At 33.5% G+C, this 57,671-nt stretch carries 54 protein-coding genes, 1 other RNA gene and 2 pseudogenes (1 of these 57 running past the window's edge); 20 read left to right on the top strand and 37 right to left on the bottom strand.

What is annotated here, in order from left to right; all coding sequences use genetic code 11:
* The 3 genes from KKQ79_RS00285 to KKQ79_RS00275 all read right to left on the bottom strand — a co-directional run.
* On the bottom strand, positions 1–730 hold the start of the coding sequence (locus KKQ79_RS00285; protein WP_213188466.1) for an MBOAT family O-acyltransferase. Its footprint begins 731 nt before the window's first position; the window shows 730 of its 1,461 coding nt (coding positions 1–730); its start codon is at positions 728–730; its stop codon lies beyond the left edge, outside the window.
* A gap of 135 nt (positions 731–865) precedes the next feature.
* Positions 866–1,834: an SDR family oxidoreductase gene (locus KKQ79_RS00280; protein ID WP_213188465.1), complete on the bottom strand. Its 969-nt coding sequence runs from the start codon at positions 1,832–1,834 to the stop codon at positions 866–868.
* A 61-nt stretch (positions 1,835–1,895) separates the two neighbouring features.
* Positions 1,896–2,354, bottom strand: coding sequence for a UpxY family transcription antiterminator (locus tag KKQ79_RS00275; protein WP_213188464.1), 459 nt, complete (start codon positions 2,352–2,354; stop codon positions 1,896–1,898).
* 726 nt (positions 2,355–3,080) lie between these two features.
* On the opposite strand from KKQ79_RS00275, the gene KKQ79_RS00270 reads away from it, so the two are divergent.
* The 3 genes from KKQ79_RS00270 to KKQ79_RS00260 all read left to right on the top strand — a co-directional run bounded on the left by KKQ79_RS00270 (position 3,081) and on the right by KKQ79_RS00260 (position 7,809).
* Entirely contained in the window at positions 3,081–3,482 is a 402-nt protein-coding gene (locus tag KKQ79_RS00270) for an endonuclease domain-containing protein (protein ID WP_250131151.1), read from the top strand.
* A 1,298-nt stretch (positions 3,483–4,780) separates the two neighbouring features.
* Positions 4,781–7,582 carry a T9SS type A sorting domain-containing protein gene (locus tag KKQ79_RS00265; RefSeq protein ID WP_213188463.1) on the top strand — a complete coding sequence of 934 codons (2,802 nt, stop codon included), beginning with the start codon at positions 4,781–4,783 and terminating at the stop codon, positions 7,580–7,582.
* An 8-nt stretch (positions 7,583–7,590) separates the two neighbouring features.
* Positions 7,591–7,809, top strand: coding sequence for a hypothetical protein (locus KKQ79_RS00260; RefSeq protein ID WP_213188462.1), 219 nt, complete (start codon positions 7,591–7,593; stop codon positions 7,807–7,809).
* A gap of 575 nt (positions 7,810–8,384) precedes the next feature.
* Here KKQ79_RS00260 and KKQ79_RS00255 read toward each other — a convergent pair.
* The 5 genes from KKQ79_RS00255 to glyA all read right to left on the bottom strand — a co-directional run bounded on the left by KKQ79_RS00255 (position 8,385) and on the right by glyA (position 15,314).
* Positions 8,385–9,656 carry an OmpA family protein gene (locus KKQ79_RS00255; RefSeq protein WP_213188461.1) on the bottom strand — a complete coding sequence of 424 codons (1,272 nt, stop codon included), beginning with the start codon at positions 9,654–9,656 and terminating at the stop codon, positions 8,385–8,387.
* A gap of 424 nt (positions 9,657–10,080) precedes the next feature.
* Complete coding sequence (locus KKQ79_RS00250; protein WP_213188460.1) at positions 10,081–12,456, bottom strand: GumC family protein; 2,376 nt, start codon at positions 12,454–12,456, stop codon at positions 10,081–10,083.
* A gap of 4 nt (positions 12,457–12,460) precedes the next feature.
* Positions 12,461–13,174 (bottom strand): polysaccharide biosynthesis/export family protein, encoded by a 714-nt coding sequence (locus KKQ79_RS00245; RefSeq protein ID WP_250131150.1) that lies wholly within the window; start codon positions 13,172–13,174, stop codon positions 12,461–12,463.
* A gap of 291 nt (positions 13,175–13,465) precedes the next feature.
* The gene (locus tag KKQ79_RS00240; RefSeq protein WP_213188458.1) at positions 13,466–13,924 is read right to left on the bottom strand and encodes a regulatory protein RecX; all 459 of its coding nucleotides are present in this window, start codon (positions 13,922–13,924) and stop codon (positions 13,466–13,468) included.
* Between the two features lie 118 nt (positions 13,925–14,042).
* Positions 14,043–15,314: a serine hydroxymethyltransferase gene (gene glyA, locus KKQ79_RS00235; protein ID WP_213188457.1), complete on the bottom strand. Its 1,272-nt coding sequence runs from the start codon at positions 15,312–15,314 to the stop codon at positions 14,043–14,045.
* A gap of 71 nt (positions 15,315–15,385) precedes the next feature.
* On the opposite strand from glyA, the gene KKQ79_RS00230 reads away from it, so the two are divergent.
* Positions 15,386–15,679: a hypothetical protein gene (locus tag KKQ79_RS00230; protein ID WP_104794330.1), complete on the top strand. Its 294-nt coding sequence runs from the start codon at positions 15,386–15,388 to the stop codon at positions 15,677–15,679.
* Between the two features lie 217 nt (positions 15,680–15,896).
* On the opposite strand, the gene KKQ79_RS00225 is transcribed toward KKQ79_RS00230, so the two are convergent.
* The 5 genes from KKQ79_RS00225 to KKQ79_RS00205 all read right to left on the bottom strand — a co-directional run bounded on the left by KKQ79_RS00225 (position 15,897) and on the right by KKQ79_RS00205 (position 20,999).
* Complete coding sequence (locus tag KKQ79_RS00225; RefSeq protein ID WP_213188456.1) at positions 15,897–16,778, bottom strand: DUF72 domain-containing protein; 882 nt, start codon at positions 16,776–16,778, stop codon at positions 15,897–15,899.
* Positions 16,779–17,194: 416 nt separating this feature from the next.
* Complete coding sequence (locus tag KKQ79_RS00220; RefSeq protein ID WP_069798907.1) at positions 17,195–17,395, bottom strand: helix-turn-helix transcriptional regulator; 201 nt, start codon at positions 17,393–17,395, stop codon at positions 17,195–17,197.
* Positions 17,392–17,844, bottom strand: a complete 453-nt coding sequence (locus tag KKQ79_RS00215; protein ID WP_213188455.1) for a hypothetical protein — start codon at positions 17,842–17,844, stop codon at positions 17,392–17,394. Before KKQ79_RS00215 ends, KKQ79_RS00220 begins: the two co-directional genes overlap by 4 nt.
* A gap of 168 nt (positions 17,845–18,012) precedes the next feature.
* Complete coding sequence (locus tag KKQ79_RS00210; RefSeq protein ID WP_213188454.1) at positions 18,013–19,668, bottom strand: ribonucleoside-diphosphate reductase subunit alpha; 1,656 nt, start codon at positions 19,666–19,668, stop codon at positions 18,013–18,015.
* Positions 19,669–20,024: 356 nt separating this feature from the next.
* Complete coding sequence (locus KKQ79_RS00205) at positions 20,025–20,999, bottom strand: ribonucleotide-diphosphate reductase subunit beta (protein WP_104794326.1); 975 nt, start codon at positions 20,997–20,999, stop codon at positions 20,025–20,027.
* 332 nt (positions 21,000–21,331) lie between these two features.
* On the opposite strand from KKQ79_RS00205, the gene KKQ79_RS00200 reads away from it, so the two are divergent.
* The 5 genes from KKQ79_RS00200 (at position 21,332) to KKQ79_RS00180 (ending at position 26,514) form a co-directional block, all read left to right on the top strand.
* A complete protein-coding gene (locus KKQ79_RS00200; RefSeq protein WP_069798897.1) occupies positions 21,332–22,021 on the top strand; it encodes an ABC transporter ATP-binding protein in 690 nt (229 codons plus the stop codon).
* 176 nt (positions 22,022–22,197) lie between these two features.
* The gene (locus tag KKQ79_RS00195; protein WP_213188453.1) at positions 22,198–23,427 is read left to right on the top strand and encodes an ABC transporter permease; all 1,230 of its coding nucleotides are present in this window, start codon (positions 22,198–22,200) and stop codon (positions 23,425–23,427) included.
* A gap of 90 nt (positions 23,428–23,517) precedes the next feature.
* Positions 23,518–23,871 (top strand): four helix bundle protein, encoded by a 354-nt coding sequence (locus tag KKQ79_RS00190; RefSeq protein ID WP_213188452.1) that lies wholly within the window; start codon positions 23,518–23,520, stop codon positions 23,869–23,871.
* Positions 23,872–23,955: 84 nt separating this feature from the next.
* On the top strand, positions 23,956–25,227 hold the full coding sequence (locus KKQ79_RS00185) for an ABC transporter permease (protein WP_104794322.1): 1,272 nt from the start codon (positions 23,956–23,958) through the stop codon (positions 25,225–25,227).
* Between the two features lie 96 nt (positions 25,228–25,323).
* Positions 25,324–26,514, top strand: coding sequence for an efflux RND transporter periplasmic adaptor subunit (locus KKQ79_RS00180; RefSeq protein WP_213188451.1), 1,191 nt, complete (start codon positions 25,324–25,326; stop codon positions 26,512–26,514).
* Between the two features lie 219 nt (positions 26,515–26,733).
* On the opposite strand, the gene KKQ79_RS00175 is transcribed toward KKQ79_RS00180, so the two are convergent.
* The 9 genes and pseudogenes from KKQ79_RS00175 to KKQ79_RS00135 form a co-directional block, all read right to left on the bottom strand.
* Positions 26,734–27,069 carry a tetratricopeptide repeat protein gene (locus tag KKQ79_RS00175; RefSeq protein WP_250131149.1) on the bottom strand — a complete coding sequence of 112 codons (336 nt, stop codon included), beginning with the start codon at positions 27,067–27,069 and terminating at the stop codon, positions 26,734–26,736.
* A gap of 4 nt (positions 27,070–27,073) precedes the next feature.
* Positions 27,074–27,700 (bottom strand): annotated as a pseudogene (gene prfH, locus KKQ79_RS00170) (peptide chain release factor H); the annotation flags it as partial.
* A gap of 52 nt (positions 27,701–27,752) precedes the next feature.
* Positions 27,753–29,144 carry an RtcB family protein gene (locus KKQ79_RS00165; RefSeq protein WP_213188449.1) on the bottom strand — a complete coding sequence of 464 codons (1,392 nt, stop codon included), beginning with the start codon at positions 29,142–29,144 and terminating at the stop codon, positions 27,753–27,755.
* Positions 29,145–29,552: 408 nt separating this feature from the next.
* Positions 29,553–30,146, bottom strand: a complete 594-nt coding sequence (locus KKQ79_RS00160; RefSeq protein WP_213188448.1) for a hypothetical protein — start codon at positions 30,144–30,146, stop codon at positions 29,553–29,555.
* Between the two features lie 48 nt (positions 30,147–30,194).
* Positions 30,195–30,842, bottom strand: a complete 648-nt coding sequence (locus KKQ79_RS00155; RefSeq protein WP_213188447.1) for an HD domain-containing protein — start codon at positions 30,840–30,842, stop codon at positions 30,195–30,197.
* A gap of 9 nt (positions 30,843–30,851) precedes the next feature.
* Complete coding sequence (locus KKQ79_RS00150) at positions 30,852–31,775, bottom strand: alpha/beta hydrolase family protein (protein ID WP_347813927.1); 924 nt, start codon at positions 31,773–31,775, stop codon at positions 30,852–30,854.
* Between the two features lie 18 nt (positions 31,776–31,793).
* The gene (locus tag KKQ79_RS00145) at positions 31,794–32,684 is read right to left on the bottom strand and encodes a ribokinase (RefSeq protein WP_213188446.1); all 891 of its coding nucleotides are present in this window, start codon (positions 32,682–32,684) and stop codon (positions 31,794–31,796) included.
* A 93-nt stretch (positions 32,685–32,777) separates the two neighbouring features.
* Positions 32,778–33,419: a DUF4241 domain-containing protein gene (locus tag KKQ79_RS00140; RefSeq protein WP_213188445.1), complete on the bottom strand. Its 642-nt coding sequence runs from the start codon at positions 33,417–33,419 to the stop codon at positions 32,778–32,780.
* Positions 33,420–33,504: 85 nt separating this feature from the next.
* Positions 33,505–36,120 (bottom strand): valine--tRNA ligase, encoded by a 2,616-nt coding sequence (locus tag KKQ79_RS00135; RefSeq protein WP_213188444.1) that lies wholly within the window; start codon positions 36,118–36,120, stop codon positions 33,505–33,507.
* A gap of 201 nt (positions 36,121–36,321) precedes the next feature.
* On the opposite strand from KKQ79_RS00135, the gene KKQ79_RS00130 reads away from it, so the two are divergent.
* The 3 genes from KKQ79_RS00130 to KKQ79_RS00120 all read left to right on the top strand — a co-directional run bounded on the left by KKQ79_RS00130 (position 36,322) and on the right by KKQ79_RS00120 (position 38,534).
* Positions 36,322–36,738, top strand: coding sequence for a DUF1573 domain-containing protein (locus KKQ79_RS00130; protein ID WP_213188443.1), 417 nt, complete (start codon positions 36,322–36,324; stop codon positions 36,736–36,738).
* An 85-nt stretch (positions 36,739–36,823) separates the two neighbouring features.
* Complete coding sequence (locus tag KKQ79_RS00125) at positions 36,824–37,699, top strand: polyphosphate kinase 2 family protein (protein ID WP_213188442.1); 876 nt, start codon at positions 36,824–36,826, stop codon at positions 37,697–37,699.
* A 211-nt stretch (positions 37,700–37,910) separates the two neighbouring features.
* Positions 37,911–38,534 carry a CPBP family intramembrane glutamic endopeptidase gene (locus KKQ79_RS00120; RefSeq protein ID WP_213188441.1) on the top strand — a complete coding sequence of 208 codons (624 nt, stop codon included), beginning with the start codon at positions 37,911–37,913 and terminating at the stop codon, positions 38,532–38,534.
* Between the two features lie 13 nt (positions 38,535–38,547).
* On the opposite strand, the gene rnpB is transcribed toward KKQ79_RS00120, so the two are convergent.
* Positions 38,548–38,877, bottom strand: an RNA gene (gene rnpB / locus KKQ79_RS00115) — RNase P RNA component class A.
* A gap of 389 nt (positions 38,878–39,266) precedes the next feature.
* Here rnpB and KKQ79_RS00110 point away from each other — a divergent pair.
* Together KKQ79_RS00110 and KKQ79_RS00105 are read left to right on the top strand one after the other, a co-directional pair.
* On the top strand, positions 39,267–39,761 hold the full coding sequence (locus KKQ79_RS00110) for an RNA polymerase sigma factor (protein WP_104794334.1): 495 nt from the start codon (positions 39,267–39,269) through the stop codon (positions 39,759–39,761).
* Complete coding sequence (locus KKQ79_RS00105; protein ID WP_213188440.1) at positions 39,754–40,431, top strand: beta-carotene 15,15'-monooxygenase; 678 nt, start codon at positions 39,754–39,756, stop codon at positions 40,429–40,431. Before KKQ79_RS00110 ends, KKQ79_RS00105 begins: the two co-directional genes overlap by 8 nt.
* Before the next feature lie 39 nt (positions 40,432–40,470).
* Here the strand turns inward: KKQ79_RS00105 and rpoN are convergent, their stop codons facing one another.
* From rpoN to KKQ79_RS00070, 7 genes are all read right to left on the bottom strand, one after another.
* Complete coding sequence (rpoN, locus tag KKQ79_RS00100) at positions 40,471–41,937, bottom strand: RNA polymerase factor sigma-54 (protein WP_213188439.1); 1,467 nt, start codon at positions 41,935–41,937, stop codon at positions 40,471–40,473.
* Between the two features lie 78 nt (positions 41,938–42,015).
* The gene (locus tag KKQ79_RS00095; protein ID WP_213188438.1) at positions 42,016–42,561 is read right to left on the bottom strand and encodes an ORF6N domain-containing protein; all 546 of its coding nucleotides are present in this window, start codon (positions 42,559–42,561) and stop codon (positions 42,016–42,018) included.
* A 68-nt stretch (positions 42,562–42,629) separates the two neighbouring features.
* Positions 42,630–44,078, bottom strand: a complete 1,449-nt coding sequence (asnS, locus tag KKQ79_RS00090; RefSeq protein ID WP_213190640.1) for an asparagine--tRNA ligase — start codon at positions 44,076–44,078, stop codon at positions 42,630–42,632.
* A 102-nt stretch (positions 44,079–44,180) separates the two neighbouring features.
* A complete protein-coding gene (gene rimM, locus KKQ79_RS00085) occupies positions 44,181–44,726 on the bottom strand; it encodes a ribosome maturation factor RimM (RefSeq protein ID WP_213188437.1) in 546 nt (181 codons plus the stop codon).
* A gap of 128 nt (positions 44,727–44,854) precedes the next feature.
* Positions 44,855–45,415: a 30S ribosomal protein S16 gene (locus KKQ79_RS00080; RefSeq protein WP_069798862.1), complete on the bottom strand. Its 561-nt coding sequence runs from the start codon at positions 45,413–45,415 to the stop codon at positions 44,855–44,857.
* Positions 45,416–45,529: 114 nt separating this feature from the next.
* Positions 45,530–46,039, bottom strand: a complete 510-nt coding sequence (locus KKQ79_RS00075) for a nitroreductase family protein (RefSeq protein WP_213188436.1) — start codon at positions 46,037–46,039, stop codon at positions 45,530–45,532.
* 100 nt (positions 46,040–46,139) lie between these two features.
* A complete protein-coding gene (locus KKQ79_RS00070) occupies positions 46,140–46,667 on the bottom strand; it encodes a GreA/GreB family elongation factor (protein ID WP_250131148.1) in 528 nt (175 codons plus the stop codon).
* Between the two features lie 137 nt (positions 46,668–46,804).
* Between KKQ79_RS00070 and KKQ79_RS00065 the strand changes: the two genes are divergently transcribed.
* Positions 46,805–48,022, top strand: coding sequence for an IS4 family transposase (locus KKQ79_RS00065; RefSeq protein ID WP_213188435.1), 1,218 nt, complete (start codon positions 46,805–46,807; stop codon positions 48,020–48,022).
* A gap of 76 nt (positions 48,023–48,098) precedes the next feature.
* Here the strand turns inward: KKQ79_RS00065 and KKQ79_RS00060 are convergent, their stop codons facing one another.
* On the bottom strand, positions 48,099–48,617 hold the full coding sequence (locus tag KKQ79_RS00060; protein WP_213188434.1) for an SRPBCC family protein: 519 nt from the start codon (positions 48,615–48,617) through the stop codon (positions 48,099–48,101).
* 84 nt (positions 48,618–48,701) lie between these two features.
* Here KKQ79_RS00060 and KKQ79_RS00055 point away from each other — a divergent pair, with 84 nt between their 5' ends.
* Entirely contained in the window at positions 48,702–50,762 is a 2,061-nt protein-coding gene (locus KKQ79_RS00055; RefSeq protein WP_213188433.1) for a M3 family metallopeptidase, read from the top strand.
* Between the two features lie 53 nt (positions 50,763–50,815).
* Entirely contained in the window at positions 50,816–51,196 is a 381-nt protein-coding gene (locus KKQ79_RS00050; RefSeq protein WP_213188432.1) for a YchJ family protein, read from the top strand.
* A gap of 263 nt (positions 51,197–51,459) precedes the next feature.
* Here KKQ79_RS00050 and KKQ79_RS00045 read toward each other — a convergent pair whose 3' ends face one another.
* Entirely contained in the window at positions 51,460–51,696 is a 237-nt protein-coding gene (locus KKQ79_RS00045; protein WP_104794300.1) for a VF530 family protein, read from the bottom strand.
* Positions 51,697–51,763: 67 nt separating this feature from the next.
* Here KKQ79_RS00045 and KKQ79_RS00040 point away from each other — a divergent pair.
* Positions 51,764–53,118, top strand: a protein-coding gene (locus KKQ79_RS00040) for an IS3 family transposase (protein ID WP_213190638.1) whose coding sequence is annotated in 2 segments (ribosomal slippage) — positions 51,764–52,238 and positions 52,238–53,118 — 1,356 coding nt in all. Because the reading frame shifts where the segments join, the coding sequence is not laid out codon by codon here.
* A 92-nt stretch (positions 53,119–53,210) separates the two neighbouring features.
* Here KKQ79_RS00040 and KKQ79_RS00035 read toward each other — a convergent pair.
* From KKQ79_RS00035 to panD, 3 genes are all read right to left on the bottom strand, one after another.
* Positions 53,211–53,711 (bottom strand): FKBP-type peptidyl-prolyl cis-trans isomerase, encoded by a 501-nt coding sequence (locus KKQ79_RS00035; protein ID WP_213188431.1) that lies wholly within the window; start codon positions 53,709–53,711, stop codon positions 53,211–53,213.
* A 190-nt stretch (positions 53,712–53,901) separates the two neighbouring features.
* On the bottom strand, positions 53,902–54,933 hold the full coding sequence (locus tag KKQ79_RS00030; RefSeq protein ID WP_213188430.1) for a lysylphosphatidylglycerol synthase transmembrane domain-containing protein: 1,032 nt from the start codon (positions 54,931–54,933) through the stop codon (positions 53,902–53,904).
* Between the two features lie 11 nt (positions 54,934–54,944).
* Positions 54,945–55,295, bottom strand: coding sequence for an aspartate 1-decarboxylase (gene panD, locus KKQ79_RS00025; RefSeq protein ID WP_069798631.1), 351 nt, complete (start codon positions 55,293–55,295; stop codon positions 54,945–54,947).
* Between the two features lie 402 nt (positions 55,296–55,697).
* On the opposite strand from panD, the gene KKQ79_RS00020 reads away from it, so the two are divergent.
* The gene (locus KKQ79_RS00020; RefSeq protein WP_069798629.1) at positions 55,698–55,988 is read left to right on the top strand and encodes an HU family DNA-binding protein; all 291 of its coding nucleotides are present in this window, start codon (positions 55,698–55,700) and stop codon (positions 55,986–55,988) included.
* A gap of 48 nt (positions 55,989–56,036) precedes the next feature.
* Here the strand turns inward: KKQ79_RS00020 and pdxH are convergent, their stop codons facing one another.
* Positions 56,037–56,681, bottom strand: a complete 645-nt coding sequence (pdxH, locus tag KKQ79_RS00015; protein ID WP_213188429.1) for a pyridoxamine 5'-phosphate oxidase — start codon at positions 56,679–56,681, stop codon at positions 56,037–56,039.
* Between the two features lie 25 nt (positions 56,682–56,706).
* Here pdxH and KKQ79_RS00010 point away from each other — a divergent pair, with 25 nt between their 5' ends.
* Entirely contained in the window at positions 56,707–57,255 is a 549-nt protein-coding gene (locus KKQ79_RS00010; RefSeq protein WP_213188428.1) for a YqgE/AlgH family protein, read from the top strand.
* A gap of 174 nt (positions 57,256–57,429) precedes the next feature.
* Here KKQ79_RS00010 and KKQ79_RS00005 read toward each other — a convergent pair.
* A pseudogene (locus KKQ79_RS00005) lies at positions 57,430–57,671 on the bottom strand (aminotransferase class IV); the annotation flags it as partial.

The raw sequence follows: 57,671 nt of genomic DNA, 5'->3' as shown, positions 1-57,671 counted from the left end.
AAATCTGAAACGTAAACAACAAAGCACCTAATACTAATACACTCCCTGGTAAATCTGCAGAATTATTGAAAATTTGATTAGCCAGTTCTGCACAATTGTCCGCAATTACTACCTTTTTAAATAAGCCCCAAAGAATTTGTCTTAAACCATCCACCGCTTTTGTATAATCAAAAGTTCTCTGTTTTTTTATCTGAGGTAATAAATGCGTAGCTCTTTCAATTGGTCCCGCAACTAATAATGGAAAAAAACTTACAAAAACAGCATAATCAACAAAATTTCGCTCTGCCTTAATTTTATTTTTATATATATCTATAACATATGATAACCCATGAAAAGTATAAAAAGAAATACCAACTGGCAATATTATATTGAGCATTACCGGATTAATTTTAAACCCTAAGTATGATAATGACTCTGCGAAAGATTCAGCAAAAAAATTATAATACTTAAAAATTCCTAGAAACCCAAGATTTACGATTATACTCAGCCAAAACCAGAACTTTTTCAAACCTGTGTTTTTTGCATCTTGCATCTTTAGTCCAGTAAAATAATCTAAAAACGTAGAAAACATTAAAAGAAATAAGAAACGCCAATCCCAACAAGCATAAAAAAAATAACTGGCTAATAAAAGTAATAAATTCTGAAGAGTTAAACTTTTTTGTGTTACAAACCAATACAATGTAAAAACTATTGGTAGAAATATAGCAAAATCTAGAGAGTTAAAGAGCATAGATTATTATAGTTTTTTTTTTAGAAATTGATTTAAAAGATCACATATTTTAATCAATTTTATTATTTTTTAAACTTATATTTTGTCAAATATAATAAATTTTGCAAACCATGCAAAAGTACTACTTATTCTTTTTTATTTTAAATTTTCCCAGTACCAATCTACTGCCTCTTTTAAACCTTCCCCAATAGTATGTGTTGGTTGATACCCTAATAACTCTTTTGCTTTTTCTACCGAAGCCAAAGAATGCGGAATATCTCCCTGCCTGTTCGGACCATGAACAACCTCTACCTCAGCGATTTCAGCATCATATTTACTTAAGTATTCTTTTAAATATTTCACTAAATCATTCAAAGTAGTTCTATCTCCTACTGCTGTATTATACACTGTATTTACCGCTTTAGGATTGGTGGTTAACATTGCTCGTTCGTTCATCTGTACCACATTATCTACATACGTGAAGTCTCTAGAATAATCTCCCGCTCCATTGATTACTGGAGATTCTTTTTTCATTAATTGTTTTACAAATAATGGAATAACCGCTGCATAGGCACCATTAGGATCTTGTCTTCTTCCAAAAACATTAAAGTACCTCAAACCGATGGTTTCAATACCGTATGTTTTGCTAAAAATTTCCGCGTATAGTTCATTTACATATTTAGTAATGGCATACGGCGAAAGGGGTTTCCCTATTTTATCTTCTACTTTTGGTAAACTTTCAGAATCTCCATAGGTAGAAGAACTTGCTGCATAAATAAATCTTTTCACCCCAGCATCTCTAGCCGCCACTAACATATTTAGAAAGCCTGAAACATTTACTTCATTGGAAGTGATAGGATCTTTTATAGAACGTGGCACAGAGCCTAATGCAGCTTGATGCAAAACATAATCTACTCCTGTAACCGCAGTATGACAAACGCCTATATCACGTATATCTCCTTCTATTAATCTAAAATTAGAATTCTCAAGAAATGGGGTAATATTATGTCTATGACCTGTTGCGAAATTATCTAGACATACGATTTGATGCCCTTTCCCTAAAAAGTATTCACATAAATTGGACCCTATAAAACCTGCCCCTCCTGTGATTAATATTTTGCTCATATTATAAATTTTCTTGTTCACTTGTTTTATTTGCTTGTATTGAAGACACCCCCATTCTTTTTTACTTTTCCAAAATCAAAGTGGTTCCTAAGCTGTCTAAAACTAAAATGGTTTTATTATTTTTTTCTTCAATTAAAGTTGCCGTTTGCCCTTTGAAAAGTCCTTCGTTTATGGTCATTTTTTCTCCTCGAGCCATCCCCGTTACACAGACTTTTTTGTATTTTTCTTCTTGTAATTCTTTCATCGCCTGTATCTCCTGCTCTCTTACAATTGCAGGTTTTCCTAACCAAAAAAGATACCGCACCACTCCCGGAACCTGAAAAACCAGAGACCTATCCTTTTCATCTAATTTTACAAAAACATAAGAAGATAATAGCGGTTGGATAATCGTTTTTTTTCGGTCACTCCATTGTTTTACCACAGAAATAGTAGGGCAATACGCCTCTATTCCTAGCGATTGAATATTCGCTACAACTTTCTTTTCATTTCTTGGTTTGGTATAAATAGCGTACCAATTCATGGTTAATTATTTGGGCTATGTTTTACAATTCTATAAAACTTGCTCGTTTTTAAACTGCAAATTAATAACAAATTTACTTTCCTTTCAAAAAATGAATCCATTTTATACTCATTCTAAAGAAGAGATGTGATGATGTGATGATTTGATGATGTGATGAAAGATCCGAGATAGCTATTTGGAGTAATCAAAATAAAATAGGTAGTCCCCAACCCTAAAGGGAGCCTATTTTATTTCTTTGTTAGAAATTTCTCCACCCTTGTCATCCTGAGCGGAGTCGAAGGAAGAGAGGGGAAAGAAAAATTTCGGCATTCTTTAGTTGTAAAGTTGTTGATACGAGTTGCGAGATAGCTATTGGAGTAGATAAAATAAAATAGGTAGTCCCCAACCCTGAAGGGAGCCTATTTTATTTCTTTGTTAGATTTTTTTTCACCCTTGTCATCCTGAGCGGAGTCGAAGGAAGCGAGGGGAAAGAAAAATTTCGGCATCTTTATTTGTAAAGTTGTTGATGCGAGATGCGAGATAGCTATTGGAGTAATCAAAATAAAATAGGTGTCCCCCAACCCTGAAGGGAGCCTATTTTATTTCTTTGTTAGAAATTTTTCCACCCTTGTCATCCTGAGCGGAGTCGAAGGAAGGGAGGGGAAAGAAAAATTTCTAAACACAGAAAGATTTAATTATTAAAATTTTTTCATTAAAAATATTTTCTTATTTTTAAAAAAACTGATCATGAGAAATCTAACTTCAAATAATGATGAAAGAATGTGGAAAGGAGCGCCTTCAAGTTCTTTTGAAAAAGCAAAAGCATTAAGGATGAGAGAGACAAAGTCAGAAAAAATACTTTGGGATAAATTAAAGAATAACCAGCTAGATGGTTTGAAATTCAGAAGACAACATCCGATAAGTTTGTATATAGCCGATTTTTATTGTCATAAATTCAAGTTAATTATTGAACTAGATGGTAAGTATCATGAGGAAAAAGAACAAAAAATAAAGGACCAGGAAAGGGATGAAGTTTTAAAACTTAATGGTTTAAACATTTTAAGATTTAAAAATGAAGAAGTAGAGAAAAATATAGATAATGTCTTAATTAAAATTAAAAACCATATAAAAGAGTTAAAAATAAAATAGGTATTCCCCAACCCTAAAGGGAGCCTATTTTATTTCTTTGTTAGAAATTTTTCCACCCTTGTCATCCTGAGTAGTCGAAGGAAGGGAGGAGAAAGAAAAATTTCGGCATCTTTATTTGTAAAGTTGTTGATGCGAGTTGCGAGATAGCTATTTGGAGTAATCAAAATAAAATAGGTGTCCCCCAACCCTAAAAGGAGCCTATTTTATTTCTTTGTTAGAAATTTTTCCACCCTTGTCATCCTGAGCGGTCGAAGGAAGGGAGGGGAAAGAAAAATTTCGGCATTCTTTAGACGTAAAGTTGTTGATGCGAGATGCGAGATGTGATGATGTGATGATGTGATGAAAGATGCGAGATAGCTATTTGGAGTAATCAAAATAAAATAGGTAGTCCCCAACCCTGAAGGGAGCCTATTTTATTTCTTTGTTAGAAATTTTTTCACCCTTGTCATCCTGAGCGGAGTCGATGGAAGGGAGGGGAAAAAAAAATTCGGTATTCTTTAGGCGTAAAGTTGTGAAGTTGTGAAGGGGTGAAGTTGTAAAGTTGTGGAGCTGTGGAGTCGTAAAGGCGTAAAGGCGTGAAGTTGATGATGAGTTACGAGATGCGAGTTGCGAGATAGCTATTTGGAGTAATCAAAATAAAATAGGTAGTCCCAAACCCTGAAGGGAGCCTATTTTATTTCTTTTTTAGAAATTTCTCCACCCTTGTCATCCTGAGCGGAGTCGAAGGAAGGGAGGGGAAAGAAAAATTTCGGCATTCTTTAGTTGTAAAGTTGTTGATGCGAGATGTGATGATGTGATGATGTGATGATGTAAAGATGTGATGATGTGATGATGTGATGATGTGATGAAAGATACGAAATAGCTATTTGGAGTAATTAAAAATAAAATAGGTGTTCCCCAGACCCTGAAGGGAGCCTATTTTATCTCTTATTTAAAAATTTTTCCACCCTTGTCATCCTGAGCGAAGTCGAAGGAAGGGAGGGGAAAGAAAAATTTCGGCATTCTTTAGACGTAAAGTCGTGGAGTAGTAAAGTCGTGAAGTTGTGCGAAAATGATAATATAAAACGTTCTTTTTTATGTGCTGAATAGAATTCATTTGATCATTTCCATTTCTCTAATGGATGAACATTATTATTGATATTCTTCTTTTTGTGATGCATAAAAGTTCTTTTTAATTGTAGTTTTTACAGATTATTTTATTTTTTTTAATAATAATTTAACCTCAAGTGAACAATAGAATTACTATTATTAATATTTATTTATTACCTTTGTAGTCAATTTACTAAACACAAACATAGATGAAATCTTGGTACAACTTATTTCTTGTGCTCACATTATTCGTTTCGCAAGCTTTTTTCTCACAGGCCGTTTTCACCAGTAAAGCCAATGGAAAATGGAATGAAACTAACACTTGGCAATTGACTTCTGGCACAGACGCAGATGGAATCCCCGATGCGGATGATGCTGTAATTATTAAAGCACATTCTATCACTATTACCGCCAGCGTTACTTGTAGTAGTTTAACCACAGAACCGTTAGCTAACAATACTTCTGGATTAAGCACTACAATAAGTACATCAAATGCTGCAGTAATAACTGTTAGTACAAATCAACTATTAACAATAACTGGGAATTTTTTCATCAAGGCAAGTGACGCATACAATCATACAACCATTCTAAATGGACCAGGTTCAGTACAAGCTGGATCCCTTACAATAGGAAATGATATCACTGTATCAAGCGCCAAAACCACGACACTTGCTTGTAGAACAACAACAAATTTTGACATTTTAGGAAATGTAAATTTGTACACTAACGTATTTGATTCTTACAACAATAAAGCTACCTTTAGACATGATTCTGGTACCATTACCATTAATGGACAAATGATTATGACTCAGGAAACCAATGGTAGTGCTACGCAGTATAATAGTAATTTAGGAGTAAGACAAGGTACCTTAATATTAAGAAATCCACAACCTTTGGTATTAAACCCATTAGGGGGGACACAATTATCTCAGTTACAGCCAAATTTCAGTGGATGTACAGTTGAATACAGACCAATTAGTGCCGACTTAACTATTTTTAATACCAATTATAGAGATATCAAAATCAATTCAGAATACGACGTTTACAGCAATGGTTTTACCATTAATATAGGTGGTAGTCTACATTTAATAAAAGGACTTTTAATAGGAGGGTTTACTTTAAACACAAACACTAGTATAATTAGAAGCGGAGGCGCAACCAAAGACAAACCAACATTAAACTCAGGTGTTATATACAATTTAACTTACGCCCAAAATTCTAGTTTAATCGTTGCTGGAAATGAATTATTAAATACCACAACACAATTAGAGACATTAACATTAAGTTCAACAAATGGGGTTCAGATTAACACCGTATGTTATCCAAATCAGCTTATTGTAAACACTACTACAAACCTAACAGGAAGTGGTGATGTTCGAGTTAGAACTCTTTTTGATGTACCTGCTGCAGTCACTTTTAACACAGGGGGTATAATTACTCTTGTTTCAAACATATCAAACACCGCTAGAGTAGCTTCATTAACCTCTAATCCAACGATTAATGGCAACGTCAATGTTGAACGCTATTTAATAAATCAAGCTAGAAGATGGAGACTAATAACCGCACCTGTAAAAGGATCAACAAATAATACCGTTTTTTATAATTGGCAAAATAATGGTACTTTAATCAGTAGATATGGCACGGATATCTGGGGACCTAATGGCAACCCAACTAGCAATGGACTACAACTTATTAATAATTCTAGCCATAATTTAAGACGATTCAATAACTCTACAGGTACATGGACTAATATTACTAATACTTTTACGGAAACCCTATTTACAAGTTCATTAAACAAAGCTTTTTTACTTTTTGCAACACACCCTTATGGAGAAGCCACTGATGGTCAAGGAAATGTAAACCCTAACACTCCACAAGCAAGAACAACCTTAAAAGCTACAGGGAATTTAATCACTGGAAATGTTGTCTATTCTAACGTTCCATCAACCACTTATTTTATTGTAGGTAATCCATATGCAAGCCCAATAGACTTTAAAACAATTCTAAATGATGTCTCAAACAGTGGAATTGGAAAAAAAATATGGTTTATCGACCCAACATTTGGATCATATGGTGCTTATGTAACTTGGGATGATGTTAATGGATACAGTGACTATGAAACTAAAAGAAATCCTGGAAGTGACCCTAATCCGGCGAACCAAAGTACCATAATGCAATCAGGTGAAGCTTTCTTTGTAAAAGCTACGTCTGGAACATCTACGTTAACAATAAAGGAAACCCATAAAGCAACTTCAAACTCAAATATAGTTTTCAATAGAGTTGCAAACACAGTCTCTTCAGAGCGACTAAGAGTAACTTTACACAAGGAAGAAAACAATATTTGGAACAAAAAAGATGCTGTTGTAGCAGGGTTTTATTCTGGAGGAAATAATGCATATGATACAAACGATGTCCCTAAAATCAGTAATCCAAGTGAAACTTTAGCATTCTACACTGATACACGTTCTTTATCTTCAGAGCATAGAGCTCCAATTCAAGATAATGATTTTTTAATGCTTAGATTAGCACAAACTACTGTAAATTCAAACTATAAATTGAAAATTTTTACTGAAGATTTCACCTTCTCAGGGCAGGCTTTTTTAGAAGACACCTTCTTAAAAACCTCTACTCCTATTGCTTTAGACGGTAGTATTTTTGAATATGAATTTCAAATTACCTCTGACGCATTAAGCTCTGGAAATCGTTTCAAAATAAACTTTGTAGCTTCTACTTTAGGAACTACAACACCTAAAGCTTCATCATTATTGATATATCCTAATCCCACTACTTCAGAACAAGGAATAAATATTTCTTTTGAAAATGCATTGTCAGGCTACTCCTATAAAATATTTAATACTGCAGGACAATTAATAGATTCACAAAATATCAAAGCCAATAATAAATCTGCACATATTAAGTTTCAACAAAAACTAAGTCCTGGGATTTATTATTTAAATATCTTTGACAAAAACAATGAAATAAAAAACATACAAACAATAATCATTAAATAATTTTCGCCATGCTTAAACATTTTTTATTTATATTTTTTGTTACGTTCTCTACCATAATTTTCGCCCAAGATGGGGATGATCCAGGTTTTGGAGATGAAGGAGACGGTGATGCGGCAGATGCTCCAAATGCTCCTATTAGTGATTTAACATACCCTTTACTTATAACAGGAATTGCGGCAAGTATCTATTTTGCTAAAAAGGTACAAGAAAATAAGCATACTCAGTAAAAAAACTTAGTTTGCTGCACTATTAAAGGTTTTTTACCATTAATTTTTTCGATGGTAAACCTCAATATATGACTCTCTGGTATCCGCTAGAGAGTTTTTTATTTGTAGCAGAGCTAAGTGTCAAGAGTGAATTGGTGAAGCATGAATTTATGGAATTGTGAAGTTGTGAAGTCGTGAAGTCGTAAAGTTGATGATATAAGAGCCCCAGCATGTGAGATGTGAGATATGAGAACCAAGAGTTGAGTACTGAGAGTGAAAGAAATTTTTCCACCTTTGTCATCCTGAGCGAAGTCGAAGGAAGGGAGGAAAAGAAAAATTTCGGAATTCTGTAGACGTGAAATCGCGGAGGTCTGGAGTCGTGGTGTCGTAAAGTCGGCTGCGTATCTCGCTTTAGTAGAGGCTACCAAAAATGGACCAATTGAGGTTTGGTTATAAACCTATTTATATTTATTTTTAGAAAAAGGCTCAGATGATAAGATCCAAACCTTAACTTTTTAACTTACACCCATTCTGAGATAGTGTAATAAAAAAAGACTTATGTTTCCATAAGTCTTTTTATAATATTTTTATGTCTTCTATTCAGATACCTTAAAGGCAACTCTTCTTACCAACTGTCTTGCCAATTTAGATTCTTTAGGAACTGAATTATCTTCTCCTTTCACTACTAATTTCAAGCGTTTAGCATCTATGCCAGATCTTACTATCATTTCCATTACCCTTTCGGCTCTTCTTTTTGACAAATTAATGTTATAATTAAAATCACCTAACTCATCTGCATAACCTATTACATCTACATTTGCATTAGGATTAGCATTAAGGTATTTAATTAAGAAATTAATGGCAGAGATGCTTCCAGGAGTGATTCTCGTTTCATCAAAGTCAAAGAAAACATTTACATACTGCCCATTAATCATGTTCTTCATTTGAACATTTGTATAATTATCATTAAAGTTATTTACAGTATTCTGTAAGTCTCCAAAATTATTATTGATGTAATTTCTAACTTCCTCTGTTAAATCTCCTTTTTCTGCAATCTTATTTTCTAAACCTTCAATTCTGGCTAACAAATTGTTATACTCTTTTTTGCTAGTATCTTTTTCCCAATACCAATCTGCATGCTTCTGTTTTTTACCAAAATAAAAAGTTACTCCTAAAGCAGTATTATATATGGAACCCGTTCTACTTAAACTTGGGTCTAATTTTGTTTTCCCATCTAATGTAACATGGTGCGTGAGATTGCTCACTAAAGTATAATCTGCATTTAGAACTAACCTATCTGAAACTTTAATCAATAAGGTTGCACCTCCTACAATACTAAAAATATTATCATAGTTGCTAAAAGTTTTAGTATTAGGAGCGTGTAAAAAGGAAAAACCTGGTCCGAAATGAAACTGAAGTCCAAAAGTATCTGTAAATTCTTCCCATCTCATCATTCTATGCAAATTCATCACCCCTTCTAAAGTAGCTCGGTACATGTTGTTATTAAAAGGAGGGCTTTTAGTCTCTGCTTTAAAATTATCATATGCAACACCTAGTCTTAGCCCAAACTTGGTGTTAAACATTTTTCTTACATTAAGATCGAAATGGTTTAATTCTGGATTCGAAATGTAATTAGGATTGGCTGCATAATAGCCATCAGTAAAAGGGCGAATACCTACATTAATCCCCGCATTCAAATTAGCTGACCAACGGTTATAATTTTTTTTCTTGTCTTTAGGAAGGGTATCATTTACCATCCCACTTGTAGATTTACTTGTTGAGTAAACTAAATTTTTTTTCTCTTGTGCTGTATTTTTCAAAACCAATAACACTAAGAAAAGTACTACATACTTCTTAAAAATGTTCATAAGTTTAATATTTAGTTAGCTATAAAATTACTGTTTTTTTTCCAGAAATCTACCATAAAGCGCATTAAAATTACATAATAATCAATATAAAAGGTACTTATTTTTTTACAAATAACATAAATATATTTTTTAATTTAATCATTTAATTTTTTTTTTTAATCTAAACTAAATTTGTTGTTTTTTTTGTTTCTATATATATCATAAATAAAAAATAAAAACGAAAGAAAAAATTCAAAATCGAGTTATTCTTTTCCTTAGAAAAAAATAATTATTTACTTACAAAACAAGAAAATAATATCTCTAATGTCATTCTTGGCTTAATAAAAATAATTTGCCCTGCAGACCAATAATTAGCAGGGCGAGTTAATTATTTAAAATTTAATTTTACAGAATGAATGCTTGGATATATAGGGTTAATAAAATCTTATTTTGTAAACTTGCTAATCCATTTAAAAATTTTATTTACTTTTTTAGATTTATAATCATCTGAATAATAGCCATGTCCATATTTTTTATCATAATGGCTTATGTTCCTGTCCTTTACATCGTTCAAAACTATCGCTAACTTATTATTTGCATTTTCTCTATTTATTTCACTCGCTACTTCTAACATATCTACATCTGTAAAATCTGCTCTCATTACATATAATAGCAAATCCGTGTTTTTTATTAAATGAAAAGAATCACTTACCAAAAGCATAGGGGCAGTGTCTAATATGATAAATTCATATTTAGATTGTAGAGCACTATAAATTTTGTCCATATTAGCATTAGAAAGTAAATATGTAGGATTTGGAGGTATTGAGCCACTCGGTAGAATATCTAAATTTGGATTTAGATTAGACGTTTGAATAAAACTATCTAAAGACGTTTCAGCTTGTTTAGAAGCTAAAAAATCTGACAACCCTCTTTTAGTAAGACTTGTAAATTTTTTTAATTGAGGATTTCTTAAATCTGCCCCAATCAAAAGCACTTTCCTATTTTGAGCCAATGCTAAAGCCGTGTTAGTACTTATCGTGGTCTTGCCTTCACCCTTTATTGAAGAAGATACCATAATCACTGTAGTTTCTCCTTCTTTTTTATCATTAATCAAAAATTTTATATTCGTGAGCATTATCCTAAAGGCTTCTGCAAACCCCGAAAAATCATTTTTCCTAATTACAGCATCTTCAATCTCTCCTGCATTGGGAATCTCTCCTACAAAAGGGATTTCTTGTAAAGTTTTTTTAACATCTCTACGACTATGAATTTTAGTATCTAAAGCAAAAACAATATATAAAATACCAATGGGTATTAGCATCCCCAATGCTAAAGCTAGAGCATATGCATTACTCTTTTTCGGAGAAACAGGACTATCTATCGTAAAAGCTGGGTTTACAATTTTAGCCTTTGCAGTATTGGCAGATAATGCAATGGCTGTCTCTTCTCTTTTCTGAAGTAGATATATAAAAAGAGCTTCTTTTAAATTTTGTTGTCTTTCTATACTTCTAAACATTTTTTCCTGCATTGGAAATTTTCCTAGAGCATCTTTTGATAAATTCATCTGTTCTTGAGTTTGCCCCATAGACATTTGAATATTGGCCTGTGATTTTTTAAGGTTATCTTTAATTAATTCTCTAAGACTTGTAATTTCCTTGTTAAACTGAACGACTGCAGGATTAGAATTCGTAGCCTGACGCAAAGTTCTGTTTCTGGATAGTACTAATTGATTGTAATCACTAATCATTCCATCAAGCGCTGAAGGCATCCCAATATTAGTAGGTAATAACTGATCATTCCCTGATGAATTCACCATTTTTAACACGGAGTTTACCATCTCTAATTGAGTTGCATATTCCATTATTTTTTTGGTGCTTTCACTTGCATTCTGCAAATTTAATTGAGCCTGTGCTTGTAAATCTGCAATTTTATTCGCTTCTTTAAAACTTTCCTTTTGGTTTTCAATCCCCCCTAATTCCCTAGTGATTAACTTTAATCTTTCGTCAATAAAATTTGCTGTAGCATACGCCTCTTCATTTTTGTCTTTAATCGCATCCGTATTGTATTGATCCATCAACTCATTCAATATTCTCTCCGAACGTATAGGATTAGTTTCCTTACGACTTAACTCAATGATGTTAGACTTCTTTTCAGGAATAGACAAGTCTATTGAAGCCTCTAACTGCATAACTATTTTTTTGGGATTAATAAATGATATCACCAATGGCTCATTAAAATTGATTTTAGGATTTCTATTTAAAACAAATACCCCCCAAGATGTTTTCACAGGTACTCCAAAATTACCTTTAATCAAATTCTTTTCATCTGTAAGTTTAAATCCGTTTTTATCAAAAGGATTTATTTCATAACTTTTTGATTTAAATTCTCTAGAATTATTCAGCGACAATATTGAACCAAAAACAGGAGATTTCTCATATAAATCTACATCTTTTACTCTTCCCTTACTAATGACTTTTACATCTAACCCTGCTTTTTTAACAACATTCCACAAAAGGGGATGTGAAGTGAGTAAGGATAATTCATTGTCTACACTATTTGCCATTAATCCGGAAGGCAATGCCATGTTTTGGAAGTCTTTAACCCCCATAAGTTCGCCACTTTTCGCACCCCTTATCTTCACATATAGAGATGATTTCGTAACATATACAGGAGGGGTATAACGCAAGTATAACCAAGCTAAAACAAGTGCTATAATTGTAGAAAATAAAAATAGAGGCCACCTTCTTAAGTATTTTAGAATCTCTAATTTTAATTCTGATTTATCATTTTGAATAAAATGCTTTCCTTCTATATGCCCCATGGATTTATCTTAAAATACTAATTAATATTGAAGCTACTCCCAATGCTATTCCTCCTATTTGAAATATTAGGCCGCGATTGGGGTCTATATTTGCAGACTTTTTCTTAATCATATCCGGTTCTACATAAAGTACGTCATTCTGCTGCATATAATAGTACGGTGAACTTGTTATATTTTTATCCGTAAAATCAATGACATATGTCTTAGAGATACCTTCTTCTTCTCTTATTAATTTCACATTGGTTCTATTCCCAAAATCGGTCATATCTCCTGCTAAACCTAAAGCTTGTAAGAGGGTAATTTTATCTGAAGCACTAGTATGCTGACCTGGATTCTTAACCTCTCCTAACACGGTAACGTTAAAATTTAATTGTTTTATAGAAACGAGAGGCTCTGCAAGGTACGTTAACAACCTCTTTTCAAGATCTGCTCTTAGCTGGGCTAAAGTCATTCCTTTGATGTATAACTTTCCTAACACAGGAAAATAAATAAAACCTTCATTATCTACCAAATACCCCTGAGGTGCAAATTGCGCGGTTTGAGCATTCATCTGTCCTTGACTAGAAGAATTATTCATGGAGTAAAGATTAAACGGCCTTACCGCATTTTCATCAAAAGCGGTAACTTTAATATCTAAAACATCTCCTGACTGAATATGGGCGCCATAAAAAACAGCTTGATTGATCTTAGATTCAGCTATGTTTTTTTCTTTTTCCATATATACCATGTTTTCTTTGGGTTTACATGAGAACATGGTTAATAATAAAATAAGGTAATAAATAAGGTTTTTCATCATTTTGAACAAAGTAAGCACAAAGATAGATAAAAAATAAGAACTATAACATTCAATAATTACCAAAATAAACTAAAAAAAGCACTTATTATTGTGAAAATGACTTATATAATTAACCTTCATTTTTTAATTTTTTTTTTTAAATAACTATATATTGTTTTTTTCTGACTCTAAAGCATTAGTTCTACCTCCATAAAACAAAAAATGTTAGACTTTTCAGTCTAACATTTCTAAGATCTCTTCATATTCATATCCCTTTCCTATGAGATAGGTGATTGTTTTGCTTCTTTTTTGGTAAGCGGCACCTGCGGGAAGTTTATCGTAATAATCTCTATAGATTTCTAAAATTTTAGCTTTGTAATCTTGCTCGTTTATTTCATCCATACATTTACGAATTAATTTCTCGGTAATGCCTTTCATTTTTAGCTCATTGGCTATTTTTTTCTTACCCCAAGATTTTATATAAAACTTACCTCTGATATAACTTCTAGTGAACCGCTCTTCATTAATGTAATTTTCGGCAATCAGAAATAAGAGAATTTCTTCTTTGGCTTCCGGAATGAGTAAAAATTCTTTTAACTTCTGTTCTACTTCTTGATGAGAACGATCTTGATAAACGCAATAATTGGCTATTTTTTGCTTAATTTCAGAAAAAGTGTAAGATTTTTGTTTCATTATGGTTAAAAAATGTCTTTGCCTTAATTTAACTGCCAAAAAAAAAGAGAAACCTCACCGAAACCTTCCATTCTGTTTTCTAGAAATGAAATAATAACAATGAAATCTCCCTGTTCTATTAATATTTAAAAAGAGGTTGATCACTCATCAGTTCATTAACCTTCGAACGAACTTTTGCAATTAGCGCTTCATCTTTGATATTGGCTACCACTTCATTGATTAAATCTGCAATAGTCTCCATGTCTTTTTCTCCTAAACCTCTCGTGGTAATGGCAGCAGTTCCTAATCTGATTCCAGAAGTGATGAAAGGTGACTTATCATCATAAGGAACCATATTTTTATTACACGTAATATCTGCTTTTACTAAAGCTTTTTCGGTTTCTTTACCGTTTACATTTTTATTTCTAAGGTCTACCAACATCAGGTGATTATCTGTACCTCCACTTACAATGTCAAAACCTCTGTCTATCATTGCTTGGGACAATGCTCTAGCGTTTGCTACCACTTGTTTGGTGTAGGTTTCAAATTTTTGGTCGATGGCTTCTGCATAGGCTACTGCTTTTGCAGCAATTACGTGTTCTAGCGGCCCACCTTGAGTTCCTGGGAATACTGCTCCATCTAATACGGCACTCATCATTTTGGTTTCGCCTTTTGGTGTTTTGTGACCGTAAGTATTTTCGAAATCTTTGCCCATCATGATCATTCCTCCTCTTGGTCCGCGAAGCGTTTTATGCGTAGTAGTGGTTACTACATGGCAATGTTCGAATGGTGAGTTCAATAATCCTTTGGCTACCAAACCTGCAGGGTGTGCAATATCTGCCCACAATGTAGCGCCTACCTCATCAGCTATTTCTCTGAATTTGGCATAATCTAAATCTCTAGAATACGCTGAGAAACCTGCAATCAGCATTTTTGGTTTTTCGCGAAGTGCTACTTCACGCATTTGTTTATAATCAATCAACCCTGTTTCTTTTTCAACTCCGTAAAATACAGGACGGAAATTAATTCCCGAAAAATTCACATGAGAACCGTGTGTCAAATGACCTCCCATTGATAAATCCATTCCCATAACGGTATCTCCAGGTTTTAACACCGAAAGATAAATGGCAGCATTGGCTTGTGAACCAGAATGCGGCTGTACGTTGGCATATTCTACGCCGAAAAGTTGTTTTGCTCTTTCAATGGCCAGTGTTTCTACTTCGTCTACCACTTCACAACCTCCGTAGTATCTTTTTCCTGGATAGCCTTCTGCATATTTATTTGTTAAGACGCTTCCCATGGCTTTCATCACGTTATCAGAAACAAAATTTTCTGATGCAATAAGCTCTATGCCATGCGTTTGTCTCTGTCTTTCTTTTTCAATCAATTCAAAAATGATATCGTTGCTCATATTAGATTTTTTATTTTGCTCAAAAATAAGAAATTATGCAGATATTTGCAGATAACTTTACATTAATAATTATGGGAAAGAAAAAATATAAAAAACAGTTGCTGAAATCTCTGAAATCTTTAGGGAAATCTGAACATCTTTTGTTGGAAAGCATGACCAACTTAATGCTTCTAGGAGAACTGAAGAAAAACAATATTGAGTTTAAAGATGGGGATACCTTCACTTTTAAAGACAACATCTTTGATTACAGCGAAGACAAAAACATCAGAAAAATGGCAAAACTTCGTCATAAAATGATGAAAACCATGAATAAACTGGTGGAGAAAAATAATTTTAAGGATAAGGAAATTAAGTTCTTATCGTAAAAATAAAAAAGCAATCTTTCATGGAGATTGCTTTTTTTATTGAAAGATTGATGTATTCCATTGTTTTTAAAACGCAAAGATTTTTTTTCCTTTCAATCTGTTTTTAAGAGAGCAAAGAAGCGAATAAATTCGCAAAAAGCTTATGCTTTACTTAAATTTCAGATTCTTTACCATAATGCTTTCTGATTTACCTCAAAATCTCTTCCATGATTCTTTATTAAAACAAAGTTTTGGGTTGAGCCATTACAGGAACATGAATTTCTGTTCCGAATGCTTCGTTAATTTTCTCAATAAAATACGCCGATAACAACGGTGAAGCCAATTCTACATTTTGATGTACAAAGAAATACAAGTTTTTCAAGCCTTCTTCTTTCCAAAGTTCAATGCGTTCTAACCAATCATCTAATCTCGCGTAATCGCTGTCTGCATTAGCGCCTACATATCTTACAAAAGCAGTATCTGATGTTAGTCTCATGTGCAACATGTCTCTTCTACCTGCAGTATCTACGATGATATTCGCGATGTTATTTTCTTCTAATAATTGGGAGAATTTCTCAAAGTTTTCTTCTTCAAACCATTCTGCACTGCGTACTTCTATCGCCAATGGAACTTCTTTTGGCCACTCTTTTACAAATTTTTCTACCCTATCAAAATCCTTTGGTTTGAAATTATCATGCAACTGTAAGAACACCATTCCCAACTGGTCCCCGAAATTCAAAACTGAAGTCGCGTAATCCGTAACCACATCAGTCACATTAATCAGTCTTCTGAAATGAGAAACGGTATTGGTGATTTTTGGAAAAAACTTAAAATTGGGCGGTGTTTTTTCTTTCCATGTGAGCACTTGTTCTGGACTTGGCAAAGAGTAAAATGTAGCGTTCAACTCAATAGAATTGAATTGGGTAGCGTAGTATTTCAACTCGTCTTTGGTTCCTTTTGGGTAAAATCCTTTCAGGTCGGTTTTGTTCCATTTGGCGCAACCGATGTAGATATTGAAATCGTTTCCTTTAGATTTTTCTAAAATTTCTTGGGTTTTAGGATGATCTTTCGGAAGGGTGAAGTCTATTTGTGATGGGTCTGCTACTTGTCCGAATTTCATTTTTTTAGTTTTAAGGGATTAGGAAAAAGGGATTGGTTTCAAAGGTAAAAATTTCTTGTAGATTTTAAAAAGAAAGTGAATTTATATTTCCCGCAGATTTCGCAGATTTTTAACACAGAGAGCACAGAGTTTTTTCACAGAGAACACAAAGATTGGATTTTATGTTTATCGTTCCGTAGAAATCTAAAAGAATTTATGATTTTGATAAAATTAAAAATCTCTCGCTGATTGCGCAGATTGCACAGATTTTTTTTGATAAAATAAAGTATAGTGTTTGTTATTCCAAAGGAATATAAAAGAAGCTTATGATTATTCCTAATATTTTAAGTTTTGGCTAAAGCAAATGCGTTGTTAATTAAAAAGTCGGGATTTCTTCGTCTCCGCTCAGAACTTGCGACTCTATTGAATAAAAAATTTCAATCATTATCTTCAAGTTGGAAAATTTCTTCAACATTCATTTTAAAATATTTTGAAATTTTCAAAGCTAAAACAGTAGATGGAACATACTTTCCTGCTTCTAAAGCGTTAACAGTTTGTCTAGAAACCCCAATTCTTTTTGCTAATTCTTCTTGCGTTATATTTAAAATTGCTCTTTGAACTTTTATGTTATTTTTCATTTTCTCGAAAGTAAATAATTGAACTTAAACACATAAAGAACCAATGGTAAATAAATTGATAAAATCATCACATTAAAAAAAGCCATTCCATAAATAGTTAAAAATAGAATTAAGACAATTAAATAGCTTATCATTAGACTCCAAAACACGGATTTTAAACGAAGAAAATTTATATATTCATCTTCATTCTTTTCATTGGAAAAACCTACAAGTAGTCCACCAATAATAATTAATAAACCCGTAAGATTAGTCACCCAATCAACTTTAGTAATTTGAAAGAAACCGCTTTCCGAAAACAATCCAGAATTAAAAAAAACTGGTAAATGAATTTTAAAATCTTCAAAATTGATTTCAAAAATAATCATTATTAATCCCCATATTAATGAAGGAATAAAAATCAGCCAACCTACTTTTTTACATCTGTTTGGTAAAAGTTTTAAATTTTTCATATTATATTTTTTTACACTTCCAAATGTAAAAAACATTTTACATTTAGACAAATATTTTTTACATAAATCTTATAATTAGACTGATATATAAGTTTCAATTTTCTGATGAAAAAAAACCGCAGAAATTTCTGCGGTTTGTATATTGAAAATCAAAAATCTTCAATTGAATTATGCTTCACAAGAGCTACACGTAACAAAATTTACCATGAGTTCTTTAGAAACAGATTGTGAACGTTGGTAGTATAAGGTTTTTACCCCTAGTTTCCATGCTTCAATCATTAGATTGTTGACATCTTTAATCGCCAATGAAGCTGGGATATTCAGGTTCAATGATTGCGCTTGATCGATGTACTGTTGGCGTTGTCCCGCTTGTGTGATAATTTCCATTGGGGAAATTTCTTTGAAGGTTTTGAACACGTCTTTTTCGGTCTGTGTTAACTGTGTCATGTGTTGTACAGAACCGTGATTCAACATGATTTCTCTCCAAACATCTTCATTGTCTAAGCCTTTTTCTTCAAGAAGTTTTGCTAAATATTTGTTCTTTCTCATGAAATTTCCTTTTGCCAAACCTGCTTTGTAGTAATTCGATGCAAAAGGTTCAATTCCCGGAGAAGTTTGCCCTAAAATTGCTGATGAAGAAGTGGTAGGCGCAATAGCCATCGTAGTAGTATTGCGCATTCCGTAGCCTTTCAACATTTCTGGTTCGCCATAAATATTCGCCAATTCTTTTGATGCTTGAATCGATTGCTCTTGAATTTGTTTGAACGCTTTGGCATTGAACATTTTCGCTTCCATGCTTTCAAAAGGAATCATATTTTTTTGCAAGTAAGAGTGGTATCCTAAAACGCCCAATCCTAATGCTCTATGTCTCAAAGCAAATTTACGAGCTGAAGAAAGGTAATAGTTTCCTTCGGTTTTTTCTATAAATTCTGACAATACCGCATCCAAGAAATAGATGGCTAATTTCACTGCGTTGGTATCTTTCCATTCGTCATACAATTCTAAATTCATGGAAGAAAGACAACAGATAAAACTTTCGTCTGCTGTAGAAGGCAACATGATTTCTGAACACAAGTTACTTGCATTGATTACCGCTCCAGAATCTTTGTATACCTGAGGTTTATTACGGTTTACATTATCGGTAAAGAAAATATATGGAAGTCCTTTTTTCTGACGAGACTCCAATACTTTTGCCCAAATTTTACGTTTGTCCATGTCTCCATCAATCATATCTTGCATCCAATAATCTGGAACGCAAACTCCCATAAACAAGTTCTGAATGGGGCTACCAATTTCTTTGATGTTTAAGAATTCTTCAATATCTCCGTGGTCAATGTCTAGGTATGCTGCAAAAGCTCCTCTTCTTACGCCTCCTTGAGAAACTACATCCATCGCAGTATCAAACAATTTCATGAAAGAAACGGCTCCTGAAGATTTACCATTATCAGTAACTGCAGTTCCTCTGTGACGCAATTCGCCAAAATAACCAGAAGTTCCTCCTCCGATTTTGGTCTGCATAATCACTTCTCCTAATTTATGGGTAATGCCTTCGATATGGTCTGGAACGTGAACATTGAAACAAGAAATAGGCAAACCACGTTGAGTTCCCATGTTTGCCCAAACTGGAGACGAAAAAGAAATCCAACCTTTGGTAATCATTTCCTTAAACGCAGGAATGAGTTCTGGTTTGTACAAGCGTTTTGCTGCCGCTGTAGTAATTCTGTCAATAGCTCCTTCTACGGTTTCTCCTTTTAGAAGATACCCTCTGTTCAGCATCTGTTCCGACTCTTCATTAAGCCACCAAATATCTAATTTTTCTTCCATATCGTTTAAATTTTTTCACAAAAAAAGAATTCTAAATTTTCCATTTAAAATTCAAGATTATTATTTATAGCAGAAAATTCTGCGATTTTTATATTTTAAAAACTTTTATTTATTTCATCGGACTTTACCCGATGCTGTTGCATGTTGCAACTTCGTGGCTAAGCCATTTGAATTTTTGATTGGGTAAAATTCTATTGAATTTTTTCAATTTAAAAAGGGCTTACTTCGGCTTAGCTCAGCATAAAAAAGCCCGTTCCTATTGACGAATTTCGCTTTCTCAACTTTGAAAACAATTGACGCTCGCTTCGCTCGCGCTCAAGACTTCCATCTTCCAGCATCCAACTCTCCGCAAACAATTAGAATAAATCGTTCGCAGTGATACTTTTATCGTGCTTGGTATAATCTACTGGTCTTTTAGCAAAGAAGTCATCTAAAGAATTGGCGAAAACTTCTTCCTCGAACCACGTCATTGGTCTGTATTGTTCAGGGGTTACGTTGTAACGGGTTTTCATGCCAATTTTTTTCAAAGAATCATCTACTCTATATTTCATAAAGTTGAGCAAGTCTTCTTTTGAGAACATGTCTATCTCTCCCGCTTCGAAAATCCAGTCTAGAATTTTAGCTTCTAGTTCTACAGAACGGTCTACTAAACCATAGATATCTTCGATGTCTGCATCGGTCAATAATTCTGGTTGTTCTTCACGGATTTTATTGATTAAATAGATTCCAGCATTGGCGTGAATTTGTTCATCTACAGAAGTCCAAGCGATGATGTTTGATACATTTTTCATGTACCCTTTGAATCTTGTAAAAGATAAAATCGTGGCAAATTGACTGAATAGAGAAACGTTTTCTATTAAAATAGAGAATAATAACAATGAAGAAACGTACTCTTTATGATTGGTAGATTTCGCATTGGCTAAAACGGTGTTCAAATAGTCTATTCTCTCTCTGATGGCAGGAATTTCAATCACATTATTGAATTCATCATTATATCCTAATACTTCTAGCAATCTAGAATAAGCCTCACTGTGACGGAATTCGCATTCTGCAAAAGTAGCACCCAAACCATTGAGCTCTGGTTTTGGCATGTGGTTGTACAGATTTCCCCAGAAAGTTTTTACAGAAACTTCAATTTGAGCAATCGCTAAAAGCGCATGTTTTACCGCGTTTTGTTCGTACGGCTGAAGATTAGAATGGAAATCTTGTACATCCGCAGTAAAATCTATTTCTGAGTGTACCCAAAAAGATTTATTAATAGCATCAACAAATTGTAGTACTTCTGGATATTCAAAAGGTTTATAACTGATACGTTTGTCAAAAATTCCCATAGCTTGCTGCGTTTTTTTATTAATTATCTGATTAAGTTTGTTTACAAAAATAGAAATTGAAGTTATAAATCAAAAATGAAAACGCCTCATTCATGTTAAATTTTTGGTTTTTAGGGGCAAAAGTTTTCCACAATTACATAGAGGTTTGATGAATAAAGCCTTTGCGTGCACTTGGCACTTAAATAGGGCTTTTACGAGGTATTTTTAATTAAACAATTACACAGAATTTCATTATTTAAAGTATTTTACAATTAAACAAAAGATTTTAAAATTTTTGCTCTTTTTTTCTTGTAACAAGTTTCTAAAATTTACTACTTATTCCAAAAAAGCCCATGCTAGTCATCAAGGATTTACATAAGTCTTACGATATCGGTCATAATAAGTTGCACGTATTGAAAGGAATTAACCTAGAAATCGGCGAAGGAGAGTTCGTTTCGATTATGGGAAGTTCTGGTTCTGGAAAGTCTACTTTACTGAATATCATTGGTATTTTAGATGAAAAAGACAGCGGAATCTATGAATTAGATGGCATTCCTATAGAACACCTCACCGAAACCAAAGCGGCAGAATACAGAAGTAAATTTTTGGGATTTGTTTTCCAATCATTCAATTTAATTGGGTATAAAACAGCTTTAGAAAATGTGGCGCTTCCACTCTATTATCAAGATGTTCCTAGAAAAGAGCGAAACCAACGCGCGATGGAATATTTAGAGAAAGTAGGTTTAGCACAATGGGCGAATCACTTGCCTAATGAACTTTCGGGTGGACAAAAACAGCGTGTAGCGATTGCAAGAGCTTTAATTACCAATCCTAAAGTGATTTTGGCGGATGAACCAACAGGAGCACTTGATTCTCAGACCACTCATGATATTATGAAACTGCTTCAAGATATTAATAACGAAGGAAAAACCATCATTGTAGTTACCCACGAACCTGATGTAGCAGCTCAAACCAAGAGAAATGTACATTTGAGAGATGGAGTCATTGAAACGGATGAGTATATACAGCAGGTGGTTTTATAAGGTGGTGATAAGGTGATGAAGTTATGAGGTTATGAGGTTATGAGGAGGAAAAAATACAGTAAGTGAATGGTGAATTTTTTCAACAAAGTTGAAAAATGAATGGTAAATTTTTTAAAAAATTGACAATTGACTGCAAAGCAAATTGACTTTGTAAAGCAAAAAATTAAAGAAATAATATGTTTGATATAGACCGTTGGCAAGAAATTTTCAGTTCTATTCGCAGTAATGTATTGCGAACGGTGCTTTCTGGGTTTACCGTAGCGCTGGGTTTATATATTTTTATTGTTCTCTTTGGTATTGGAAAAGGATTGCAAAATGCCTTCCAAGAAGGATTTACCAGAGATGCACAGAATCTTATTTCCATTTTTACTGGAAAAACCACCATTGCTTATGAAGGCTTACAAGCTGACAGACAAGTCACCCTCAATAATAGTGACTATAATGCTATTGTAGATGCACATCCTGAAAAAGTGCAGTATTCTACTCCACGATATTCTACCAATCTTAATGTAAAATATGGGAAAGAAAGTGGTTTCTACCAAATCAGCGGAGCTAATGATGAAGAAGTAAAAATAGAGAACCGACAATTACTCAACGGAAGATTTATCTCTCCAAAAGATATTGACGAAAAACAAAATGTAGCCGTAATCGGTAGAATGGTACAGCGTGACCTTATCAAAAATGGAGATCCTGTAGGAAAAGAACTCGAGATTAACGGTAGTGTTTTCAAAGTGATAGGTGTTTTTTCTGATGATGGTGGTGACTGGGACGAACGTATGATTTCCATCCCTATTTCTACCCTTCAGCAAATGAAAAAAGGTTCTGATACGGTGAGTACCGTGTACATTGCCTATGACGAAAAACTAAATCCTGAACAAGCGATTGCTTATAGTGACCAACTGAAAAAAGAATTAAAAGCCAGAAAAAAAGTTTCTCCAGATGATGAAAATGCCGTGGTCGTAAGAAACCGAGCAGAAGGTTTGAAAGATTCTTTCCAATTTTTATTTGTCATTACAATGATTGTGGGGTTCATTGGTCTCGGAACTTTATTGGCAGGAATTATTGGTATTAGCAATATCATGGTGTATATCGTAAAAGAAAGAACTCAAGAAATTGGGGTAAGAAAAGCCATCGGTGCTAAACCGAGAAGCATTGTCACTTTGATTATTCAAGAAAGTATCGTGATTACCGTAATTTCTGGATTAATCGGCGTTGCTTTAGGCGTTTTGACTTTGAAATTAATTGGCAATAGTTTAGAAGAATACTTCATTAAAGACCCAAGTGTTGGTTGGCTATTGATTACTGCAGCCTTCATCAGTTTGGTGATGTCTGGATTGCTTGCTGGATTTGTTCCTGCATACAGAGCGAGTAAAATAAAACCAATAGAAGCATTGAGAGCGGAGTAATGGAGGTGAATTAATTTGTGAATTTTTCCCTTCGGAAAATGAATGGTGAATTTTTCCAATTGAAATTTTTATAAAATCTTAACCATAAATATGTTTTTAAACTTAAACCATTATAATTTAGATGTATATAAGGCAGCAAAAGAATTGAGAAAACAATGTTACAAAACCATAAGATTTTTGCCTGATGCAGAAAAATATAATTTAATTGATCAAATAAGAAGAGCATCAACTTCTATTGTTTTGAATATTTCAGAAGGCTCCTCTAGAAAGTCAAAAATAGAAAGAAACAGGTTTTATGAAATAGCAAGAGGCTCAATCATCGAAATTGATTCTTGTTGTGAAATCATTTTAGAAGAGAAATATTTAGAACAAGAAGATTTAACAGTCTTAGGAAAGAATATTAAAACAACTTTTATATTATTATCAAAATTAATGAATAGTTAAAAAAGTGAATCGTGAATTTAAAATTCATTCGTAGAAATTCACCTTAAGGAATTCACTTTTGCAAAGCAAAAAATTGACAACAATATGAACATCATATTCAAAATAGATACGTGGCAAGAAATTTATTATTCACTTAAAAATAATAAACTTCGTACTTTCCTCACCATGATTGGTGTAGGTTGGGGTATGTTTTTATTTGTTAGTTTATTGGGAGCTGCAAAAGGCATGGAAAACGGTTTTGACAAATTATTTTCTGGATTTGCGACCAATTCTATTTTTATGTGGGCACAGAATACTACTATTCCGTATAATGGTTTCCCGAAAGGCAGACAACTGAGTTTGCACCTTCCTGATATGGATTTATTGGAAAAGAAAATCCCACAGATTGATTACATTTCGCCCCAAAACTCCAGAGGAAATTTTGGAAATCCTGGTGAACAAATGAACCGCAACGGAAAATCTACCACGTATACGCTTACTGGAGATTATCCTGCAGGAAATAAAATTTCTGAAAAGAAATTAATCTTCGGAAGATACATTAATGATGCAGATGTTACTGCGAGTAAAAATGTAGTAGTTATCGGCGAAGAAATTTATAAAAACTTCTTTGATGCCAAGAAAAATGAAAATCCTATTGGGAAATCTATCAATATCAAAGGTATTTTCTTTAACGTTATCGGCGTTTATAAAGTAGCCAAAGCTGGTGGACCAATGGATGATGATACCACAGCATACATTCCGCTTTCTACTTATACTAAAATGTATAATGATGGAGACAAAGTAGGCTTTTTTGCCATCGTGAGTAAACCAGAAGCCAATCTAGAAACCGTAGAAGAACAAGCCAAACTAGAACTCAAAAAGAAAAACAATGTTTCTCCTGAAGACACCAATGCTTTTGGAAGTTTCAACTTGGGGAAAATGTTCGGGAAAATGTATGGATTTTTAACAGGAATGCAATTGCTCACCATTATTGTAGGAGCGCTTACAATTTTGGCGGGAGTGATTGCGATTTCCAACATTTTATTGATTACCGTAAAAGAAAGAACCAAAGAAATAGGCATCCGAAGAGCTTTGGGAGCGAAGCCTTCTGAAGTAAGAAACCAAATTTTGCTAGAAAGTGTGGTGATTACCTTAACTTCGGGATTATTAGGATTTATTTTCGGAATTTTCCTTTTGATGATTATCAATGCGATGACTCAAAACCAAGATGCTTTCCCTTTTTATAATCCTACGGTAAATTATTCACACGTTTTTGCAGCAATGGCGGTGATGACGATTTTGGGACTTCTCATCGGGATGATTCCTGCGCAAAGAGCCGTGAAAATTAAGCCAATAGAAGCTTTAAGAAGCGAATAACACATGTGAATTTGCCATTATTTTTTTTCTTTTGGATAAATGAATGGCGAATTAAAAATAAATTAAACTTGATAACAATTAAATATTTCATATAAAATGAAAAACTTAACCTTCAAAAAAGTAGTTTATATTCTCTTAGGTTTGCTTTTTTTAGCTGGACTTCTGATGGGAATAAGTTACCTGATTAAATCTAATTCTCAAGAAAGCGAAGCTTTTCTCACCAGAAAACCATTCGTGCAAAATCTTGATGATAAAGTAATGGCTACTGGTAAAATAGTTCCGAGAGAAGAAGTAGAAATTAAGCCGAATATGTCTGGGATTATAGACAAAATTTTGGTAAAAGAAGGCGACCATGTTTCTGCGGGAGAACTTATTGCTACCCTTAAAATTGTGCCGAGCGTTCCTCAGGTAAATGCTGCTCAACAAGAAGTGCAAAATGCAAATCTTCAAATTAATAATGCTAAAATTAATTTGGCAAATCAGCAACAGCAATTTGCGATGCAACAACGTTTGTACACTCAAGGCGTAATTTCTAAGCAAGAGTTTCTTACTGCTCAACAGCAATTGCAATCGATGCAAAATCAGTTGAAAAACGCTCAACAACAATTGCAAACCGCTCAGAAAAATCTACAAATCGCTAGAACTGGTGTTGCCGAAGGTTTACAAAGTCTTGCTACTACTCAAATTCGTTCTAAAGCCACTGGAACGGTACTAGAAGTTCCTGTAAAAGTTGGTTATCAGGTAATTGAAGCCAATCAGTTTAACGCTGGAACGACCATCTGTAGTGTTGCAGACCTTAACTCTCTTATTTTTGAAGGAAAAATAGACGAAGCTCAAGCTGGAAAAATTAAGGAAGGCATGGAAATGAACATCGTCATCGGTGCTTTACAAAATAAAACTTTCCCAGGAAGAGTAACGATGATTGCTCCAAAAGGAAAAGATGAAAACGGAACCATCAAATTCCCTATTGAAGGAGACGTTTTTAACCCGAGTAATGAATACATTAGAGCTGGATTTTCTGCCAATGGCGAAATTGTTCTCAGTTCACAGAAAAACGCTTTACTTCTAGACGAAAGCCTTATTCAATATGAAAAACAAAATGGTAAAGATGTTCCTTTTGTAGAAGTAAAACAAAAAGACGGAAAATTCAAAAAAGTGACCGTAAAACTGGGTGCATCTGATGGAATTAATGTTCAAATTCTTTCAGGAATTACTAAAGATTCTGAAGTAAAAGTTTGGAACCCATCTGATAAAGATAAAGAAGAATTGAAAGAAAAGAAAAAATAAAACTGCCTAATCATACAAATGAAAAATGAAAAAACTCCAACATTATTTGTTGGAGTTTTTCTTTTGAGCCTTATTTTTAGGTTTTTTCAATTTAGATTTCACCAATTCTATTCTTTCATTTAAAAAATCGATGTAGTTTTTATTGGGCGCTACTTTCTTTGCTTTTTCAAGAGCTTTCAGTGCTTTTTTAAATTGTCCTTGCTTTTCAAAGAAGATGGCTTATCTATAGCGTATTCTAGATTGATCAATTCCTTTAATTTTTTTAGCATAATCTATCAGTTTTTTAGCTTCTTCATAATCTTCATTATTCAGGAGACAATCTATATAAAACAGCGGTGTAGAAACAGAATCTAGTTTCACTTGCATGGCTTCTTCGAAGTAAGATTTTGCCGTTTCATAATCTTGCAAAACTTCAGAATACACCCTTCCTAAAAGACAAAGACTCTCTGCATTATGGTCATCATAAGACAAGGCATAATTCAGTGCTTCCATGGTTTCCTCTAGGTTATAGGGAAAATTATCTAAGGCTTGAAAATAGTATTTGTTTGTTGTCATTTTTTTACATTTTAAAAATTTTCTTGGGATTTCCTCTTTCCAATTGGAGATGATTCATCCACTGATTTTGTTTTTGTACCGAAGATTTTTTGGCATTTATTTCTAAAATCTTCAATTTTAATCTTTGTACTGCGATTTTTTTATTTTCCAATTGCGAACGAGAATCCATTGCTACCACTTGAATTTTTGTAGGCAAATGCGTCACTCGAACTGCGGAATTTACTTTGTTCACGTTTTGTCCGCCATTTCCCGAACTTCTCATGGTTTGAAATTCCAGTTCTTTTTCATCGAGTTCAAGTTCAAAGAAATTTTCGATTTCAAAAACGCCAATGAACCAATTTTTACGTTGATGATGGGGTCTGAATTTACTTTTTCCGATGAATTGAATGCTTCCTATCCAAGAATTTAGAAATTCAGGATTCTCCTCTACTTCAAAAGTAATCGACTGGAAACCTGAAACTTCACCTTCTATCATTTCTACCACTTTGTAGTCCAATTTTAGCATTTCCATTTCTTTTTTCATCAGATTAAAGGTTTCTTGTACGAAAAATTCGCATTCTACAGGTCCTTTTCCTGAGGTGATTTGAACGATATTTTTATTTTTTTGTTTCATATAAGTTTTGGCTAAAGCCCATTTGTATTTTGATTTTTTAAGTCGGGCTAAAGCCCGACTCTATTGATTTTCACTTATCCATTCTCACGATTCTCGGTTGAAAAGTTCCCAGAATATCTACCAAATCTTGTTGAGCATTCATCACCTGATTGATGTCTTTGTACATCATGGGTGCTTCTTCTAAACTCCCACCGATTAAGGTTACTTTATGCTTTTTTAATTCTTCTTTCATCTCTTTTTGGGTGAAAGCATTTTTGGCAAAATTTCTAGCATGTTTTCTTCCTGCTCCGTGAGAAGCCGAATGAAGAGAAGCAGCATTTCCCCTGCCTTTTACAATGTACCCTTTGCTGGTCATAGAACCGGGAATTATTCCCAATTGTCCTTCTGAAGCTGGAGTTGCTCCTTTTCTGTGAACAATCAGTTCTTCTCCGTCCACATTTTCTTTCCACGCAAAATTGTGATGATTTTCTATTCTGACTTTCAATCTTCCGCCAACCGCTTTTATCAAGCGTCTGTGAATATCTGCATGACAAGCTGCAGCATAATCTCCTGCCAAATTCATTGCAATCCAATATTCTTGTCCGAGATGTGTGTCTATATCTAGCCAAGCCAAATGTTGTGCTTCTTTTGGAAGCGGACAGTTTTCTACCGCCACTCTTGTGTAATATTGTGCAATCTCTGCTCCGAAACCTCTGGAACCACTGTGCGAAAGAATTCCCACGTATTTTCCTTTGGGCAAACCAATTTGTTCATCATCTTCAAGAATTTCTACTTCTCCGAATTCTACAAAATGGTTTCCACCACCTGAAGTTCCCAATTGTTTGATGGCTTTTGATTTTAATCTTCTCAAAATGGGCATTAGGTTAAATGTTTCATCATCAAAAATTTCATTTTCTATGTGCGTTTTATGCACTTCGTACATTCCGAATTTGGTATGTTCGGCTAATGCTTTTTCGTATTTGTTCTTTGCTCCATCTAAGTAAGAAACTGGAGTATCTAAAATACTCAAACACATTCTACAACCAATATCCAAGCCTACTCCATAAGGAATTACAGCATTTTTGGTTGCCAAAACTCCACCAATTGGTAGACCATATCCGAAATGTGCATCTGGCATTAATGCACCTTTTACCGAAACCGGAAGTTTGAGCGATGTATAAAACTGATTGACTGCATCTTCTGAAATTTCCTCTCCGAAAATTTCAAATGAAACTCTGTTGTTCAAGAGCATTCTTTTTTCTGTTTTTTGACTCGTTAAAAGTTCTTCTGCAATTTGTCCTAGCATTAGATTGCTTTTAAATTCTTCTGGTTGAAGTAAAATTTCCTTCAAAATATTTTTCACGTAAGCGGTATTCTTATTGGCAAAATTTTTCTTTGCCACTTCTAAAGCTACCGTCACGGATTTATTATTAGGATATCCCAATTTCAGGATATCTTTTCCTTTTAGTTTTAAATTTCCCATTGTTTTATAATTGATAAAAATGTTGGATGACTGATTACAGGAATCATCATCTTAAAAACTCTGGATGTATTCTAAAAAATTACATCAAGAATATTCCAACAAAAAAATTGATGGTAAGCCTACATTCAAGAAAATTTCGGGGAAATTTATAGAACCTTGTATCAAAATAAAACCCGAAATTTTACAACTTCGGGTTTCTATATTTCATTTTTGATTACAATTCTAGCTGAAAACGAAAACACCGAAGCGTACCACAGAAAGTGGTAATCCTACTGAAGATAAATTGTGAAATTTGAACATTTTGCTTCGTTTTTTTAATTGTTAAACTTTGTTTTCGGGTGCAAATATAAATGGATTTTTTTTGAATTCGCAAAAAATCTTTGAAAAAATATTTTGAAAGCCAGCAAATTAGATTTTTTTCTTTCTCGTAAGAAGCACGATATTTAAGAATAAAACCAATAAAGTAAGAGAGACAAAAATGCTTTGATTTACATTTTCGAGCTTATTCTTTTCTATCACTTTTTCGGCGATATCTGATAGTTTTTGACTTTGGTTTAAAAAGGTTCTCACCTCTATTTTTTGGTCTTCTTCTTTGTCCTGAACACTATGTTGTGAGAAGTAAACCAATTTATTTTTTACGTTGTAAGCAGCCACCCAAAATTCATTAGAATTGCTCATCACAAAATAGTCTATTTGGTAATGATTGGTTCTTACTTTGCCTAAATGTTTGGTGAGGAATTTATTTTGGTCTTTGTCGATAACTTTTATGGCATAAATATCAAGCGGTTGGTTCACTCTATTGATGACCTGAATCGACATGGATTTTTCTAAAAAATTACTGAAACTCTTTTGAAAAAACCAATATCCGAAAAATGCTAAACCTAAAATTACAATAAAAAATCTGATGTTTTTAGCCCATCTCGCTCTGGCTCCTGTTTTAAATAAACTTAAAATAAGAGCTAGAATTAAGAGGAAAAGTAAAACAAAATTGAGACTATTCATTCTAACAAAGATATTGTTTTTGGTTGACTTTTGAAAAAATCAGAAATTCTACAGTTCCACATTCCATTCTTTATAAAATTCATCAAGAAATTGCAACATAAAATCGTGTCTTTCTGATGCGATTTTTTTTGCGGTTTCGGTGTTCATTAAATCTTTGAGCAACAATAATTTTTCGTAAAAATGGTTGATGGTGGTTCCTTTGGATTTTTTGTACTCTTCTTTGTTCATGCCTAGATTGGGATTAATTTCTGGATGATACATAAAATTATTCTTGAATCCACCAAAATTGAATGTTCGAGCAATTCCAATCGCACCAATCGCATCAAGTCGGTCTGCATCTTGTACAATTTGTAATTCTAAAGGAGGATTTTCTGGAGCTTCTGCTCTATTTTTGAAGGAAATATTTTTGATAACAAACAACACTTGCTCTATTAATTTAGCATTTACATGAATTTCTTCTAGAAAATTTTGAGAAATTTTGAGCGCCAAAGTTTCATCACCGTTGTGAAACTTAGGGTCTGCAATATCGTGCAATAGCGCAGAAAGTTCTATCACTTCCAGATTTCCGCCTTCTTTTTCGGCTATTTTTTTAGAGAGTTTCCAGACACGTTCTATGTGAAACCAATCGTGTCCTGCTTCTGCACCTTCTAGTTTTTCTTTAACAAAATTTATGGTAAGGGTAAGGTGATTTTTCATGTTCCAAAACTACGAAAACCAATCGAAAACAATGCTCCAAAGTTTACTGTGTTTTGCTCTAAAAAAATTAATGTGCCCTATTTCTTCTCCATTGCTTTCGTTAGGATGCACGGTTCTGTAAATAGGTTTCATATTGACATACGTTTCGTTCATGAGCAGTTTCATTCCCGTTTCTGTAATCCAATCATCATCTTGCATGTTGAGATATAAAACCTCTTGATGTAAATTTTTAGAGAAATTCTCCGTTTTTTCGAGCAGTCGATTTACAGATTTTCTGTTCATGATGAGGGTTCGCCAATCATCTGAAACACCTTTGGGTAAAGATTCGCCTAAATTCACAAAATATGTCTTGAAATACCCTTTTACTCGAGTAAGCACTGGTTGATACAGACCAAAACCCAATAATCCTAACATTTTAATTCTTGGAGAAAGATGTCCAAAATAGGTATTTTGAGTGGCCACGAAACAAAATTTTTCAAAAATTTCTGAACCTTTGTTCATTCCAAGGATTAAAGCGCCCACAGAATGACCGATTAGAAATTTTCGGTGATTTGGATAATGCTCCTCTATAAAATCTGTAACGGCTTTATAATCTGTATTTCCCCAAGTTCTCATGCTCGCTTTAAAACCTTTGAGCTGGTCTGGTTTAGAAAGCGCCACTCCTCTGTAATCATAGGTAATAACCACAAAACCCAAATTTGCAAAATGCTGTGCAAAAGAGTAATACGTTTGTTGTTTCACGCCAGTAGCAGAATTCACCAACAGTAGTTTCCCATTCGCATTTTCTGGCTCAAAGAGAGTTGCAGTGATTGGATATTGGTCTTGAGTATGGATGGTAATGGTATTATTCATAAGAGAAAATCTGTGGAAAATTCTGTTTCCAAAAATATCTAAAAAAAGAAGAGAATTCCAAAAATTTGAAATTCTCTGCATATTATTCTTTGGTTAAAATTACAAACCGAAATCTTTTAATTTGGGCAATCCTGTTTGAGAACCTCTTTTTTGTGCCACTTTTAGCGAAACATCATTCCCGAATTTCACACAATCATCTATCTCATTTCCATGACATAACGCGATGGAAAAACCAGAAGTGAAAGCGTCTCCCATTCCCATCTTATTCGGCATGTCTTCTGGGTCGTTTCTGTGATATTTCATCTCTGAACCATTGTGGTAAATGGTAGAATTAGCATCATCTCTTACAAAAAGTTTATTGGGATATTTTCTTAAAATTTTTTCTCTAGATTCTTCCCCAAAAATGATGGAAAGTTCATTGCTTTTTGCCACGATAAAAGAAGCATACTCTAAAATCTCTTCTGAAATTCTGGCAGCAGGAGAAGCATAAATTCCCAGTTTTTTGTTATATTTTTTTGCAAATTCATACGTTTTTTCTACCACATTCATTGGAATTTCTAACTGAGTTAGCACTAAATCTGCTGTAGAAAAAAATCTTTCTGCACTCTCTAAATGCTTTGGCTCTAGACAATAATTGGCAGAAGGAACTACTACGATGGCGTTTTTACCGTGCGCTGCAATTACATAAGCCGTTCCTGTAGCGTGGTCTAAATCTTCGTGTACAAAACCTACGTTTACATTTTCATCTACTAAATTTCTAAGAATTTGTTGACCATAAGGATCCATTCCTACGCAACCAATGAAAAATGTATTTGCTCCTAATCTCGCTGTTCCTACTGCTTGATTGGCTCCTTTTCCTCCAAAAAAAGTTTCAGATTTTTGGGCGATTACCGTTTCATTAGGTTCTGGGTGAAATGATGTATTGAGGACTAAATCAATAGAAGAACTTCCTACTACTATAATTTTGGGCTGTTCTGCGCTTACTTTCATTGAAGTTTAATTTTTAGAAATTTTGAAATAGGTTTAAAATTTCAGCGTTTGGTCTACAACAAAATTAGTCTTTTTTTGTTTCGATAAGAATAATTATTCAGATTTTATTTCAATAAACTCCGTTATAATTTTAACCGGTTGATTTTCTGCACCAAAACCAATATAGCTTGCATAGAAACCTTCTCCGTATCCTGTTTCGAAAGCAAAAATATTTCCTGGTTTTTCTTCGTCTGGTTTTAGGAAAGCAAATTGGTCAATCGCTCCATTTTCATCAAAGAAATGACTATGGAAAAACTCTTCGTAAATGCCCATAAAATCTGCTCCTTTTCTATGGAACAATCTATTTTCTAAATGATTAAGAGCATCCTGCGTTTCTGCATCCATAAAACAACCCATTCCAGATTCTACAGGATACCCGAAAACTTCTTCTCCTTGTAAATCTTCAATATGTTGACCTTCTGTGGTTGCCATTTTAAAAGTTGTTGCCTCCTCATTTTGGAAAACTACCTCTACATAAGCAATACAATTACTGTCTCTTTCTTTGTGTACAAAAACAGGAAAATCACCTACAGGAAAATGAATCACAAATTCCTTCATGTCATGGGTAATCAATGGGTCACAAGCGACTAACTTTCCGCTAGGAAGATGAATTTTTCCTGCCTCGAAAGTTTCTAGCATGGGATTTTCTACAAAATTTTTAGAAAAAAGTTTTGATATGTTTTCTAGGTGTGACATGATTCTGATGGATGTTTGATGAAAGGAAGTTGGGTGTGGTCTCATGCAAAATGCAAAAGAGCACCTCACATCAGACTTCCAATCCCTACAATGTTTTTAATTTTTCTTCTAAAATTGCAATTTTATCTTGCGCATCTTTTTGTTTTTTGCGCTCGTTTTCTACTACTTGAGCAGGAGCACCAGCAACAAATTTTTCGTTAGATAATTTCTTTTCTACCGAAATTAAAAAGCCTTTTAAGTATTTTAGTTCTTCTTCTGTTTTTGCTTTTTCTTCTTCTAAATCAAGGTTTTCACTCAATGGAATAGAAACTTCTGTAGCTCCCACTAAGAAAGTGAAACTTGGTTTGTCCGTTTTATTTCCGAAATTAATTTCAGAGATGTTGGCTAATTTTTTCACCACCGCTTCATTTTCGAAAGCAACAGCATTGGTAAATAATTCTACGGCTTCTCTAGGCGAAATCCCTTTGCTTTGACGGTAATTTCTAACGCCAGAAATCAATTCTTTAGCCGTTTCGAAGGCTTTTATATTTTCTTCGCAGAAAGGTTCTGCTTTTTTCTGTTGAGCAATCACCAAAGCTTCTTCTGTGCTTCTTTCTGCAATTGCCTGATACAATTCTTCCGTTAAAAATGGCATGAAAGGATGCAATAATCTCATTAATTCTTCGAAGTAAACGATGGTTTTATCATATACTTCTTGAGAAATTCCTTCTCCATAATTTGGTTTGATGGCTTCTAAATACCACGCACAGAAATCGTCCCAAATCAGTTTATAAATTAGATGCAAAGCATCAGAAATTCTGAATTTTGAGAACTGGTCATTGATATCAGCAATGGTTTTATTCATTTGATTTCCGAACCATTCTATGGTTTGCAAATCTGCTTCATTCGCTGGTTTGTCCTCTTTTTTCCAACCTTGAATGAGTCTGAAAGCGTTCCAGATTTTAGTCGCGAAGTTTCTTCCTTGCAACATTAAATCTTCATCAAAAAGCAAGTCATTTCCAGCTGCAGAACTCAATAAAATTCCTACTCTTACACCATCTGCACCATATTTTTCAATCAATTCTATTGGATCAGGAGAATTTCCAAGCGATTTAGACATTTTTCGGCGTTGCTTATCCCTTACAATTCCTGTAAAATATACATTTTTAAAAGGAACTTCGCCTTTAAATTCTAATCCTGCCATAATCATTCTGGCAACCCAGAAGAAAATAATATCTGGACCAGTTACCAAGTCAGAAGTCGGATAATAATACTTGATGTCTTCATTGTTTTCGTCTAACATTCCATCAAAAACGGACATTGGCCACAACCAAGAAGAGAACCATGTATCTAGAGCGTCTTCGTCTTGTTTTAAGTTGTCAGTTGTTAGTTGTTGGTTGTTGGTTTTTTCTTTGGCTAAAACCAAAGCTTCTTCTATATTTTCGGCAACTACATAATCCTCACTTCCTTCTCCGTAATAATACGCTGGAATTTGTTGGCCCCACCACAATTGACGAGAAATATTCCAATCACGGATGTTTTCCATCCAATGTCTGTATGTATTTTTAAATTTTTCTGGGTGGAATTTCACCTCATCATTCATTACTACATCCAAAGCTGGCTTCGCAATTTCAGACATTTTCAGGAACCATTGTTGAGAGATTTTTGGTTCAATCACAGCTCCAGTTCTCTCAGAAGTTCCTACTTTATTTACATAATCTTCGGCTTTTACCAAAAGATTATTTTCTTCTAACTCTTTAGCAATCAGTTTCCTAACCTCGAATCTGTCTTTTCCGTTGTAATGTAATCCGTGTTCATTCAGTTTACCATCGTCATCTAAAGAATCAATCATTGGCAAATTATGCTTTTGCCCTATTTCGTAGTCATTAATATCATGCGCAGGAGTGATTTTCAACGCTCCAGTTCCGAATTCCATGTCTACATATTCATCTTCAATAATTGGAATGACTCTATTTACAATCGGAACGATTACATTTTTGCCTTTCAGATGAGCATATTTTTCATCGTTAGGATTTATACAAACAGCAACGTCACCGAAAATAGTTTCTGGACGAGTCGTTGCCACAGAAATAAACTCTTCAGAACCTTCAATTTTATATTTAAGGTACCAAAGTTTCCCATTGAGTTCTTTATAAATTACCTCTTCATCAGAAATATTGGTTTTGGCTTCTGGATCCCAGTTCACCATTCTATAACCTCTGTAAATCAAACCTTTATTGTATAAATCAACGAAAGATTTGATGACTTGAGCAGATAGTTTCGGTTCCATTGTGAAACGGGTTCTGTCCCAATCACAAGAACAACCTAATTTCTTTAACTGTTCAAGTATTGTTCCGCCATATTTATGCGTCCAATCCCAAGCGTGAACTAAAAATTCATCTCGTGTAATATCAGACTTATTAATTCCTTCAGATTTCAGTTTTGCTACCACTTTAGCTTCAGTAGCGATAGAAGCGTGGTCTGTTCCCGGAACCCAAAGTGCATTAAACCCTTGCATTCTGGCTCTTCTTACCAAAACATCTTGAATGGTATTGTTCAGCATGTGTCCCATGTGAAGAATTCCCGTCACGTTTGGTGGCGGAATTACAATCGTGTAAGGAGGTCTGTTATCTGGAGTAGAATGAAAATAATTGTTTTCTAACCAGTAATTGTACCATTTCTGTTCTGTTTCCTGAGGATTATATTTTTCTGAAATTTGCATAAAATTTTAAATAAAAATGAGTTTGGCTTGTAATTTGCAAAAATACGATAAAATGTGAATTTTTAAATGGTTAAAACTCTTCTTTTTGAGAATTTTGGAATAAGAATCAGACAAAGTAAAATAAAAAAGAAGAATAAGGATTTAAATACAGAATTTATTTATAATTTTGAACTTTAATTTACAACAAAAAACTTTCTAAATATGAAAAAATTTATGGGCGGTTTGTTGCTTATCGGAGGTTTTGTTTTCTCTTCTGCACAAACTATTTCTTTTGAAAAAACAACTATTGATTACGGTACTGTTCCTGTGAATGCAGATGGAAACAGAGTTTTTACTTTTAAAAATACTGGTGACAAGCCTTTAATCCTTTCTAACGTACAGCCAGGTTGTGGTTGCACCGCTTCTGAATGGCCAAAAGAGCCAGTGATGCCTGGAAAATCTGCACAGATTAAAGTTCATTATAACACTGCAAATGCTGCACCTTTCAAAAAATCTATCGATGTATTTTCTAACGATCCAGTAAACGGAAGAGTCGTTCTATACATCCAAGGAACAGTAGATGCAAATGCTAAAGCTGAAGGAGCAAAAAATCAACCCGCTTCATTGCCTAAAAAATAATTCTTACAAAAAATTATTATACAAAAACCGACTCTAACCAGTCGGTTTTTTTTATTATCTTTAGTTGAACAAAATTTTTCAAAAAATGGACACCAATTTCACAGATAACTTTCTTGTTAAAGAAACTCAAAAATTCAATCTCAAAGATTTCAATACTGATTATAAAGGCGACCTCTCCAAAGAAGAAGGTCAAAAAATGCTCGATGCAGAGAAGAAAAAACTTTATGAACTTCAAGAAAAACTTTACGCAGATGGCAGCCAATCTCTTTTGGTGGTGATACAAGCGATGGATGCTGCTGGAAAAGACAGTTTGATAGAGCATGTTTTTGGTGGAGTAAATCCGCAAGGTTGTGAAGTGACCAGTTTTAAAACGCCAACTTCTAAAGAATACAATCATGATTTCATCTGGAGGCATTATTTGGCTTTACCAGAAAAAGGGAAAATAGGAATTTTCAACCGAAGTCATTACGAAAGTGTTTTGGTATGTAAAGTGCATCCTGAATATAATCTAAGCGAAAAAGTTTGGAAATCTACTGACGAAATCGATGAAAAATTCTGGAAAAATAGATACGAAAGCATCAAAGATTTTGAAAAACATGTTGCCAGAAATGGAACTAAAATTGTGAAAATTTTCTTGCATGTTTCTAAAGATGAACAGAAAAAACGTTTCCTAGACAGAATTGCAGAAGAAGAAAAAAACTGGAAGTTTGCTCTTGGTGATTTAAAAGAACGCGCACTTTTTGATAAATATATGGATGCTTATGAAGAAGCAATCTCTGAAACAAGTAAAAACCACGCTCCTTGGTTTGTAATTCCTGCGGATAAAAAATGGTTTGCGAGAGTTGCAGCTATACAAATTATTATCAATGCTTTGGAAGAAATGGATTTGAAATTTCCTGAACTTTCTGCCGAAGATAAAGCTGGACTTGCAGAAGCAAAAAGACAATTGGAAAGTGAATAATAGGTAGAGGTTAAGGAAAAGGTTAAGAAAGTAGATTTTTATGAATTTTTGGAAGGCATTACTTTACACTTTCATTCTAATAATTTTAATGAATCTTATAGGTTTTATGATAAGTAGCATTAGTTATTTTCTAAAAATTCCTTATATTATTTCATTTATAACACAAAGCATACTAACTGTTTTTTGTTATTATTTTTTCTTAACAAAATTTTTGAAGAACAAAACCATTATTAGATTTAAAAATGTTTTTATTCCATTTAGTGAGAGCTTAATTTTACCAATAATTTTATCAGCTATTGGTTTGAAAATTTTGCAAGAACCATTCTTCGAAATATATAAAAGAGTTACAACTCCAAATGATTTCCCTCTAAACATTGTAAATATGAATTCAGAATTAAATTTTGAATTCTTAATTAGAGCAGTTCCTGCATTAATTATTGCACCATTTTTTGAAGAATTAATTTTTAGAAAAATTTTTATTGATAATCTCTCAAAATTATATTCAGTGAAAAATGCTATTATTTTTTCATCAATTTGTTTTTCATTATATCATCTTCCAAATTTCTCTAATTTAATACCAACTTTTCTTTTAGGTTTAGTAGCAGGATACTTATATATAAAATCAAAAAAAATAATAATTCCAATGATTTTTCATTTTTTGTGTAATTTAATTGTTGGGTTATTAAAGCTCTATGGAAAAACTCTTTTGGATAATATTGACAAATTAAATTTAAATATATATTATTGGATGTTTATTTTTTTTGGGGTTATTTTACTAATAACAGGTTTATACACTATAAACTCAAAACATAAAAATTCGGAATTAAGGGCTTGAAACTAAAAAAGAAACCACGAGAAAAACGATAAGCCGGATTCTGTTTCCCGATGAAACGGGACGCTTGTTATTTATCTACGGTTTACATTACTGCAAACCTTGAGCTGGTTACCCCTCGATTTTCGGAGCGAGCTACTCCTATTTTTAGATTGCTCTAAAAAGCATCGATATACTTACCATTGCATCGCATAGAGTTTACCTGGTTTCACTACAGCCGAACTGTACTTGCTTTCTGTTGCACTTGTCCTCGTCTCACGACGGAAGGTTGTTAACCTTTATGCTGCTCTGTGATGTCCGGACTTTCCTACCCCAATTTCTTGGAATCAACAAGCTGTTTTTCTCGTGGAGTGCAAAGATACGGAAATTTTGAATGTTAGACATCAGATGTCAGATGTCAGATGTTAGAGGTTAGAGGTTGGATGTTGTGGAATGTATTTTTATTTTTCTGAACCCTTTCTGCGTTTTACAGATTCCTCAAAAAACGCAGAAAGGGTTGGTTGTATTTTTCACTGAAAGTTATTTTAAAAAAAATTGGTTTCTAAAAATCCCTAAACTTGCGCCCCGAGTTAAGCGGAGCTCTTTTTGTTTTTTGTCATTCTGAGCGAAGTGGAAGAATCTAAAAAACAAAAAAGCGGGAGCGGAACGAGGAATTTGGCGCCCAAGAAAAAAAATATGTTTTGGCATTCATTAATGAGCGCATTTTCTTATCTTCGCTCTTTAATTTCTAAAAAATTGGATTCTAAACAAAAAGAATTTTCTAAGTTGGTAAAGGAAAATCAGGGGCTTATTATAAAAGTCTCCAGATTATATACCAATTCTCTGGAAGATGAACAGGATCTTTTTCAAGAAATTGTGTTACAACTTTGGCGCAGTTACGACTCATTCAAAGGACAGTCCAAAATTTCTACTTGGATGTACAGAGTAGCGCTCAATACGGCCATTACGCTTTTCCGAAAGAAAACGAAATCTCCTCAAACTGATGAATTGATGGATTTTCACCACAGAGATTATGTAGAAGATGATGACGAAAAGCAACAACAAATTACCCTGCTTTATAAGGTGATAAAAATGCTCCCAAAAGTAGAACGTGCGATTGTGATGATGTATTTAGACGATTTGCCTTACCGTGATATTGCAGAAAACCTAGGGATTACGGAAGTAAATGCCCGTGTAAAAATGAACAGACTCAAAAAAACACTTAAAGAATTGATGACTCAACATGCTTAATGAAGATTTCAATATAGACCAATTTAAAAAATCTTGGCAGGAACAACCCGTTTCTGATGTGTATAACACGTCTGAAATAGAAGGAATGCTCAACAAAAAATCTACCAACTATGTGAAATATATTTTCTGGATAAGTTTGGCAGAATTTTTATTTTTCGCCATCGTTGGGATTTGTACGATTTTTTCTACTCAAAGAAGCAATAGTTTTACTAATATTTTAGAAAAACTAGGCGTACAAATGAATGATGATGTAGAAATGAATTTTGAGCATCTTTATTTTGCCCTAAAAGTTTTCAGTTTACTGATTACAGCGATTTTTGTTTTTCTTTTTTACAGAAATTACCTAAAAATTAAGGTAGAATGCAATTTGAAAAATTTTATTCTTCAGATTATTAAGTTCAAAAGAACGGTCAACTTATTTATCTTCACTAATATTGGTTTATTGATTGTTTTTTCGGGGATTATTACTTATTTCATTATGAATGTGTTGCAAGCTCAAAACATTCATTTAAACCAAGCCACTTTGATAGGATTTATCACTGGAATTGTGATTAGTATTGGTTTAGGCGTTCTCTTGATTTGGCTATATTACAGAATAGTTTACGGAATTATTATGAGCAGACTGAGCAGAAATCTAGAGCAATTGCAAAAAATAGAACAGGAACAATAAACAACAAAAAAACCTTCAGAATTCTGAAGGTTTTTTATATTATAATTCTTTTCTCAATCTTGCGACTGGAATATTGAGTTGTTCTCTGTATTTTGCGATGGTTCTTCTGGCAATATTGTATCCTTTTTCCTTCAAAACATCTACCAAAGCGTCGTCTGTAAGAGGTTTTCTCTTGTCTTCATGACTGATGACTTCTTGTAAGTGATTTTTAATTTCCTTGGTCGAAACTTCTTCGCCATCATCATTCGTCAATGAATCTGAGAATAAATTTTTAAGCAAAATAATTCCACTTGGTGTGTCTGCATACTTGCTTTTCACCACTCTAGAAATGGTAGAAATATCAAATCCTGTGATATCTGCTACATCTTTCAGAATCATCGGTTTGATGTTTTTTTCATCTCCCGTTAAGAAATATTCTTTCTGTAATTTTACAATTGCTGAAATGGTTTGCATCAGCGTATTCTGTCTCTGGTTAATGGCATCTATGTACCATTTTGCAGCATCTAACTTTTGTTTGATGAAAAGTGCGGCTTGTTTATGTTCCGCAGAGTTTTTATCGTGAGAATAAGTGCTTAAAATTTCTTTGTATTCCTCAGAAACTCTAAGTGTAGGTGCATTTCTACTATTCAACAATGGGATTACATTTCCATCTTTTATCTGAATCACAAAATCTGGAATAATCTCTTGATTGATGGTGATGGTTTGCGTATCAAAATTACCGCCAACTTTTGGAGACAATTTAGAAATCACTTCCAGTGCTTCTTTTAAATCTTCTTCTTCTATATCATATTTGTTAATGATTTTGCCGTAATGCTTATTGATTAAAGCATCAAACTGATGTCTTAAAATATTTCCTGCAAGAATTACCGCTTTATCACGACTCACTTTTTTCTCTATCTGTAGCAACAAGCATTCTTGTAAATTTCTCGCTCCTACTCCAGCTGGATCAAGTTTTTGCACATAATTTTCTAGTATTTCCTTTACTTTTTCTTGAGTGGTATAAATCCCTTGCGAAAAAGCCAAATCATCTACTATAGCTTTTATTTCTCTTCTTAAATAGCCATCATTATCTAGATTTCCGATGATGTATTCAGCAATTTTCAAATCATCATCATCTATACTTGATAAGTGGATTTGCTCCATCAAATAATCATACAAAGATTGTCCTTCTGTTAATAAACTTTCGTTATCAAAATCTTCGTCATCTGCAGAAAAATTGCTAGAAGCGGTTTTATAAGAAGGCTCATCATCATACAAATATTCATCTACATCAAAATCAGTATCTATGCTTTCGCTTCCTTCACTTTCGTAATCCGAGTCTAAACTGCTAAAATCGTCCTCATCACCACTGTCTTCTTTAACGACTTCCAAGGCAGGATTTTCTTCTAACTCACGCTCTAACTCTTCCTGAAATTCTAGCGTGTGAAGCTGTATCAACTTCATCAACTGAATTTGCTGAGGAGCTAATTTTTGTCCTAATTTTATTTGTAGGTTTTGTTTGAGCATTGTTTATTATTTAGAAATTCAAAATTATCAATTTGAATTTTTGGAGTGTTATATTTTTAAAAATTATTTTTATAAAATTTATTTATCGGTTTTTCTTTTGATGGTATGTTTAAATTTCAATACCGCAAAATTGAGTTCTACAGTGGTTTCTGTATCTGTCGTTTTCATTTCTTCTCCCAATATATCAGAAATAATTTCACCACTTTTTTGCATCAAAGATTTTTGTTCACTTTCATCTTTCACTTCTGCCAATTCTGAAACAGTACGAGATAATTCTCTAATTTTTGTAAAAGTTTCAATAATAGCGATGGTCGTTTGTGTTGCTTTTTGACTTTTCAAAATTGTAGCCAACATATATAAACCCTTTTCTGTAAAAGCTTTTGGCAAAACTCTAGATTTTGACGACCATTTTGTGGTCGAAAATTTCGACCGCAAATCTTCAATCTCTGTTTTGTCAATCTCTAAAATATATCCATGCGGAAATTTTTCTGGATTGTTTTTTACCGCTTCATTTATTCTTTTAGTTTCTACTCCATACAATTCTGCTACATCACTATCGATAATTACTTTTTCATTTCTCAAGGTAATTATCTTTTCCTCGATGTTGTTAAATTTTATAAGCATTTGGTTATTAGTTTTATGAAATTTTAAGGCTGTAGACTAAAAAACATCTAGACACAACCTTATTCCCCTTAAAACTCAGCGTTTTTCGGAGTTCTAGGGAAAGGAATTACGTCTCTAATATTAGTCATTCCCGTTACGAAAAGAATTAATCTTTCTAGACCTAAACCGAAACCAGCATGCGGAACAGAACCGAATTTTCTAGTATCTAAATACCACCAAAGTTCGTGCTCATCAATATGCATTTCTTGCATTTTGGTTTTCAAAACATCTAATCTTTCCTCTCTTTGTGAACCACCAATGATTTCTCCAATTCCAGGGAAAAGTACGTCCATTGCTGCTACTGTTTTTCCATCTTCGTTTAATCTCATGTAGAATGCTTTGATTTCCTTAGGATAATCAAATAAAACTACTGGAGACTCGAAGTGTTTTTCTACCAAATAACGCTCGTGTTCTGATTGTAAATCTGCCCCCCATTCTTCAATTGGGAACTGGAATTTTCCTTTTTTATTTTCTTTAGAATTCAATAGAATTTCGATGGCTTCAGAATAAGAAACTCTCATGAAACGTTTTTTGATTACGTTTTCTAGTTTTTCTATCAAACCTTCTTTTGCTCTATCTTTTTCTGGTTTTTGTTTTTGTTCTTCAGCAAATCTCTGGTCTAAAAACTTCAAATCAAACTTGCAATTTTCTAAAACATAGCCAATTACATATTTCAAGAAATTTTCAGCCAAATCGATATTATCTTCCAAATTATTGAAAGCTACTTCTGGTTCTACCATCCAGAATTCTGCAAGGTGACGTGTCGTATTAGAATTCTCAGCACGGAAAGTAGGCCCAAAAGTATACACTCTACCTAATCCCATTGCTGCAGTTTCCGCTTCTAACTGACCAGAAACCGTCAAATTGGTTTTTTTGCCAAAGAAATCTTGTGCAAAATCGATGTCGCCGTTTTCATCTCTTGGAATTTGGTTTAAATCAAAATTCGTCACTCCAAACATTTCACCAGCACCTTCTGCATCGGCACCAGTAATAATTGGCGTGTTCATGTAAAAGAAATGATTTTGGTTAAAGAACTGGTGAATCGCAAAACTAACAGCACTTCTCACTCTGAAAACCGCCCCGAAAAGATTGGTTCTGAATCTAAGATGCGCCTGCTCACGAAGAACTTCCAAAGAGTGCTTTTTTGGCTGAAGAACAGTTTTTTCCATTTCTTCAGAAAAATTATCACCAAGAATTGTAATTTTCTTCGCAATGATTTCTATATCTTGACCTTTTCCTTCACTCTCTACTACCTCACCGGTAATTTTAAGTGAAGAAGCAGTTTTAATATTTTTGATGATTTCTTCGTCGAAATTTTCGAAATCTACTACAATTTGAAGATTATTAATGGTAGAACCGTCATTCAATGCGATGAAACGGTTAGAACGGAATGCTCTCACCCAACCTTGAATGGTAATATCGTGATGTAAAAGTTTTTTATAATCTCCTAAAATTTCTTTAATGGTCTTCTTACTCATGACTTCATAATTATTCAGCAAAAATAAGAAATTTTGGCGTAATTTTTGATGTAACGCGGAGATTTTTACGGTTTTAAAAATTAGTTTTCGAAAAGAATAATTTTATTGCTCGTCATTCTTAGATGGCGTTAAGAAAACATCCATCAAACCTTCTGGCAATTGCATTTTGATAAATTTTTCTTCACGGTTTACTTCTAGAATCCAGTTTTTAATAATCGGAATGATGATTTCTTTATCTGCTAATTTTAGGATAAAGTAATGCTGTGCAGTTTGGTCGTTTATTTCTACAATGTTTCCGCAAGATTTACCATCTTCTTCTCTGATTTCATACCCAATGACTTCGTGATAATAAAATTGATTTCCTGAAAGTTTAGGCAAGGTAGAAAGTGGTAAAAAAACATATTTGCCAATAGATTGTTCTACCAATTGTTCAGAAGAATTCTTGAAAGTAATGATTTTAGAATTATCATTTCCCCATTGTTGCTTTTCCACAAAAAAAGGCACGAGAAGTCCGTTCACTTCTACAAAAATCCCTTCCAGTTTATTGTATAATTCTGGTTGATCTGTATCTAGTTTTATAATTACATTTCCCTTTAGACCGTGTTTTCTGGTAATTTTTCCTAAAAAATAGCAATCTTCTTTTTTCATGGGTTGATATTTTTAAATTTTTAAAAACCAAAAAAATTTTATTTGGTTTTATGATGCAAATATACTTTGTTTTAAAAGAATAAAGACGCAATAAATTGCGTCTTTAGTACATTTTATTTCTAAAATTGTTATGCTTCTGCTTCAGTTCCTTCAGCTTCAGCAGCTGGAGTTTCTTCAGTAGTTTCTTCAGCTACAGGTTCTGCGTTTGCAGCTTCTTCAGCAGCTTTAGCATCAGCTTCTGCTTGAGCAGCAGCAGCAATTCTAGCTTCGTTCACTTTAGCTTCAGCTTCTAGAGCAGCTTTTTTAGCAGCTTCTTTAGACTGAGTTAAACCGTCTTTTTTAGCGTTTACAGCAGCTTCTTTAGCTTCTAACCAAGCGTTGAATCTTTTTTCAGCTTCAGCTTCGTCGAAAGCACCTTTTGCTACACCACCTTGTAAGTGTTTTTTGTATAAAGCACCTTTGTAAGAAAGGATAGCTCTTGCAGTATCAGTTGGTTGAGCACCATTGTTTAACCATTTAACAGCTGAATCTACATCTAGTTCAATCGTTGCTGGGTTAGTAATTGGATTGTAAATTCCTAATTTCTCGATGAATCTACCGTCTCTTCTTGCTCTAGCATCTGCTACTACGATGTGGAAAAAAGGTTTTCCTTTTTTACCGTGTCTTTGTAATCTAATTTTTACTGACATATTGTTGTGAATTTATGGGAACTCGTCCCTGTTAATATTTTTAAGTGTGCAAAGATAGTAAAATATTTTGTTTCAAAAAAATTTTGACCAGCGTTTGTTATTGGAAGCTGAAACTTAAACTTTACCTAAATAAAACAATCCGAGACAACGTTGATTTTCTTTTAAATTCAGAAACTCACCGAGATGATTTATTACTGTGTGAGAACTCCAATAACAACCTATTTGATTTGCCGCACAAGTTAAATACATATTCTGAACCGCCATAGAAGTGGCTGCAATTTCTTCCCATTCTGGAAGCAAACCACTGAAATTTACAGAAATGGTAACAACGGTGTCTGTTTTGGCAATTTTTTCAGCAAAATCAAGATACTTTTTCTCTAAAAACAATTGTTCTGGCGTCGTTTCTTTATAAATTTTCTGAATTTCTTTTGCCAGTTGCTGTTTTTCTTCTCCTCTAAAGACTCTAAATCTCCAAGGTTTTGTTTTCTTGTGATTGGGAGCAAACTGTGCAGAACTTAAGATTTCATCTAAGATTTCCTGAGAAATTTCTTCGCCAGTATAATCTTTGGGATACGTACTTTTTCTGCTTTCTATGATTTGTTTTAAAATTTCTGAATTGTTCATTTTTAAAAAAAGCTGTTAAGTTTTGGCTAAAGCCAAATGGAATGATTGATTATTACTAAGCGGACTAAAGTCCGCTCTTATTGATATTTGACAAAATTAATTAAATAATTTTTTCAATTTTTTGGTGAATTCTATTGAGAACAAATTCTTCGCCTTCGGTTTTGCCTAACATGATTTTAGCCATCGGACTTTCTTCTGAAATCGCATAAAACCGATCTCCTTCATAAAAAAACTCACCAAGAGAAACCGAAAGATAAAATCTGGCTTTATTGGTAATGACCAGCGAACCTAGTTTTACTCTATCCGAAGAATGATGAAGCACCTGATTCATTTTCTTTTGCATGGTTTTGAGCGCAAACATTTGTTTATCCAAGTGATAAATTTCTTCTTGCATTTCTTCCCTTATCGAATCATACTTAGAAGTTTTCTTTACTTCTCTCGTTGCTTCCAAAGTAAAGTTGAGATAAAACTCCAGCGTTTTTATCTTCCCAGAAATCGTGTCTTTCACAAAATTTCTCAGTGCAGTTTTATCATAATCTTTTACCAGCATTTTCATTAAAATATTCAGCGAAGATAAAATTCTCTTTTGAAATACCGAAAAATAAAAAAACGGGAAATTTCTAGTCATGGTCGGAAGATTTTTCTTCCGACTTTTTTGTTTTTTTTTGTTGTGAAGATGAAGTGATTTAACAGGTTGATTATCAATTATTTAACTTGTTTATTTGAATTTAATTTCGTATCTTTATAGCTGATAATCAATTAATTATGTCAGTTTTTAAAGACCACAAAATCTCCCTCAAGCAAGTTTTGGAGTTTATTCCCGAAGCGCTTTTAACCCATCTTTCTGCAACTTCTAAAGTAGACCACTATAGCAAAGTGCTTCACGGTAAGAAAATGTTTTATTTGCTTTTATTTTGTATTTTTGATAATGAAAAATTAAGCCAAAGAACCTTAGAAGACACCTTTAACAGCAGTGGTTTCAAAGCCTTGTTTGGTTTGGGTGAAGAGGAAAAAGTACGCAGAAGTTCTATCTCTGAAAGGCTTTCCAAAATCGATTCCAATTATTTTAAAGAAATTTACGAGCAGATGTACGGAAGGTTTTCTGAACTTTATTCGAAGACCGAAATCGAAAAGTACAACCTAATCAGGGTTGACAGCACCATTGTTGCCGATACCTGCGCCAAACTCAAAGAAGGAATCGACCAGAAAAGTGGGAAGAAACTGGTGAAATTCAGTTTTTCATTTGATGGAATTTTGCCTTCAGGTGTCGAAGTCTTTACTGGACAAAAATATTCGTCAGAGGAAGCCGCACTTCCCGAAGCTATTCTGAAACAAGTAAAAAAAGAAGAACATCACGAGAATATTTACGTGATAGACAGGGGTTTGCAATCCACAAGAGTGATGAAAGATTTTGATGAAAAATCGGTAAAATTCATTATCCGAAGTAAAGAAAACCGCAAATTTGAAGAAATAGAATCTTTTCTTGATGGAAAAAAATCTCAAAAATGGGATGACTGGGAAGTGATGAAAGACAGCAAAGTAAAGCTTTACACTGGAAAACCAGTTTTGAATAAACGTGGGAATATTCATCATCGTGAAGAAAAAGTAGAAACTTGTTTCCGACTAGTAGTCATCAAAAACGAAAAAAAAGACAAAGAATTTTGGTTTTTGACCAATGAATTTGAACTTTCGGCAAAAGAAATTGCAGATTATTACAGAAAACGTTGGGATATTGAAGTGTTTTTTAGATTCCTAAAGCAGGAACTCAATCTAAGTCATTTGGTATCAATGAACAAAAACGGAATCGAAGTAATGATTTATATGACCATGATTGCTTCTATGCTACTTCTGATTTATAAAAAAGTAAACGATTTGGGATACAAAACCGCCAAAAGACGTATTGCAATGGAAATTCGGGATATGATTACCGCTATATTAATCATTTTTGCTGGAGGAAATCCCGACAAGGTTTTTAAAACTTAACATAAAAAATGGCCGGAATTTTCTTCCGACCATGACTAGGAAATTTCCCGTTTTTAATATTTCTAAAATCTTTACATTAAGGTTTTTCTGAAAGTTTTTTCAAATTTTGGAGTCCTTCTTCATACGATTTCCCCATCCAGTAATCCATCATTGGCTTCATAAGATTAGAAGGATATTCCATTTCTGCATCTAGCGTCCAAACCACTTTAGTAGCATTTCCATCTTGCGTCAATACAATATCAGAAGTGGCTTCACCTTGACCTTCAAAAGCCATTTTAGTGCTTTGTTTCTGATTTGGAATAAGCGCCGTAATTTCTTGGCAACCATTTCCTACATCTTTTTTATCACTTTTCCAGCAATGTTTATCGCCAATCTGACCAGAAACTCCAGAATAGGTAGATTGCAACTGCGGGTCTAATTTCATCCAAGGATTCCATTCATTAAATGCTTTCATAGAATTAAGATGTGAATACACTTTTTCTGCAGGAGCATTAATGACAATCGATTTTTCATAGTGGTATTTTTCACCAATGACAAACATGGCAATCACCAAAACGGCTAGAATTGCCAAAAGGATTTTCAAAAACTTTTTCATAGTGTTATAATGTTTATTTTGTGATTCCTTAAAGGTAAATATTTTTAATTTAACTAAATTTACAGTCCAAAATTTGAACAGACGATGACAAATCCACTTTTACAATCCTTCAATACAAAATATCAATCCGCTCCATTTGCAGAAATAAAAGAAGAACATTACTTACCTGCATTTAAAGAACTGATAGACAAATCTTTGCAAGAAATACAAGAAATCACTCAAAATCCTGAAACGCCTACTTTCGAAAACACCATCGAAGCATTGGCTTATTCTGGCGAACAATTAGATGTGGTTTCTAATATTTTCTTTAATCTAAATTCTGCCGAAACCAATGACGAAATTCAACAAATCGCACAAGAAGTTTCGCCTTTATTAACGGAATTTGCTTCGAAAATTTCGCAAAACGAACAACTTTTTTCAAGAATTAAAAAAGTGTACGATGAAAAAGACCATTATACGCTTAACGAAGAGCAAAAAATGCTTCTAGAAGAAACCTACAAAGGTTTTGTAAGAAACGGTGCATTGCTGAATGACGAGAAAAAAGAACAACTCAAGAATATCAATATTGAGCTTTCTAAAAAATCTTTACAATTCGGACAAAATGTTTTGGCAGCGACCAATCAATATTATAAACACTTGACCAACAAAGAAGATTTGGCTGGAATTCCAGAGGCAATTCTTGCGCAATATGAAGAAGAAGCAAAAGAAAGAAATCTAGAAGGTTATGTGATTACGCTTCAATTCCCGAGTTTATTACCCGTTCTTACTTATGCAGAAAATCGCGAATTGAGAAAGGAATTGGCAATTGCAAACGGAAAAAAATCTTTTGACGGCGGTGAATTTGATAACCAAAATCTCATCAAAGAATTGGTACAACTTCGTCAAGAAAAAGCGCAATTATTAGGCTACAAATCTTTTGCAGATTATGTTTTAGAAGAAAGAATGGCAAAATCTCCGCAGAAAGTGTTAGAATTTTTGAACGAATTATTGACTAAAGCAAAACCTTTTGCTCAAAAAGATGTGGAAGAGCTTTCCGTTTTAGCAAAAGCTGATGGAATTACAGAAATGCAAAGTTATGACCACGCTTATTATGCCGAAAAACTCAGAAAACAAAAATTTGATTTCAATGATGAAGAATTGAAACCTTATTTTCAGTTAGACAAAGTACAAGAAGCAGTTTTCGGGTTAGCAGGAAAACTTTTCGGGTTAGAATTTGTAGAAACCACTGACATTCAAAAATATCACGCTGATGTGAAAACGTATGAAATTTATGAGCAATCAGCAATCAGCAATCAGCAATCAGCAGAGCAGACAGCAGAAAGCGGAAAGCTGAAAGCATTACTATATGCTGATTATCATCCAAGAAAGGGAAAAAGAGCGGGAGCATGGATGACGAGTTTTAAAAATCAATACATCAAAAATGGTGAAAACCACAGACCGCATATTTCTGTAGTTTGTAATTTTACCAAACCTACCGCTGAAACACCAAGTTTATTGACTTTCAATGAAGTCACCACGCTTTTCCATGAATTCGGGCATGCTTTACATGGTGTTTTGGCAAACACTCAATATCCTAATCTTTCTGGAACTTCTGTAAAATGGGATTTTGTAGAATTGCCTTCACAATTTTTAGAAAATTACTGTTACGAACCAGAATTCTTAAAAACATTTGCAAAACATTATCAAACGGGTGAAGTTTTACCAGATGAAAAAATTAAGAAAATAGAAGATTCTAAAAACTTTATGGAAGGCTATCAAACTTTGAGACAACTTAGTTTCGGAATTTTGGACATGTCTTATCACGCCGAAAACGTAAAAGTAGAAGATGTAAAAACCTTTGAAACCGAAACCATCAAAGCGACTCAAGTTTATCCTACTCTAGCAGAAACAGCTGTTAGCACAAGTTTCTCACATATTTTCCAAGGTGGATATTCTGCGGGATATTATTCTTACAAGTGGGCAGAAGTATTAGATGCAGATGCTTTTCAATATTTCAAAGAAAACGGGGTCTTTGAACCTTTAATTTCTAAAAAATTTAAAACGTTGCTCGAAAGTGGCGGAACAAAAGACCCTATGGAATTGTATAAAAATTTCAGAGGAAGCGAACCGAAAGTAGAAAGTTTATTGAAAAGAGCTTTTGGTTAATGGAAAGTTGAAAATTGAAAATGACAACCCATCTAAAATCTAAAATCTAAAATTTGAAAAATCTTTGTCTTTGTTGTTCAGGAAAATTGTACGAAGAATGTTGCGAACCTTTTCATTCTAAAAAAGAGTTTCCTAAAACTGCGGAAGAACTGATGCGTTCTCGTTATACTGCATTTGCCATTCCGAATGGAGAATATTTATGGCAAACCACATTGCCCAGCAAAAGAAAATTCCATGACAAAAGTGAATTGGAAGTTTGGGGAAAAGAAAACACTTGGACAAAACTGGAAATCATCAATTCCAGCGAAAAAGAAGTAGAATTTAAGGCGTATTTCACAGATAAATTCGGGAAAGAAAACATTCATCATGAGTTATCCACTTTTAAAAAGGTAGATAAAAAATGGTATTATGTTTCGGGGAAATTTTTGGATTAAAATAAAATTCTCGCAGATTTTGCGGATTCTGCCGATTTTACTTTTTTTTAATTACCTAATCAGCCAAAATTATTTTAGAACATGACAAGTTTTTAAAATGATTTTTAAAACCACAAAAGAGACAAAAGCTTTTTATTTCTTAAAGCAATCCAAAAGTAAAAAAAGTAGAATATTTTACTTTTTTTACTTTTGAAATACTTGTTTTCAATCCTTTCTTTTGTCTCTTTTGCGGTTTATTAATTTTTAACATGTACTAAAAACAATTATTTATTTTTCTTCTTTTGCCTCAAAACATAGAGATAAAGACTTTCCACTTTTTTCCTTGCCCAATCTGTTTTTCGCAGGAATTTAAGCGAAGAATTGATGCTTGGATTTTCGTTGAAACAACGAATGTTTATTTGCTTTCCCAGTTCTTCGAAACCATTGTAATAATCTACCAATTCTTCGAGAATGGCATCTAATCTTTTCCCATGTAAAGGATCTTTAGAATTCTGTTCCATGTTATAAAATAAAATCCCGAAAATGGACTGCCCCCAAAAAGTTAGACACTTTTTAGGGGCATTTTTTATGGGGAAAAGTAAATATTCATTAGACTTTAAATTAAAAGCTATAAAGAGATATCACAAAGGGGATATTGGAACAGACGATTTAGGAAAACGCATTGGAGTTTGTGGTTCCTTGGTTCGTAAATGGATAAAATTTTATGAACTTTATGGAGTTTCAGGACTTGTTCGGCTTTCCAATACGCATTACACAAAAGATTTTAAATTAAAGATTTTATCAGTAATTGAGAAAGAGAATTTAAGTTTAAAAGAAGCGTCGAGAAGGTTTAATATTCCTGCGGAGTCCAGTATTCTTAGTTGGCAGCGTAATTATAAAAAAAATGGTATTTTAGGTTTAGAAAACAGACCCAGAGGAAGACCTAAAACCATGAGTAATTACAAGCGAAAAAAAAAGAAAACAGGCAAACCCTTAACAAGGGAGGAAGAACTGTTGGAGAGGATTTATTATTTAGAAGCCGAGAACGCCATTTTAAAAAAGTTAGAAGCCTTAATTCAGGAAAGGAAAAATCCAAAGCCATCGAAGAGTTAAGGCAGGACTTTGATTTAGCAGTACTGCTGAATTGTACATCGATGGCAAGAAGCAGTTTTTATTACTATCGAAAACGCTTTCAAATGAAAGATAAATATGCGGAAATAAAAGAAATGATTAAGCAGATTTATCATCGTCACAAAGGAAGGTTGGGCTATAGAAGAATTACTTTGCTTTTGAAAGAAAAAGGAATTTTGATTAATCACAAAACTGTTTTACGACTTATGAAAATATTAGGTTTAAAGAGTATTATCCGAGTGAAGAAATATAAATCTTACAAGGGAGAGCAAGGGAAAATTGCGCCCAATGTTCTACAGAGGAATTTCAAATCGGACACTCCTAATCAGAAATGGGCAACCGATGTTACAGAGTTTAATGTATCGGGTAATAAACTTTATCTATCTCCAATCATCGATTTATTTAATGGTGAAATTGTCAGTTTTGACTTATCTGAAAGACCTGTGTTTAGCCAAATCATCAGAATGCTAAAGAAATCATTCAGAAAAGTAAAATCTACACAAAACATCATTCTACATTCTGATCAAGGTTGGCAATATCAAATGAAACATTACCAAAACTTGTTAAAAGAAAAAGGTATTATTCAAAGTATGTCCCGAAAAGGAAACTGTTTGGACAATGCGGTGATAGAAAACTTTTTTGGAACGATAAAATCAGAAATGTTTTATGCCAGAAAGTTTGGTTCCATTCAGGAACTTAAGATGGAAATAGTGAAGTACATTCACTATTACAACAATGATAGAATAAGACTCAATCTCAAAGGAAAGAGTCCGGTACAGTACCGAACTCTTTCCTTTGAAAATATTGTTTAATTTTGTCTAAACTTTTGGGTGCAGTCTAAATTTTCGGGATTTTTTGTTTTTAAAATATTTTTTTAGGTATAATTTCAAAAAAAGATTAGAAATTAGTGACCAGAGTTACCATCAATTCCGTGTGCATGTCCATGCGCCAATTCTTCTTCAGTAGCTTCTCTATGATCTACTATTTCTACATCGAAATATAAAGTTTTTCCAGCCATTGGGTGATTAAGGTCTGCTACTACAACTTCTGAAGTAACTTCTACCACTACTGCTTGGAAATTATTTCCTTGGTTGTCTGAAAGTGGAAGAATTGCACCAACTGGTGGCATTCCTGATTCATTGAACATTTCTAAAGGCAATTGTGCAATTGCTTGAGGATTTCTTTCGCCGTAACCTTCTGCTGGCAAAATAGTGAAAGAAGCTTTATCGCCAGAAGTTAATCCTTTGATGCTTTCTTCAAATTTTGGAATCATCATTCCCACTCCATATAAAAAAGTAAGCGGATTTCCCGCATCTGATTTTTCTACAAGAACTTTTTCGTTATTCTCTCCATCTGTGTGAAGAACATAGTTGAGTGCAACTACTTGTTGGTTGTCTATTGTCATAATATTTTATTTTTTAGAGAATGCTCTCTTTTTATTCTATTGGTGTCAATTTTCTTGCCTTTGGAGAAAATAAAACATTTAACTGCCAAATTGACTTATTTAAAAAAAAACTCTTATCTAAATTGAACCAATAAATCTTTCAAAAAAATTAATTCTTTAGAATTCGACCAAAAAAGTTCTTTTCTATCAATTATTGTGATATTTCTTTTGATTTTACCGCTTCATTTCTAGCTTTTGCAAGCATAGGAATAGAAATAAGTCCCATCACAAGCATAATCACCAATTGCATGGTATGAGAAATAAAAGCATAGCTTAATCCTACTTCACCTCCCAATTTAGCATCTTTTCCCATAGAAAGAAATAGGGCAGAAATACCTAATTTCATAGCTAGGTGAAATGCTCCAATTCCTCCAGAAGCGGGAACCATCATTCCTAATGTTCCTACTACAATTAAGAAAAATCCGTCTGCAAATGTAAAACTTGAAGTTTCTGGCAATGCGAAACACACTAAATACGCTGCCAAATAATAAGAAATCCAAATCGCGATAGATAATATAATAAATTTTCCTTTTTGCTTGAGTTTGAAAATGGTAGTTAATCCATGAAAAATTCCTTCTACAAATTCTATCACCTTTCCAATGAAAGGAAGATGGGTAAACTTGTCTTTGAATTTAAAAAAAATAAAAGTTCCTATAACCAAAACTGCGATTCCGCCAATGATATAGGTAGGATTTATTTTAATTCCAGATTTTTGGTAAAAAGTAATAATAGCGTCTTCTTTAAAAACCACTGTAAGAACCAAAAATCCTAACATACAGAATAAATCTACTACTCTTTCTAAAATGATGGTTCCGAAAGATTTATCTACCGGTACTTTTTCTACGCCATATAAAGCAGTAGAACGTGCTAATTCACCACTTCTAGGAATGGTAAGATTCATGAGATACCCGAAAGAAATCGTCCACAATGAATTAGAATTAGAAATCTGGTAACCCATAGGTTCTAATAGTAAATTCCAACGAACTGCTCTGAACCAATAAGCTAATAACCCAAAAATCATTGCGGCAAAAACCCAAAGATAATTGGCTTTAGCTAAAGAGGCTTTGATATTTGTAAAATCCAGTCCTTTTAATGCAAACCACATAAAAAGGGCTGCAAAAGCAATAGATACCAGTACCGTAGAAACTGTTTTAAGAGACGATGATTTTTTTTGATTTTCCAAAAGAATAGCGATTAAGTAAGAAGATTGGTTTTTTCGTCTGGGAAAATAATTTTCGGTTGGAAGTTTTGTGCTTCCTCTACAGACATTTGCGCATAAGAAATAATGATGATTACATCTCCTTTTTGCACTTTTCTAGCGGCTGGTCCGTTGAGACAAATTTCACCAGATTTTCTTTTACCTTTTATAACATAAGTATCAAAACGTTCGCCATTATTTACATTTACGATGTAAACTCTCTCTCCTACCACTAAACCTGCGGCATCAATAAGGTCTTCGTCTACTGTAATACTGCCGATGTAATTAAGGTCAGAAGCAGTAACCGTAACACGATGAATTTTTGATTTAAAAACTTCTATTAACATGGCACAAATTTAAAATAAATTAATTGATTAGTAAAGAATTATCTGAGATTTAAACAAATATAATATTTTGCCAAATTCCCTTTAAAAAAAGACATTTTAGCAGATAAACAAGTTAAACATTATATTTAATAACAAAAAAGAGGAAAAAAAATATCAAATTAACAAATTCATAATTTAGAAATTCATTAAACGCTTATTTAAAAAACACTCTATTCAAAGCATATAAAAAGAATTTCAATGCTCGGAAAAGCCTATTTCTTGTAATAGATAACAATTATCATTTTCTCGTTAATTTATAGAAAAAACTATAATTATTATTAATATTGTGAAAAAAATTTGCACAATATGAAAATTGTTATATATTTGTCTTACGTAACAAATTAACAATTAATATTTATAACTATGAACAAGTCTGAATTAATCGACGCAATGGCAAAAGATGCCGGTATTACTAAAGTTGCTGCTAAAGCTGCTCTTGAGTCTTTCGTTGCTAACGTAACTGCTACTCTTAAGAAAAAAGATGGTAAAGTTGCTTTAGTTGGTTTTGGTACTTTCTCAGTAGCTGAAAGAGCTGCAAGACAAGGTATTAACCCTGCAACTAAAAAACCAATCAAAATTGCTGCTAAAAAAGTTGCAAAATTCAAAGCTGGTGCTGATTTAGCTGCTGCTGTATCAGGTGCTAAAAAGAAATAATTCAAATTATTCAAAAGAATTAAGCCTCACTTTTTAGTGAGGCTTTTCTTATGGAGCTAATCTTGATATTTTCCAATCGTAATTTTCATTAAGCTCGTAGATAATTCTATCATGCAAACGGTTAGGTCTTCCTTGCCAAAACTCTATCTGATAAGGTTTGGCAATAAAACCTCCCCAGTTTTTAGGTCTAGGAATATCTTTTCCTTCGTATTCTTTTTCTAATGCTGCTAATTTATCTTCTAAATATTCTCGATTAGGAATTACAGAACTCTGCGGAGAAACTGCTGCACCTAATTGACTTCCTCTTGGTCTTGAACTGAAATAGCCATCACTTAAATTCTCAGCCACTTTTTCTAAATCCGCTTTTATGATAATCTGTCTTTCTAAGCCTGGCCAAAAAAAGTGAAGACAAGCCTTATTATTTTTTTGAAGAGCCTTCCCTTTTTTGCTATCATAATTGGTGTAAAAAATAAAACCTTCCCAAGTATAAGCCTTTAGCAAAACCATTCTGGTTCTAGGGCAACCATCATCCTCTACCGTAGAAATAGCCATCGCATTCGCTTCTGAAACAGAAGGACTTTCTTCTGCATCTAGAAACCAATCTCTAAACATTTCGATAGGATTTTCTTTAATTTCGCTTTCTAATAATTGTGACTTATCGTATACTTTTCTTTTATCATGAAGATTTTCCATCAAAATTTTTTTTTAAATTTGAGTAATGAATAATTCTTACAAAGGTAAAATTTTAATTTCTACACCTGATATTTCGGGTGACATATTTTCTCGCTCCGTAGTATTGATTATAGAGCATGATGCTCATGGTGCTTTTGGATTTATTTTAAATAAAAAAAATTACTTCTTGAGCGATAACATGAAGCATTTATTAGGACAAGAAATTGACGTTTATGAAGGCGGGCCAGTAGAAAATGACCGAGTATTTTTTTTGGTTAAAGGAAAACCTATCACTTCTGAATATTTACCAATAGATGAAAATTTCTATCTTACAGAACAGCAAGAAGAAATCGTTTCTGCAATGGTGAACCAAGACCTCAGCAAAGAAGAACTCAAAATATTCACAGGTTATTCTGGATGGAGTCCTTACCAATTAGACCAAGAAATTCAGAATAAAATGTGGACGGTGGTAGACCTTTTTCAATTGGATTACACCTCACCCAATGATCATACCCTCTGGAAAAAAATCATGCAAAATCTAGGCGGAGATTATTTGCTTTGGGCCAATTCTCCAGAAGATGTGAGCTTGAATTAGGCTGAGGTAAAGGTAAAGGTAAAGGGAGAGGTAAAAGTTGAGGCAGAATGTTTAACAAAAATTTAGCATTTCTTTTAGAAATAATTATCGCTTAAACTGAGTTTTTATCTAAACTCTCAATAAAAGAACTCGGTAATTGACTCCAAAAAAGGTTGATTGCCGAGTTCGTCAATTTTAAGCAAAACTATTGCTCCAAGATTCTACCATTGCAGAGAATCTTTCGTTGCCAAATTCTTTATTTCTAATTTTTGAAACCGAAAAAACTCCTTTTTCATCAGAAATTACGAGAATTTCTTCTGCTTTTTGTGTTTCGAAAGCACTTAATTCCGCCTCTTCGATAATGACAAAAGCATTTTTATGAAGGAAAGTCACGAAATTTTCCATTAATGGAGAAATATAGGCGCCTTCTGATTGTT

The organism is Cloacibacterium caeni (assembly GCF_907163125.1).
GTDB lineage: Bacteria > Bacteroidota > Bacteroidia > Flavobacteriales > Weeksellaceae > Cloacibacterium > Cloacibacterium caeni_B.
The sequence above is the reverse complement of the archived record's forward strand: the minus strand, read 5'-3'. Positions and strand labels throughout refer to the sequence as shown.

Coding starts and splice junctions, on each gene's coding strand:
- KKQ79_RS00075 (WP_213188436.1), bottom strand. CDS start 46,039: ATGAACAATTCAGAAATTTTAAAACAAATCATAGAAAGCAGAAAAAGT.
- KKQ79_RS00210 (WP_213188454.1), bottom strand. CDS start 19,668: ATGGAAGAAAAATTAGATATTTGGTGGCTTAATGAAGAGTCGGAACAG.
- asnS (WP_213190640.1), bottom strand. CDS start 44,078: ATGAGTAAGAAGACCATTAAAGAAATTTTAGGAGATTATAAAAAACTT.
- KKQ79_RS00020 (WP_069798629.1), top strand. CDS start 55,698: ATGAACAAGTCTGAATTAATCGACGCAATGGCAAAAGATGCCGGTATT.
- rpoN (WP_213188439.1), bottom strand. CDS start 41,937: ATGCTCAAACAAAACCTACAAATAAAATTAGGACAAAAATTAGCTCCT.
- KKQ79_RS00225 (WP_213188456.1), bottom strand. CDS start 16,778: ATGAAATTCGGACAAGTAGCAGACCCATCACAAATAGACTTCACCCTT.
- KKQ79_RS00215 (WP_213188455.1), bottom strand. CDS start 17,844: ATGAAAAATTTAAAACTTTTACCAAACAGATGTAAAAAAGTAGGTTGG.
- KKQ79_RS00045 (WP_104794300.1), bottom strand. CDS start 51,696: ATGGAACAGAATTCTAAAGATCCTTTACATGGGAAAAGATTAGATGCC.
- KKQ79_RS00035 (WP_213188431.1), bottom strand. CDS start 53,711: ATGACAATAGACAACCAACAAGTAGTTGCACTCAACTATGTTCTTCAC.
- KKQ79_RS00180 (WP_213188451.1), top strand. CDS start 25,324: ATGAAAAACTTAACCTTCAAAAAAGTAGTTTATATTCTCTTAGGTTTG.
- KKQ79_RS00080 (WP_069798862.1), bottom strand. CDS start 45,415: ATGTCAGTAAAAATTAGATTACAAAGACACGGTAAAAAAGGAAAACCT.
- KKQ79_RS00010 (WP_213188428.1), top strand. CDS start 56,707: ATGAATAATTCTTACAAAGGTAAAATTTTAATTTCTACACCTGATATT.
- KKQ79_RS00260 (WP_213188462.1), top strand. CDS start 7,591: ATGCTTAAACATTTTTTATTTATATTTTTTGTTACGTTCTCTACCATA.
- KKQ79_RS00140 (WP_213188445.1), bottom strand. CDS start 33,419: ATGTCACACCTAGAAAACATATCAAAACTTTTTTCTAAAAATTTTGTA.
- KKQ79_RS00220 (WP_069798907.1), bottom strand. CDS start 17,395: ATGAAAAATAACATAAAAGTTCAAAGAGCAATTTTAAATATAACGCAA.
- KKQ79_RS00145 (WP_213188446.1), bottom strand. CDS start 32,684: ATGAAAGTAAGCGCAGAACAGCCCAAAATTATAGTAGTAGGAAGTTCT.
- KKQ79_RS00125 (WP_213188442.1), top strand. CDS start 36,824: ATGGACACCAATTTCACAGATAACTTTCTTGTTAAAGAAACTCAAAAA.
- KKQ79_RS00250 (WP_213188460.1), bottom strand. CDS start 12,456: ATGGGGCATATAGAAGGAAAGCATTTTATTCAAAATGATAAATCAGAA.
- panD (WP_069798631.1), bottom strand. CDS start 55,295: ATGTTAATAGAAGTTTTTAAATCAAAAATTCATCGTGTTACGGTTACT.
- KKQ79_RS00175 (WP_250131149.1), bottom strand. CDS start 27,069: ATGACAACAAACAAATACTATTTTCAAGCCTTAGATAATTTTCCCTAT.
- KKQ79_RS00240 (WP_213188458.1), bottom strand. CDS start 13,924: ATGAAACAAAAATCTTACACTTTTTCTGAAATTAAGCAAAAAATAGCC.
- KKQ79_RS00055 (WP_213188433.1), top strand. CDS start 48,702: ATGACAAATCCACTTTTACAATCCTTCAATACAAAATATCAATCCGCT.
- KKQ79_RS00130 (WP_213188443.1), top strand. CDS start 36,322: ATGAAAAAATTTATGGGCGGTTTGTTGCTTATCGGAGGTTTTGTTTTC.
- KKQ79_RS00150 (WP_347813927.1), bottom strand. CDS start 31,775: ATGCAGAGAATTTCAAATTTTTGGAATTCTCTTCTTTTTTTAGATATT.
- glyA (WP_213188457.1), bottom strand. CDS start 15,314: ATGAGCAACGATATCATTTTTGAATTGATTGAAAAAGAAAGACAGAGA.
- KKQ79_RS00060 (WP_213188434.1), bottom strand. CDS start 48,617: ATGAAAAAGTTTTTGAAAATCCTTTTGGCAATTCTAGCCGTTTTGGTG.
- KKQ79_RS00200 (WP_069798897.1), top strand. CDS start 21,332: ATGCTAGTCATCAAGGATTTACATAAGTCTTACGATATCGGTCATAAT.
- KKQ79_RS00230 (WP_104794330.1), top strand. CDS start 15,386: ATGGGAAAGAAAAAATATAAAAAACAGTTGCTGAAATCTCTGAAATCT.
- KKQ79_RS00070 (WP_250131148.1), bottom strand. CDS start 46,667: ATGACTAGAAATTTCCCGTTTTTTTATTTTTCGGTATTTCAAAAGAGA.
- KKQ79_RS00160 (WP_213188448.1), bottom strand. CDS start 30,146: ATGAATAGTCTCAATTTTGTTTTACTTTTCCTCTTAATTCTAGCTCTT.
- KKQ79_RS00270 (WP_250131151.1), top strand. CDS start 3,081: ATGAGAAATCTAACTTCAAATAATGATGAAAGAATGTGGAAAGGAGCG.
- KKQ79_RS00195 (WP_213188453.1), top strand. CDS start 22,198: ATGTTTGATATAGACCGTTGGCAAGAAATTTTCAGTTCTATTCGCAGT.
- KKQ79_RS00135 (WP_213188444.1), bottom strand. CDS start 36,120: ATGCAAATTTCAGAAAAATATAATCCTCAGGAAACAGAACAGAAATGG.
- pdxH (WP_213188429.1), bottom strand. CDS start 56,681: ATGGAAAATCTTCATGATAAAAGAAAAGTATACGATAAGTCACAATTA.
- KKQ79_RS00275 (WP_213188464.1), bottom strand. CDS start 2,354: ATGAATTGGTACGCTATTTATACCAAACCAAGAAATGAAAAGAAAGTT.
- KKQ79_RS00095 (WP_213188438.1), bottom strand. CDS start 42,561: ATGCTTATAAAATTTAACAACATCGAGGAAAAGATAATTACCTTGAGA.
- rimM (WP_213188437.1), bottom strand. CDS start 44,726: ATGAAAAAAGAAGATTGCTATTTTTTAGGAAAAATTACCAGAAAACAC.
- KKQ79_RS00265 (WP_213188463.1), top strand. CDS start 4,781: ATGAAATCTTGGTACAACTTATTTCTTGTGCTCACATTATTCGTTTCG.
- KKQ79_RS00245 (WP_250131150.1), bottom strand. CDS start 13,174: ATGGAAAAAGAAAAAAACATAGCTGAATCTAAGATCAATCAAGCTGTT.
- KKQ79_RS00185 (WP_104794322.1), top strand. CDS start 23,956: ATGAACATCATATTCAAAATAGATACGTGGCAAGAAATTTATTATTCA.
- KKQ79_RS00105 (WP_213188440.1), top strand. CDS start 39,754: ATGCTTAATGAAGATTTCAATATAGACCAATTTAAAAAATCTTGGCAG.
- KKQ79_RS00255 (WP_213188461.1), bottom strand. CDS start 9,656: ATGAACATTTTTAAGAAGTATGTAGTACTTTTCTTAGTGTTATTGGTT.
- KKQ79_RS00155 (WP_213188447.1), bottom strand. CDS start 30,842: ATGAAAAATCACCTTACCCTTACCATAAATTTTGTTAAAGAAAAACTA.
- KKQ79_RS00280 (WP_213188465.1), bottom strand. CDS start 1,834: ATGAGCAAAATATTAATCACAGGAGGGGCAGGTTTTATAGGGTCCAAT.
- KKQ79_RS00165 (WP_213188449.1), bottom strand. CDS start 29,144: ATGGGAAATTTAAAACTAAAAGGAAAAGATATCCTGAAATTGGGATAT.
- KKQ79_RS00190 (WP_213188452.1), top strand. CDS start 23,518: ATGTTTTTAAACTTAAACCATTATAATTTAGATGTATATAAGGCAGCA.
- KKQ79_RS00065 (WP_213188435.1), top strand. CDS start 46,805: ATGTCAGTTTTTAAAGACCACAAAATCTCCCTCAAGCAAGTTTTGGAG.
- KKQ79_RS00205 (WP_104794326.1), bottom strand. CDS start 20,999: ATGGGAATTTTTGACAAACGTATCAGTTATAAACCTTTTGAATATCCA.